Raw genomic sequence first — 43,328 nt, 5'->3', positions numbered from 1 at the left:
TGCCGATGAACAGGACGGGTACATCCCCGGCCACACCCGATTCATCGAGGGACCAGATGCCCACCATGAGTGCGGCGGTGAGCGCGGCCGGGGTGGCGTAGAGCGTCGCCCCGCCGAAGATCTCCGGTACCGACCCGGTCATCATGTCCCGGATCATCCCGCCACCGACCACGGTGAGCACCCCGAGGAACAGGGCGGACGACCACGGCAACCCGTTGGCCAGCGCCTTCGCCGAGCCGGTCGCGGACCACACGCCGAGCACCACGGCGTCCCCGTGGACGCGGAAGATCTCCCAGCCCCGGGAGTTCATGTGGATCGCCGAGGACAACAGGGCGCCGAGCAGCGCCAGTCCGAAGTAGCGCATGTCCTGCACCGCAGCCGGCGGACCGTTGTCGATGAGCACGTCGCGGAGCATGCCGCCGCCGAGGGCCGTGATGATCGACAGGAAGATGATCCCGACGAAGTCGAAGTTCCGGGCGCGCGCGATCGTCGCCCCGATCATCCCGTAGAGCACCACACCGACGAGGTCGAGAGTCGCGTAGGCCGTCCGTACCGACGGATCGACGAAGTCCATGGAGGTGGAGCGTAACAGTCATTCCCGGAATCTCCGATAGCCCGGGTGTAGGACTTCCCCGGCGAAACCACCTCCGGGGCTTCCTGGAGGTCCGGGAAGCGGCTGCCACGGTGACCCACGGTGACGGCTACGGTGACGAAGGTCGCGCCCGGCGGGACCGCCGACCGGCGCCCCGGCCGCTGGCCTCCTATGATGGCGGTCATGAGCCCCTTCCTCGCGGCGGACGAACTCCTCGCCGCCACCACCCGCGGCGACCGGATGATCATCCTCGACTCCCACTGGGCGCCACAGGACAACGCCTCCTGGGACGCCTACGTCTCACAACACATCCCCGGCGCCTTCTGGTGCGACCCCCTGCGCATGCTCGCCGGCACGCCGTCCCCGGCGACCGGGCGCAACCCGCTGCCGAATCCGGCGATGCTCCAGCACTTCGTCACCGACTGGGGGATCTCCCCGGGGGTGCCGGTCCGGATCTACGATACCGGCCGGATGTTCTGGGCCGCCCGCGCCTGGTGGGTCCTGCGCTGGGCCGGGGTCGAGGACGTCAAGATCGTCGCCGGCGGAACCCCCGCATGGGAGGCGGCCGGCGGCGACGTCGCCGGAGGCATCGGTTGCCTGCGAGGCCGAGGCACCTTCGAGATCTCCACCGGCGGCATGCCGACCATCGACCTCGAGGAGATCGATGACTGGGTGGCGTCAGGCAACCTCCTGGTGGATGTCCGCGGTGAGGGACGTTTCATCGGCCGCCGCGAGCCTCACGACCGTCGCGCCGGGCACATCCCGGGCGCGGTGAACCTTCCCGTCGAACTGCTCCTGGGGTCCGGTGGGGTCGCCGACCCGGTGACCGTCGCCGAGCGGCTGGCCCGTCGGGGTATCGGTGGTGCAGACGGCGCGGCCCCGGGGAACATTGCCGTCTACTCCGGGTCCGGTGTGGACTCCGCCCTGTTCCTGGCCCTGATGGAGCACGCCGGACTGCCGGGGGCGCGGCACTTCGTGGGCGGCTGGTCGCAGTGGGCCGGACATCGGCGCCTGCCGGTGGCGCTCGGCGTGTGACCCGGTTGCGTGACCCGGTTGTCTGACCCGGTTGTGTGACCCGGTATACGGCACTGACGTCCGGGTGCTGCAGGGGAGATTCCGTCTCGCCGGCGCACACACGTGAATCCGGCCGTTCGTCGGGTGAAGTGAGCACGGAGAACATATGCTGTCCCCCATGGAATCCTTCGCCGCCTCCGTTGCAGACGACGCTGCGGACACCCCCGTAGTCGTCCCCGACGGCCCCGTACTTCAGGTCATCACCCCGATGCCCGGTACCGTGGCCCCGTTGGATTCGGTCCCGGACCCCAGGTTCGCCTCCGGTGCCTTCGGTGCGGGCGTGGCCGTGATTCCCGACTATGACGTGGAGGACGTCACCGTCGTCGCCCCGGTCAGCGGGGAGCTGCGGCGCCTCATGCCGCATTTCTTCCTTATCGTCACCGAGGACGGCACCGCCGTGTACACCCAGCTCGGTATCGACACCGACATGCTCGACGGCACCGGTTTCTCCCCGCACGCAGCGGAGGGATCGCAGGTGATCGTGGGGGAGCGGATCACCACCTACGCTCCCCGGCAGCTGGGACGCCTGGGCTTCGACCCGCTGGTCCCGGTTGTGGTGATGCAGCAGGACGGGGTTACCACGGGGCTGCTGCCCGGTGAGCCCTGCGAACCCGGGGACGTCCTGTTCACGGTGTAGACATGGCAGACTGGGGGCATGCTGCGCCGAGTCACCTCCACTGCAGCGGCTCTCCTCATGCTCATCGCGATGACCAGGGTCGCCGACCGGGTCGGCGCCGGCTACGGTTCCGCCCTGTTCTACGGTTTCTTCCTCATCGAACTGTTCCTGTTCACGGTGGGGGCGGTGGGCACCGAACGCGGGTACTTCGGCCCGCAGCGTCACCCCGTCAACCGGATGTTCACCGCCTTCAGCTGGGTTGCTGTCCTCGGTCTGCTGGCCACGATGGTGGTACAGGGGTCCGGTGAGGGAAATCCGCTGTGGCTCACCGTCCTCGGCGGGGCATCGATGTTCACCGGAGGCATGGCCGCCGCGCTGCTGGCAGTCTCCGCCAGCCCGTGGCGTGACCTGCTGTACTCCCGGCGCTTCGAGGACAACCGTCCGGTCAGTCGCCCCGACAGTCGCCCCGACAGTCGCATTGCCGTCGGTCCGGACAGCGGCGGCTCACATCCCGTGCCGTTTCGCGATGATCCCGTGCATGGCGTCCCGCGGGAGCAACCGTGACGCCGGGAACGCCAGACCGGCGTTTGACCCCGCCGCGTACAACGGTTTCGGGCGGGGGTCGGTGACCGCCGCCATGATCTCGTCGGCGACCCGGTCGGCGGAGATCCCCACGGCCTCGTTCGCGTTGAGGTTCTCCAGCATCGTGCCGAACTCCTCGGCGTAGGGGCCGTTCCGGTCGACGTAGACGGTGCGCCGCTGCGAGATGCCCGTGTCGATCGCACCGGGTTCCATGACGGAGACCCCGATGCCGAAGCCTCGGAGTTCCCGACGGGCGGAGAAGGCGAAGGCCTTGACGGCGGCCTTCGATGCGCCGTAGGAACCGCGGTGGGCCAGCGGGAAGCTGCCGAGCATGGATCCGACGAAGACGACCCGGCCGCGCCCCTGTTCCCGCATGCCGGGCAGGACCTTCTGCGTCACCTCGACCTGGCCGATGACGTTGATCTGGAACAGTCGCGTCATCGCGCTGTGGGGGAGTTCCTCCAGCGGGCCGTTCTGCGACTCGCCGGCATTGTTGACCAGAACGGAGACGGTGCCGGCCCTGACCTTCGCCAGTTCGGCGGGCAGCCGGTCGATGCTCGCGGGGTCGGCGAGGTCGAGGGGGACGAGGGTGACGCCCTCCGGGGTGTTCGCCACCGAGTTCAGGGACGCCGGGTCCCGGGAGGTGCCGATGACCCGGAAGCCGGCCTTGACGAGGGCGGTGGCGGTGGCCTGGCCTATGCCGGAGGTCGCCCCGGTGACCAGGGCGGTGTCCCCCGGTCCGACGGTGGGCAGTTCCGGGGTGCTGAAGCGGGAGAAGGGGTTGCGGAGGTGTCGTCTCGTCATACCTGCATTGTTACCGGTGCGCGTCCTGTTCTGCCGCCGGCCGGCTGAAGAACTGCCAGACCGGGCCGGTGACCAGCCAGATCAGCAGGACGACCTCCAGTGCGTCGTACCAGCCGCGCAGGGTGTCGGTCGCCTCGGCCGCGTGCGGCGTCCCGTTGACCAGCAGGACGCAGATCTCCAGGATGGCGGCGGCGATGCCCGCGGCGAGGAGGGCGCGTCCGAAGTCGATGATCTCGGCCCGGAGTTTCGGTCCGTACCCGGTGGGGCGGGGGTCGGGGACGTCCTCGTGGCGGATGCGCCGCCGGTAGGTGCGGTCGGCCCAGGCGATCATCCGGTGACCGAAGACGACCGAGAACCCGAGGTAGAGGGCGGCGAGTCCGTGTACGGCGTTCGGCTCGCCGCCGGAGCGCAGGTCCACGACCGTGAAGGTGAGCAGGAGCAGGTCGACGACCGGGGTGGCGGCGAGGAGGACGAGGCCGGTCCGGGGCATGTTCAGCGGGTAGCGGGCGGTGAGTCCGGCGAGGATGAGGATCCAGAAGCCGATCTCGCAGGCGATGATGGCGGTGACCATGGTGTTCTCCTTGTCTCGGCACCTTGTCTAACACAGTTGTGCTAGTTCGTGATCTCACAGTAGTACAGTTGTGCCAGAACTGTCCCGGGTCGCTACAGTGGGCACCATGGCCAGACTGACCGCCGCGCAACGACGCGCCGACGCCCTCGTCGCAGCCCGACGCCTCATCGTGACGCAGGGGACGGAGGCGGCGAGCGTGCGCAATGTCGCCGAGGAGGCCGGCATGTCCGCCGGGTCGCTGCGGCACATCTTCCCCTCCCACGAGGACCTCTTCATCGCCCTGCTGCAGGACGCCGAGGACTCCACCCGACGCCGGATCGGTGAGGTCGCTCAGGGTGCCCGGAGTGCGGGGGAGCGGGGTGAGGTGGTCGATGTCCGGGCCGTGGGACTGGAGATGCTGATGCAGATCGAGCCTTTCGGTGGCGGGGACGGCGGTGACGGTGGTGGTGGTTCTGGTGTGGGTTCTGGCGCGGGCGACGGTTCGGGCGGGACCCGTTCCGAGCTGCTTGCCCAGTTGGCGGTGCTCACCGCGAATCCGGGCAATGCGCGGTTGGCGGAGATCCGGCGGGTGACCGGTGAGGCGATCGACGGACTGTGCGTGGACGTGGTGCGTGGGGTGGCGGAGGCTGCGGGGGTCGCAACTGCTGGCGTGGGCACCCACGATGTGGGTGCTCTTGATGTGGACGCTGCCGCGCTGGAGCTGCGCCTCATCATCGACGGCATCTCCCTGCGTGCCCTGGAGAATCCCGACTTCACTGAGGCGGACGCCCGTGGCGTCCTCACGGCGCCGCTGGACCGTCTGGTGCCGCCGGCGGGGTGAACCGAAGACCCCGGCGACTCATCGTCGCCGCCAGGACTTCGGCTGGCGCTGCCGTCGGCGCTGTCGGCGGGGTTGCCCTCGGGGCGCCGTCGCAAGTGTTACCAGCTTTCCCCGGTAAGACTTTTGGTGACCTGGGGAAATGTCGGATTATGGGTCCGTTACCAGGTAACACTTTCCTGCTCTGGCATCGGCCGGGACGGATAGCCAGGAGTTCTGCGCTTCGGGGCGTCGGCACGATCCCGCTACTGTGGGCCCCATGCTGAACCTCCCCCCGGATACTTCGCCCCGCCTCAGCATCGACTGTGGATTCGGGCATGTCGGGGAGGTCGGTCACCTCACCACCGGGATTCAGCCGGGGGAGATCGTCGTTCTCACCGGGGAGAACGGCGCGGGAAAGTCCACGCTCATCGACACCGTCGCCGGAGAACTCGCACCGGTGACAGGCACGGTGCGGGTGCGTCACGGGGAGACTGGCGTCCTCCTCGATCCCGCCGCACCGGAGGCGGTGGGACGTGTCACCCGCATCGCGGACCCCGCGTTCCTCCCCGACCTCACGCTGGGGGAGCATCTCGACCTCATGTCGCTGCGCACCGGCGTCGGCATCGACGACCTGCTCGACCGCGCGGCACCGTGGCAGCTCGACGACCTGCCGGACACCCTGCCGAGCCGACTGTCGAGCGGTCAACGTCAGCGGGCGAACCTGGGTATCCAGCTCGCCGTCGCGTCCGACGTCATCGCCCTCGATGAGCCGGAACGGCACCTCGACGCCGACTGGACCCGGGTCCTCTGCGACCGGTTGCGGGAACATGCGCGGGAGGGCGCCGCCATCATCGTCGCATCGCACTCACCTGTGGTCATCGCCGCCGCCGACCGGGTGATCCGCCTGCGGGCCGCGCCGTGAGCGCGGTGGTCATCGCCGCCCGTGCGCTCTGCGCTGTCGTGGCGCTGGTGCTCCTCGTCGTCATCGCCGAACGCATGATGCCGCTGCGGTCGGTCAGCCGGGACCGCTGGGAATGGGACCTGCGCCCGGGAGGACGCTTCCCCGCCGTCGACCGCGCCGGATGGACGCAGATCGCGGTGTTCACCGTGTTCGGGGCGGGAATCGGGGGACTGCTGCGGTACATCGTCGGGGTGCGGAAGCCCCGCAGACTGCCGGTGGTGCTCGCCGGCGGCACGACGAGGACGATGACCGCGGTCTCCCCGACGGTCTTCGACTCGGAGAGCGCCGCCGACATCTACGCGGCCACCTGGTTGAAGGACGCTCCGGTCCGCTCCGTCCGAAGGGCTGCCCCGGTGCTTCCGATGCTGATGCTCCGGCGCGTCCTGCGGAGAGGTTATGTGCCGCTGCTGTTTCTCGTGGTGGCGCTGCTCGCGGCTGCCGTTGTCCCGTACACGGGCATCGTGGGACGGGTACTGCTGGCTCTGGCGTGGTCGGTGCTCGCATCCGCGGTATGGCGGGCGACCCGGCTCGGCGTGCCCGGTGAATGGCGCTGGCGGTCGGTGATTCTCGCGGTTGTCTCACTGGCCGGGGCTGTGGTCCTGTGGCTGCCCGGTGTGCCTGCGCATCCGGTGCAGGCGACGATGTGGGTTCTGGCGGCGGTGGTCTGGTGTGCGCTGGTCCGGGGGAGGCCACGGGAGAACACGAATTTCCTGTCGGTCGACGTGGGCATGGGCGCGCCGGTGCCCCTGGGGATGCTCCGCTACTGGATGTCCGGGCTGCTTGCGGTGGTCCCGGCCGTGGCGGCGGCGGTCGCGGCGGTCGGTTTCTGACACCTCGGACCTCGCCGCCGGACCGGTCGTCGGCCCCTGCCGTCGGAAGTGTTACCAGCTTTCCCTGGTATCACTTTCGGCGACCTGGGGAAATGTCACATTATGGGTCCGTTACCAGGTAACACTTTCCTGCTCAGGCGTCGGAGAGGGCGTCGGGGAGGGGGCGGGAGGGCGTCGGGAGGGGGTCGGGCGGTGAGTGGCCGGGGGTGCCCCGGGGATGTCCCACCCGTTCACCGTGTTCCACGTCACCGCACGGGCTATACTGACCCCGCACGATTTCAAGCACGATGTCAAGCACGATCTCAGGCACGACCCGAGGTCGACCCGGGCACGACCCGAGCACGATCCACAACTGAATGCGCCGCTCGCAACCATGGTGGGAGAGGCCGGCTCTGGTGCCTGTGACGGGCCCCAACCGGCCGCCGTAGGAGCAATCACCTCCCCGTCAGACACTCTCAGGCACCCGTACCGCCATGGCGAGGCAACTCTGGAAAGAGCAGGTCACCGTCGTCCGTGATCCGCCGCCGAAGGAGACCAAGCTCTCAGGCACCATCGACAGAGTGGGGAGGACTACCATCCACGTACACCTCCGTGCGCCAGGACTGACTCCTGCGCAGGAAGAAGGAGACATGGCAGCCCCCCATTTCCAGCGGCACATCGGCCCGAACGCGGCCGATACCGCGGCGATCCTCGGGACTCTCGGCTACGAGAGCACTGAAGCGCTTGCCGCGGCCGCGGTCCCGGCGTCCATCGCCCAGACCGCCCCGATCGGCCTGGCCCCCGCGCTCAACGAGCAGGAGGCACTCGCCGCGCTGAAGGGCTTCGCGGACAAGAACACGCTGAAGAAGCAGCTGATCGGCGCCGGCTACTACGACACCGTCACCCCTGCGGTCATCCGCCGCAACATCGTCGAGAACCCCGCCTGGTACACCGCCTACACCCCGTACCAGCCGGAGATCTCCCAGGGACGCCTCGAGGCCCTGCTGAACTTCCAGACGATGGTCGAGGACCTCACCGGTCTGCCGATCGCCAACGCCTCCCTGCTCGACGAGGCCACCGCCGTCGCCGAGGCCACCCAGATGATGGCCAGGCAGAACGCGAAGGTCGCGAAGAAGGGTGGCGTCGTCCTGCTGGACGAGGCCCTCCACGATTCCAGCCTCAACGTCACCCTCACCCGCGCCGCCGCCGCCGGCATCCCCGTGGTCATCACCGCCGTGGATGCGTCCACCGTCGCCTCGTACGACGGTGAGATCGTCGGTGCCGTGATCTCCGACCCGGCGACCACCGGTGAGATCCGGGCAGACCTGCCCGAGGTCATCGCCGCCGTCCATGGGCGCGGTGGTCTGGCGACCGTCGCCGCCGATCTGCTCGCCCAGGTGCTCGTCCGGTCCCCCGGGGAAGCGGGGGCGGACATCGCGGTGGGTTCGGCCCAGCGTTTCGGTGTACCACTGTTCTTTGGTGGCCCGCACGCGGCTTTCCTCGCCTGTCGCGCCGAGTACCAGCGCAAGATGCCGGGACGCATCGTCGGTGTGTCGAAGGACGCCGACGGCACCCCGGCGTACCGACTGGCGTTGCAGACCCGTGAACAGCACATCCGTCGCGACAAGGCGACCTCGAACATCTGCACCGCCCAGGCCCTGCTCGCCGTTGTCGCCAGCTTCTACGCCGTCTGGCACGGCCCGGCCGGCCTGCACGCCATCGCCGAGGGGATCCACGGCCGCGCCGTGGCCCTGGCCGTCGCCCTGACCGGTGGGGGACTGACCCTGGCCTCCGACCTCTTCTTCGACACCGTCACCGTCGAGGTCACCGATGCCCCCTCGATCGTCGCCGCCGCCTGTGACGAGGGTTTCAACCTGCGCCTGGTCGACGGGACCCACGTCGGTGTCTCGGTCGGCGAGTCCACCACCGACGAGGACGTCGCCGCCCTGGTCCGCGTCATCGCCGGCACCCACGCCACGATCGACACCTCCGGCTTCACCACCGAGCAGGGCCCGCTCGGCGGGGAGGACGGCGTCCTGCGCAGCGATGAGATCCTCACCCATCCGGTGTTCCACTCCGTGAGCTCCGAGACCCAGATGATGCGGTACATGCGTCGGCTCGCCGACCGGGACCTCGCCCTGGACCGCACGATGATCCCGCTGGGTTCCTGCACCATGAAGCTCAACGCCGCGGTCTCCATGGAGCCGATCACGTGGCCCGGGTTCGCCGGGATACACCCGTTGGTCCCCGAGGACCAGGCCACCGGCTGGCTGGAGCTCATCGCCGATCTGGAGGACCGTCTCGCCAAGATCACCGGCTACGCCGCTGTATCCGTCCAGCCGAACGCCGGTTCGCAGGGCGAGTTCGCCGGTCTGCTGGCGATCCGCCGCTACCACCTGTCCCGCGGTGACGATCAGCGCACCCTGGTACTGATCCCGGCGTCCGCCCACGGCACCAACGCCGCCTCCGCCGCGTTGGCCGGCCTGAAGGTCGTTGCGGTGAAGAGCGCGGACGACGGGTCCATCGACCTCGCCGACCTCGACGCGAAGATCATGCAGCACGGCGATGAGATCGCCGGCATCATGATCACCTACCCGTCGACGCACGGGGTCTTCGAGGAGCACGTCCGCGCGGTGTGCGAGAAGGTCCACGACGCGGGCGGTCAGGTCTACATCGACGGTGCGAATCTCAATGCCCTGGTCGGTCTGGCCCAGCCGGGCGCCTTCGGTGGCGACGTCAGCCACCTCAACCTGCACAAGACCTTCACCATCCCCCACGGTGGCGGTGGTCCGGGTGTCGGCCCGGTGTGCGTCGCCGAGCACCTCATCCCCTTCCTGCCGACCGACCCGTGGAACGATCCGACGGTCGGCCCGGCGTCCGATGAAGGACGTCCGGTCGCCGCCGCGACGCATGGTTCTGCCGGCGTCCTGCCGATCTCCTGGACCTACATCGCGATGATGGGCGACGAGGGTCTCACTGAGGCGTCCCGCATGGCGCTGGTCAACGCCAACTACATCTCCCACGAGCTCGCGGACGCCGTCCCGACGCTCTACACCGGTGAGCGCGGTCTCGTCGGCCACGAGTGCATCCTCGACCTGCGTGAGCTGACCAAGAAGTCCGGCGTGACCGCGGCGGACGTCTCGAAGCGGCTCATGGACTTCGGCTTCCATGCCCCGACGTTGGCTTTCCCGGTCGCGGGGACGCTCATGGTCGAGCCGACCGAGTCCGAGGACAAGGCCGAGCTGGACCGCTTCATCACCGCGATGAAGACCATCCGTACGGAGATCGACGAGATCGTCGACGGTGATGTCGCTGTGGAGGATTCGGTGCTGCGCCACGCGCCGTTCACCGCTGAGTCCGTCATCCGCGACGATTTCGAGTCCGCCGTCTCCCACGGCCACTTCTCCCGCGAGAAGGCGGCTTTCCCGGTCGCCTCGCTGCGTCGGGACAAGTACTTCCCGGCGACCCGTCGTATCGATGACGCCTACGGCGACCGCAACCTGGTCTGCTCCTGCCCGCCCGTCGAGGCCTTCGACATCTCCGCCGACATCTCCGCCGACAGAGCCGCCGACAGAGCCGCCGACAAGGAGAACTGAGGAAAACCATGACGAAGGAAACAGCCCTCCATCCGGTCCACGCCGAACTCGGTGCGAAGTTCACCGACTTCGGTGGCTGGGACATGCCCCTGAAGTACGGCAAGGAGCTCGAGGAGCACCGCGCCGTGCGCGAGGCCGTCGGCGTCTTCGACCTCTCCCACATGGGCGAGGTCCGGGTCACCGGCCCGGACGCCGCAGCCTTCCTCGACCATGCCCTGATCTCGCGGATCTCCGCGGTGAAGGTCGGCAAGGCGAAGTACTCGATGATCTGCACGGAGTTCGGTGGCATCATCGACGACCTCATCACCTACGTGTTGGCAGAGAACGAGTACCTGGTCATCCCCAACGCGGGTAACGCTCCGGCGGTCTTCACCGCGCTCACCGAGCGGATCGGGGACTTCAACGTCACGCTCGTCGACCAGACCGCCGACATCTCGCTGATCGCCGTGCAGGGCCCGCGTGCCGCCGACGTCATGCGGCAGATCGTCGACGAGGTCACCGACGCCCCCGAGGCCTCGGGGGCATCTTCCGCGGACAGCTCCGTGGACGCCGCGGTCGACGGCCTCGGCTACTACGCCGCCTTCCGGGGCACCGTGGCCGGCGTCCCCGCGATCATCGCCCGTACCGGCTACACCGGTGAGGACGGCTTCGAGATCTTCGTCGACAATGCGGCCACCGGTGTGCCCGGTGAGGCCCCCGCCAAGGTGTGGGGGGCAGCGCTGGACGCCGGTGAGCGGTACGGCATCCTCCCGTGCGGTCTCGCCGCGCGTGACACGTTGCGCCTGGAGGCCGGTATGCCGCTCTACGGCAACGAGCTCTCCGTCGAGCTCACTCCGGTGGACGCCGGCCTCGGCGTCCTCGCCGCGACGAAGTCGAAGGACGAGTTCGTCGGCCGGGACGCCATCCTCGCCGCGAAGGAGAAGGGGCCCCGTCAGATCCGCATCGGCCTGGCCGGTGAGGGGAAGCGCGCGGCCCGCGGCGGCTACGAGATCCGGGACGCCACGGGTGCCAGGATCGGTGAGGTGACCTCCGGCGCCCTGTCGCCGACCCTGGGCCACCCGGTCGCGATGGGCTACGTCGACGCCGAGGCCGCCGCAGCGGGTGGCGTCGCGGCTGTGGGGTCGACGGTGACCGTCGACATCCGTGGGAGGGAATTCCCGTACACCGTGGTCGCGCTGCCGTTCTACGGCCGCGAAAAGTAAACTGCACCTGACTGCCTGACCAGTCTGACCAGAGAGAAGAGAGAACCATGACCGCACTTCCCACCGACCGCCTGTACTCCGAGGAGCACGAGTGGGTGAACTCGACCGACATCAACCCGGGTGACACCGTGCGGGTCGGCATCACCCACATCGCCGCCGACGCCCTCGGTGAGATCGTCTTCGCGGAGATGCCGGAGGTCGGCACCGAGATCGAGGCCGGCGAGCCTTTCGGCGAGGTCGAGTCCACCAAGTCGGTCTCCGATATCTACGCCCCGGTCTCCGGCGAGATCACCGCTGTCAACGAGGAGATCTCCGACAACGCCGGGATCATCAACGATGACCCCTACGGTGCCGGCTGGCTCTACGAGGTCACCGTCACCACGGCTCCGTCGGACGGGACCCTGCTGGATCACGAGGCCTACGCCGCCGACAACGTGTAGGTCTCTACACTGTGTGCTGATGCCTTTCGCCGTTGTCGCCCTCGTTCTCGGGCTCGTGCTGCTCATCGTGGCCGCGAGCCTGTTCCTGCGTACCTCGCGACCTGCGGCGCCGGATACCCGGGGCGCGGCACCGCGACAGAATCCGCACGGGGCGCCGGGCAGGTGGGGGACGCGCGGCACGGTCGCCCCGGACCCGGTCACCGGGCAGTCTCCGGAACCGGGGCCGGTCGTGGCCGCTGATCCGTCCACGCATCCGACTCCGGGGGGTGCCGCTGTCGAGCCCGAATCGGTGCCCGTGCCGGCTTCCGTGCCTGCACCCGGGCCAGCACCCGGGCCAGCACCCGTGCCAGCCCCGGCACCGGCGTCAGACTCCGCCGGGTTCGTCGGCAGGCGGGGGCGCCGGCACTGGGCCACCGCCCACGGTTTCGAGTACACCCGGGAGGACGCTTTCCTCACCGCGGAATGGCCGGTCAGCCTGATCCGGGAGATCTCGGCGACCGACCAGGGGCCGATGGCCCGTGACCTGGTCTCCGGTTTCCTCGACGGCCACCAGGTGCACGTCGCCGATGTCGCAGGGTCCACGCTCCTGGCCCTGCGCCGGGGTGCCTATTCCCCGGTCGACGTGCACATCACGACAGGTGCGGCGATGCCGGCGGGGATGCGCCATGACGTCGGTCTCGACCGCGCCCCGTACACCGTCTACGCCTCGGATCCCCGGGCAGTCGGGCGGATGCTCGACACCCGTGTCGAGGGGGCACTGGCAGGAATGACCGGCAGTGTCTCCGACGTGGTGTTCTCCGGTGCGTGGGTGGTGGCCCGGTGCCCCCGTCGCACCGATGCCGACCGGTGGGACACGCTGCTGACCCACCTGGCGGCGCTGGGCGCGGCATCCCGCGTCCTGCCGCCCCTGGTGACCACCGTGACCCTCGACATCACCGCCGCCGACCCGACCCGGCCGCGTCCGAGGTCGGGGGTGCGGGTGGCGGTGGATGCCGCCGCTGTCGCCGCCGCTGCTGCCGCGGACCGGGCGGAGTTGGGTGGGGCGGGGCAGACGCGTCCCGGTCACCTGCGGGCCGTCCCCGACGCCCCTGCGCCGGGACCGGATGACATCCCGGACGACACTCGGGATGCCACCCCGGATGCCACCCCGGATACCACCCCGGATACCGGGGCGCATCCGAGAGTGGACCGGCCCTCCGACCCGGTGGAGTTCCCGTCCCGGTCCCGCGGTCAGGTCTACGGTGACGCGGACCTCGACGGCTCCTGGCCGGAGGATGTCGCCGCCGACGGTCTGACCAGTATCCCCGCACTCGGGGAGGAACCTACGACGCGGCACCCGGATGATGACGGGCCGCGGATCGTGCGGTCCGGGGCGTCCGCCACGATTTTCGCGGACGCGACCGGGCCGGTCGTGGAGCCTGACCCGTCGCCGCGTGGCAGGCACCGCGGTCCGGACGCCCGGCACGCCGGAGCCGACCGTGGCGGTGCGGTCGGTGACGGCAGTCACGGCCGTGGGGACTGTGACGGTCGTGCCGACCGCGCCGACTGTGCCGACTGTGCCGACTGTGACGACTATGAGGTGGTCGACCCCGAGGTCGTGGAGCCGGACGTCGCCGACCCCGACAACTGACCGGGTGACCGGGTCCGTACTATCGGTGGTCGAACACGTCACCGTTAGGAGCCCGCCATGAGTGCACCCACCGTCGACCCCGCGAAGCTGAAGCGTCTCGCAGAGCTGGTCACCGAACTCTCCGTCGTCCGGGGGACAGTCACGCTGTCGTCCGGCAGGGAGGCCGACTACTACGTCGATCTGCGTCGCGCCACCCTGCACCGCGAGTCCGCCCGGCTCATCGGGGAACTGCTTCGCGAGCTCACCGCCGACTGGGACTATGTCGCTGTCGGCGGGCTGACCCTGGGTGCGGACCCGGTGGCGACCTCGGTGATGCACACCGGTGACGGGGTGGACGCCTTCGTGGTGCGCAAGGAGGCCAAGAAGCACGGCATGCAACGCCGTATCGAGGGCCCGGACATCGGGGGGAAGCGCGTCCTCGTCGTCGAGGACACGACCACCACGGGCAACTCCCCGCTCACCGCCGTCGCCGCGGTCCGCGAGGCGGGTGCGACCGTCGTCGGTGTGGCGACGGTCGTGGACCGGGCGACCGGCGCGAGGGACGTCATCGAGGCCGAGGGCGTGGAGTACCGCAGCCTGCTGGGCCTCGCGGATCTCGGCCTGGCCTGAGTCGGCCGGAGGATCCACCCATGTCCGTCACACGCGCCCTGCGCACCGCCTATCTCGCCGCCGGGGCACTCTCGGTGGTGGCCGCCGCCGCGGGACGCCGCGGCGACCGGCTCACCCGGATCGTCAAGCCGGCACTCATGCCGCTGCTCGCCGGCACGGTGTCGGCGGGTGCGGAGCGGAGAACCGCGGGCACGGTCAGCGTCATCGCGGGCCTGGCCGGTGGCTGGGTCGGCGACATCATCCTCATGGGCGCCGACGGCCGCAGTGCCGACCCCCGCACCCGGGCACGCAACCTCAACCGGGGCTCTGCGGCGTTCGCGTTCAACCAGGTGGCCTACATCGTGGAGCTGTGGCGCACCGGGCACCGGCCGCGACGGAACACGGTCGCCCCGCGTGCACCGGTTCTGGCGTCCGGTATCGTCACCGCGGCGACCGGTGCCCCCGCGGCGCTGCCTGCCGCGGCCGGCTACGGGGCCCTGCTCGCGACGACCTCGGTGCTCGCCGCCGATGAGGGGGAGACCACCGCACTCGGCCTCGGCGGCGGCCTCTTCGTCCTGTCCGACGGACTCATCCTCGCCCGGCAGGCTTTCCTCACCGGGCAGAATCCGGCGGTGCGCGTCATCGACGGGATCGTCGACGGGCTGGTCATGGCGACCTATGTCGTCGCTCAGCTTCTCATCGTGGAGGGACTCACCCGTGACTGACGCCGTGGAGCCGGTGCCCGCCGGGGGCCCGACAGAGTGGTTCGCCCACCCGGTGGGGGTGGGCCCGTGGGAGGAGGAGTGTCCCGGCGTCCCGCGTCCCACCGGCCCGGCCGCCGACCGTTACGACCCGGAGCTGCTGGACGGCGGTGACCGTCGCAATGTGGTGGACGCCTACCGCTGGTGGCGCACCGGGGCGATCGTCGCCGACATCGACAGTCGCCGGCACCACCTGCACATCGCCATCGAGAACTTCGAGAACGACTCCAACATCGGCACTGTCGTGCGCACCGCCAACGCCTTCGCCGTGGACACCGTCCACATCGTCGGCCGGAAGCGGTGGAACCGGCGTGGCGCGATGGTCACCGACCGTTACCAGCATCTGGAGCACCATCCGGACACGGCGTCGGTCATGGCGTACGCCGCCGCGCACGGCCTCACCGTCGTCGCCGTGGACAACACCCCCGGATCGGTACCCCTGGAGACCGCCGAACTACCGGAGCGGTGTCTGTTGCTCTTCGGTCAGGAGGGGCCGGGGGTCACCGCGGAAGCACAGGCCGGGACGTCGATGACGGTGAGTATCGCCCAGTTCGGTTCGACGCGGTCGATCAACGCGGGAGTGGCCGCGGGCATCGCCATGCACACCTGGATCCGACAGCACGCCGATCTCCGGGACGCCTGGTAGAAACGGGGTCATGGACGAGCTCTGGGACCACCGCGCTGATCTGGCGGAGCAGGCTGTCATCGAACGGCACTCCACCCGCCTGTGGGGGATCCCGAGGACGACCCTCGGCGTCATCGCCTGGCCGCCGTCGACGCGCGACAAGTTCTTCTACCACTGGCACTACTGGTGGCAGGCCCACTTCATCGACTGCCAGGTGGACGCCGCGACCCGCCGCGACACCGGGTACCGGCTGCGCACCATCCGCCGCACCATCCGGGCGATGCGGATCCGTAACCGCCGCCCGTTGCAGCACAACGAGTTCTACGACGACCGCACCTGGCTCGCTCTGGCGATGCACCGCGCCCAGGACCTGCCGAGGTACGGGACCGTGCGCTACCTGCCCGGGCTCGAGGCGTCGATCATCGCCGGGGTGGATCCGCTGACCGGTGCCCTGCCGTGGAAGGTCGGCGAGAGCTTCTACAATGTTCCGACCAACGGTCCGGCCGCCATCCTGGCCGCCCGGACCGGCCGTACCGGGCTGGCGGAGCAGCTGGTGGACTGGATCTACCCGCGACTCATCAACGGTGACGGCCTGGTGATGGACGGTGTCCGGCTGCGTCTGCACGGGGAGGCCCCCGTCCCCCAGGTCCACACCTACAACCAGGGTGTCGTCCTCGGTGCGCTCGTCGAGCTCGCCCGTGCGCAGCGACGGGACGCCGGGATCCCGCAGGCCGCGGTCAGTGAGGTCGGCACCGGTCTCATCACACGGGTCCATCATCTGGTGGAGGCGGTGGCGACGCACATCGCGTCCGCCGGGGGCGTCATCGACGTCGGCGACGGGCAGGGCAACGGGGGTGGCGACGGCGGCCTGTTCAAGGGCATCCTGGCCCGCTACCTCGCTGTGGTCGCCACGGACCTGCCCAGCGACGACCGGCTCAGTCGCGCGACCCGCCAGTTGGCGGGGCGACTGGTGACGCAGTCCGCGGAATCGGTGTGGCACCACCGCCTGGAGGTCGACGGCCTGCCGCTGTTCGGGGCCTCGTGGGTGGAGGACGCCGCGCTGCCGCAGTCCGGTGGCAGGATCGGTTCCACCATCGCCGCGGGTGCCGGGGCTGATCTGGGGGTGCCGGAGAGGGATCTGTCGGTGCAGCTCTCAGGCTGGATGCTCATGGAGGCGGCCGCGAAGGTGAGCGGTGGAGCACCCGCCGGCACCCGACGGCGTTGAAACGGGCATACTGGGGTGCAGTAACGCGTCTAATCGAGGACACCTAGGGAGGACCTCCATGCCTATCGCCACCCCCGCCGTCTACCGGGACATGCTCGACAAGGCCAAGGAAGGCGGCTTCGCTTTCCCCGCCATCAACTGCACCTCGTCCGAGACGATCAACGCCGCCCTCAAGGGTTTCGCGGACGCAGAGTCCGACGGCATCATCCAGTTCTCCACCGGCGGTGCCGAGTTCGGTTCGGGCCTCAACGTGAAGAACATGGTCGCCGGTGCGTCCGCCCTGGCCGCCTTCGCCCACGAGGCGGCGAAGCACTACGGCGTCAACGTCGCCCTGCACACCGACCACTGTCAGAAGGAGAAGCTGGACACCTACGTCCGGCCGCTCGTCGAGATCTCCCGCAAGCGGGTCGAGGCCGGTGAGATCCCGCTGTTCCAGTCGCACATGTGGGACGGCTCGGCCATCCCGATCGACGAGAACCTCGAGATCGCCAGGGACCTGCTCCCGGCCTGCGCCGCCGCGGACATCATTCTCGAGGTCGAGATCGGTGTCGTCGGTGGTGAGGAGGACGGCGTCGAGGCCAAGGCCGGCGACAACCTCTACACCTCCGCCGAGGACTTCGAGAAGACGGTGGATGCGCTGGGGACCGGCGAGAACGGCCGCTACATTCTCGCCGCCACCTTCGGCAACGTCCACGGTGTGTACAAGCCGGGCAATGTGAAGCTGCGCCCGGAGGTCCTGGACATGGGCCAGAAGACCGCCGCCGCCAAGCTGGGGCTGCCGGAGGGGTCCCAGCCCTTCGATTTCGTGTTCCACGGCGGGTCCGGCTCCGAGAAGGAGAAGATCGAGGAGGCGCTGCGCTACGGCGTCATCAAGATGAACGTCGACACCGACACCCAGTACGCCTTCACCCGTCCGATCGCCGGCCACATGCTGTCCAACTATGACGGCGTGCTGAAGATCGACGGCGAGGTCGGCAACAAGAAGGTCTATGACCCGCGCTCCTATCTCAAGAAGGCGGAGCAGGGCATGTCCGATCGTGTCGTCGAGGCCTGCACCGACCTCCACTCCGTCGGCACCACCCTGTCGAAGTAGGCCGGTCATGGCTGAACAGATCAGGAGGGGACGTGACCTCTTCGGTGCGGAGCACCCCGAGGTGAAGCTTCCGGCGTCCCTGGCGTCCTCCGTCACCGGTGGGGAGAGCCTTGCCGAGCTGGAGGCGGCGGCTGTGGCGAACCCGAAGGACTCGGGTGTGTGGGCCGCGCTGGCGGCGTACCACCTGCAGCAGGGCGACCTCCCGTCCGAGAAGATCACCGCCTACGCCTGCGCCCGTACCGGCTACCACCGTGGTCTGGACGCCCTGCGTTCCAACGGGTGGCGTGGCACCGGTCCGGTGCCGTGGTCGCATGAGCCGAACCGTGGGGTGCTCCGCGCGATCATGATGCTCGCCGTCGTCGCCCGCGCCATCGGGGAGGAGGACGAGTACATCCGCTGCCTCAACCTCGTCAACGACTGCGACCCGGACGCCGCCGACGAGATGCTGAAGTAGCTCTTGTCCGGTCGACGCACCCTGCGGCCCCGCACCTTCCGATGGAAGCGTGCGGGGTTCTGCTGTGTCGTGGTGGCGGCGGTGGTCGGCGCGGTGGCCGGTGCGGTGTGGGTGACCGCCCCGGTGTGGGGCGTGTTCACCGACCGGGTGCCGGAGACCGGGTCGTGGGTCATCCCGTTCCTCCAGTCGGCGTGGCCGGTGGGCCTGGCCCTGCTGCTCGTCGCCGGGGCCGTGTTGGCCTGGCTTCTCCTACCCCGTCGGGCGGCAGTGGCGGCGTCGGTGACGGCGGTCCTGCTGTGCGCCGCGGCGGTGCTGGTTCCGGGGACGGTCAGCCGAGTCGCGGAGGCGGCGCCGGGGGAGAAGGACGCCGGGACCGTGCGGATCCTCTCGGTGAACACCTGGTACCACCAGGCGTCGGACGCCTTCCTCGCGTCGACCGCCCGCGGAATGGGCGCCGACATCGTCGTGCTGCCGGAGAGCTCGGACGCCCAGGCTGCTGTCGTCGCCCGGGCGACCGGGCTGGAACTGGTGCAGCCGGTCTCGACGAGGACGCGCGGCGGCGGGACCGCCCTGCTGGTCCGGCCGTCCTGGCTGGTCGACGGATCGGTGGCGGACCTGCACCTGACCCGGCACCAGAACCCGGTCGTCGAGCTGGAGGACCTGACGATGATGGGCGTGCACACCAACGCCCCGGCGCACAGTCACCTGGTCGACGGGTGGGTCACCGAGATGCGTGACCTGCGGGACTGGGCCTCCGGCGTGGACGGACCGCTGGTCATGGCGGGGGACTTCAACTCCACCACCGCGCACCCGGAACTGCGCCGGTTGGTCAGGGGCGCCGACGGCTCGTCGGAGATGACCGACTGCGGCGGCGGGCTGTTCGCCGCGCCGACGTGGCCGCGGGCCGGTGCACCCTCGCCGGTGCCGGTGCTGCGCCTGGACCACATCCTGGTCCGGGGGATGACCTGTGCGGCGTCCGGTGTGGTCGGCGTGCCGGGCAGTGACCACGCGGGGATCTGGGCGGACCTGCGGGTGGATCAGGCGACCAGGCGCGAGTAACGCTGGCGGGCTGCTTCGCCACTTGTTCCGATACGATCCCCGATCACGGCCCAGGGAACGCCTTCCTCACGCGCTATGCGGATCGCATCCACCATGTGCCGTTCTGCGGTGGACTGCTCCTGGACGGCATCGGTGAGTGCGGCCAGTGATCGGGCGTCCAGTTCGTCCTCCGGCCGAGGCTCGTACTGCTCGAACCGTGCAGCGAGAGCATCGGCGTTGGCGAGGATTTCTTCTACTGTGCGGGGCATTGTCATCACCTCAGGAACTTTCGTCGGGCACGCATGGCGTGCAGGATCACGATATTGGCGTTACTCCGGATGTACCCGACTTCGAGGAGGTTCCCAGAGCGGTCGGGGCCGGAGATCATCAGAAAACCTTCGTCAAGGTCCCACGCCCTCATCGGATTTCGGAATGCGTGCAGCATATCCTCCTCGGGAATGCCATGCTTCAACGCGGACGGGGAGATTACCGGGTTCTCCATAGAGCCAAGGTACCTTGTTTTGCAGGTCTGGGGAACCCACCTGACACAATGGGTGCCATGGCAGAGAAGGCAGGACAGAAGGGCTGGTTCCGGCACCGCGCCCGTGCTGGCACCGGTGTCCGGGCGGCGACCGAGTCCCTGCGCCGGCTCGCCCCGCGGCGGGGCATCCAGCGGGTGCGGACCATGGGTATCTTCGCTTTCCAGGCAGCGCTCACCGCGGGTCTGGCATTCTGGTTCGCCACCGACATCATCGGTCACGAGCAGGCGTTCTTCGCCCCCATCGCGGGTGTGATCAGCATCGGCATCAACAGTGGTAAGCATCTGCGCCGTGGTACCGAGATCGTCATCGGCGCGGCGATCGGTATCGCCATCGGTGATCTGGTCATCAACCAGATCGGCGGTGGCCCCTGGCAGATCACCGTGGTCGTCTTCGTGGCGATCATGCTCGCCACCTTCGTCGACCGGGGTCCGCTGGTGCCGGCGCAGGCCGCGAGTTCGGCGGTCCTCGTCGCCACGCTGCTGCCGCCGGGCGACACGGGTGCCTTCGACCGGGTGGTGGACGCCCTCGTCGGTGGCCTGATAGGGCTCGTCATGCTTGCGGTGGTCCCCCGGAATCCGCTGCGTGCGGTGCGCCGGGAGATGGCGGGGCTGATCTCGAAGGCGGCGCTGGTCCTCGACGATGTCGCGGACGGTATCGAGGACCGGGATTCCACGGTCATCGGTGAGGCGCTGGAGACCGCACGCGGGACGCAGGCCGCGGTCAATGCCATGCAGTCGGCGATGACCAGTGGTGACGAGACCATTGCCCTGTCTCCGATCTACTGGTCCGCGAAACGCTACGCTGTGTCGCTGAGCCGGTCGCTGGTGCCGGTGGACAATGTCATGCGCAACACGCGGGTGCTGGCCCGGCGGGCGGAGATCATGGTCGACGACCGCGTCGCCCCACACCCGGAGATGGCGCGGACGATCAGGGAGATCGCGGACACCCTCGGACACCTCGGCGCGGTGTACGAGGAGGGTGGGTCGAAGGCGACGCGGCATGAACTGTTGAAAATCCCGGAGCTCACCCGACGCTTCCAGATCATCGCCGGGCGCACGGATCTGTCGATCGCGGACGGGGCCGGACTGTCCGGGATGATGGTGCTGGGGCAGTGCCGGTCGATCATCGTCGATGCCCTGCAGATCTGCGGGATGTCGCGGGAGTCGGCGATGGCGGCGTTGAAGCCGACGGTGGCGCATCCGTGGCTGACCCCGGAGGTGTGGGGTGGGGACGCGGACGCGGGGTTCCCGGAGACCGGGGAGGATGAGGGGCCACAGGGTCCGGAGAACGACTGACCTTCCCCGCGCACGCTTCCCCGCACCCCCCTTTGCGAATCCTCATAGGCTGAGGCACGTGCCAGGGGCTGAAGCGTGCCTCAGTCTGTGAACATTTCCGGAGAAGCCGGGTCGCGGGGGGTGTCTACCCGTCTCCGAGCAGAACCTCCAGGACGCCTCGCGACCGGCGGGCGGAGTCCGGGTCACCGGTGATCCCGGCGGTGGTCATGCAGCCCTCTGCCAGCAGGAACACCGCGTCGGGCAGGGTGGGGGAGCCGGAGATGTCGGCACAGAGTGTTCCCAGGTAGGTGCGGAAGGCGTCCTTGTGCCGGCGAACCGCGGCGACCACCTCGACCGAGGTGCCACCGAGCTCCCCGAAGGCGTTGATCCAGGCGCATCCCCGGTGGCCGGGGCCGGACAACCAGAGGTGTAGCCAGTCGAAGACGGCGAGCAGGCGGGAACGGGGATCGGTCCGCCGGTCGACGAAGGCCGTGAGTTCGCCCCGCCAGCGCAGGTCCCGTCGGTCGAGCATGGCGACGGCGAGGGTGTCCTTCCCGGGGTAGAGCGCGTAGATCCGCTTCAGCGACAGGCCGGAGGCCTGGCGGAGTTCGGCCATGCCGACGGCCTGGTACCCGCGCTCGTAGAAGAGGTTCTCCGCGGTGTCCAGGAGTGTGGTCCGTGCGTCGTCTTCCGTGGTCACGGTGAGCTCCGCCTCCGGGGGTCGTTGACAATGAGAATGATCGTTCTCTAGTGTACCCGACTAGCGGAGAACGATCGTTCTCCGGATGATCCGCCACTCTCCCGGGTGGCCCGGACAAGGGAGCGAACCATGATGACGATGACGACGGCGCGGAGGATTCTGCGCACACAGGCTCCCGCACGACCACCCGCGCCGACGGTCGTGGTGGCGACCGTGGTATCGGTCGCGGCACTGCTGCTGCTGGTGCTCATCGGCGAGCTCAGCGGGCATCTGCTGCTGATCCCGCCGATGGCCGCCAGCATGGCGCTCATCGTCGGAGCTCCGGCGCTTCCCCTGTCCCAGCCACGCAATGTCGTGGCAGGGCAGACGCTCTCCGCGGTGGTCGGCGTCCTGGTCGGGCTGGTCAGCCACTCCCTGTGGGCCGCCGCCGTCGCCGGTGGGCTGGCTCTCGGGGCGATGCTGCTGGCGCGGACGCCCCATTCACCGGCGGCGGCGACCGCGGTGCTGGGGACGCTGGGCACCGGTGACCCCGGAAGTATCGGCGGAGTCGCAGACCAGGTGAGCTTCATCGTCTGCGCTGCCGTGGCGGCCCTCGTGCTCGTCGCCGTGGGGTGGACCCATGGCCGGGTGGGGCGTGCCACCTATCCGGTTTACTGGTGGTGACCTGGGGACTCAGGGCGGACCTGACGAATCGGCCGAAGTATAGTGCCGTATCTGTTTTTTCAGGTACGGCACTATACTTCGCGATACTCTGCGGCACCCCGTACCTGCCGCTCCGCGTTCCGGCCCGCCCATGCGACCGGAAATGTGCACCTCCTGGGGTACGCCTGCCGGGCCTGGGGTGTTCCTCAGACAGTGAGGATTTCTGGTGGTGGGGGCGTGGAGTGCGGGGGGACGGGGCAGGATGTTGAGGCGTAGAGACATGGTGAGAAGGTCAGGACGCCGGCAGGTAGTCGTTCGTCGTCGCCGTCGCGCCGTCGATGTCCCCGTCGAGCAGCCCGTTCTCCCTCATCCAGTCGGCGTACTCCGCCCAGTCGGCCGGATCCTGGACACCGAAGACCGGGGCAGTGGCCGCCGTCCCGTTCACACCGCCGCCGCGCAGGATCGCGACCGTGGCGTCCACCATCTTTACCAGCGTGCCGGGATCGTAGGCGCCCTTCGTCTCCGGGGTCATCGCGTCCACCGCCGTCGCGGGATCGGCGAGTGCGGCGTCCTGCCCCGCGGCGGTACCGGCGAGGAAACCGCGGACGCGGTCGGCGTAGGCGGCGTCCTCCTTCAGCCGCGTGGGGTTGGCGATGATGACGAGCTCGGCATTGTCCGGCATGCCCAGTTCCTCCGGGGAGAGGACGGTGATGTCGGTCTTCTCCGCCAGCTCCACGCCCTCGATGTTCGGGTAGGCGCCGGCGATGGCGTCCACCTGGTCACTGAGTAACGCCTGGTTGAGGTTCTGCTGCACATTCGGCATCTCGATGCTGTCCGGGTCGATGCCCGCCCTGCGTGCGATGTAGTCCATCGACGCCTGCTGGGACGGGGTGCCGGAGCCGGCGACGGTCTTCCCCTCGAGATCCTTCGCCGTGCGGATCCCCGACGAGGTTTTCGTGATGACCGAGTTCAACGAGGTGGGGATCAGCGCCCCGACACTGACCACGTCCAGTCCCTGGTCAGCGGCGAGGATCGTGTCTGTCTCGTAGCTGATCGCCACGTCCGCCTGACCGAGGGAGACCAGCTTGGCGGCGTCGGCGGTGTTGCCCGGCAGGATGAACTCCGGGTCCACGCCGTGGTCGGCGTAGGCGCCGCTGTGCCCGGCGGTGTACATCGCCAGGTGGTCGGGGTTCGGATTCCAGTCCAGCAGGACGCTGAGCTGGGTGGTGTCCGTGCCGCTGTCCGCGTCCGAGGAGCAGGCGGTCAGAGAGACGGTGATGGCGGCGACCAGACCGGCGGCGGCGCGGGCGAGAATGCGGGTGTTCATGATTCCTTCCGGTGCTGCCGCGGTGCATTCCACGGGCAGCAGAGACGTTCGAGGGCGGTGACGGTCAGCAGCAGGGCCGCGGACAGGACGGTGAGGACGACGACGAGGGCGAAGACGAAGCCGGTCTGCAACCGGGGGACGGCCTGCAGCAGCAGGTAGCCGATCCCGTCGGTGGAGCCGGTGTACTCGGAGAAGACGGCGGCGACCGGGGCGTAGGTGGCGGTGATCCGCAGACCGGCGAAGGCAGACGGGAGGGCGGACGGGAAACGGACCCGCCAGAACAGGGCGGAGCGTGAGGCGTGGAGACTGCGCATCGTGTCGATGAGGACAGGGTCGGCGGAGCGGATCCCGGCGAGCAGGTTCATCGCCACCGGGAAGAAGCAGGCCAGGGCGACGACCAGCACCTTCGGCGCCATGCCGTAGCCCAGGGCGATGGTGAACACCGGGCCGATGACGATCGTCGGGATCGACTGGGACGCCACGAGCAGTGGGGAGAAGGCGTTGCCGACCACCGGCAGCAGCCCGGCGGCGACACCGATGAGCAGTGCCGCCGCGACACCCAGGACGATACCGGCCAGGGTCTCGGAGAGCGTCACCCATGTGGCCGGGGCCAGTCGGTCGGACCAGTTGTCACCCAGTGCCCGGAGCACCGCGCCGGGCGAGGGCAGGATGTAGTCGGCGGTGCGTCCCCCCGCGGTCGCCCACATCCACACGAGCACGATGAGGACCACGGTGACCAGCGGAGGGAGGACTCGGCGGTACAGAACGGTCATGCGACGGCCTCCGCGACGCCACCCAGGGAACGGAGGATCTCCGTGCGGGACGCGGCGAACCCCGGATCGGCGAGGACCTCGGTGCGAGGACGTCCGGCGCGCCGGGAGAACCAGCCGGGCCAGTCGCCGACGACATGCCCGTCCGCCAGGAGCACGACCCGTTCCGAGAGCAGCAGGGCTTCGTCGACGTCGTGGGTGACCATGACGAGCGTCGCACCGGACCCGGCCAGCAGCTCGGCCAGCCAGTCCTGGATCTCGCCGCGGGTGATGGCGTCCAACGCGCCGAGCGGTTCATCGGCGAGCAGCACGGGCTTGTCAGCCAGCAGGGCCCGCGCCAGCGCGGCGCGCTGACGCATACCGCCGGACAGTTCCGAGGGACGGGACGTGGCCCAGGCGCCGAGACCGCAGCGTTCCAGCATCGCCGTGGCACGACCACGGGCCACGCGTCGCGCGACACCATGGTTGCGCAGTGGAACGGCGACATTGTCGCGCACCGAGAACCAGGGCAGCAGACTGTCACCCTGGGGCATCAGCGCGCAGTGGGAGAGGCGGTCCGCCGGGTCGGCGTCCCCCCGGACCCTGATGTCACCCGCGGTCGGGGCGAGGAGCCCACCGATGAGGTGGAGAAGGGTGGATTTTCCACAGCCGGAGCGGCCGATGACGGCCAGGTGCTCCCCGGTGGGGACAGTGAGGTGCACGTCGGTGAGGACGGCGGGGTTCTTCGGGTGGGCAGAATAGGCGAGGTCGACGTGGTCGACCGCCACCGCCGGGACAGGCGTTTTCGGCATGATGGACATTCCTCCGCTCATGTGAATGAGGTCAGGTTCAGCGGGTGTGATCTCAGCCCCGGAGGTTGTTACCCCGGGACACCCCGTGTCAGTGGTTGTCGGGTATTCAGTTGTCGGTCACTCAGGTGCGTCGGTCATCATGGACGGATGAACGCCGTCGCCGACATTACCGTGAAACCGTGGTCAGGGTTGACCACCACCGAGGTCTACGCTCTCGCCCACCTGCGCACCGAGGTCTTCTGCATCGAGCAGGAGTGTTCCGAGACGGAGCTGGACTGGGTCGACCTGGAACCGACCACCGCCCATTTCTTCGTGGTGGACGCCGCGTCCCCGAAGCTGCGGTCCTACCTGCGCACCCTGCGCACCCCGTGGGATGAGGGCGGGGTGTCCGGGGACCTCGTCATCGGGCGCGTGGCGACGGATCCGGGGTGGCGCGGGCACGGGCTCGCCGGTCAGTTGACGGACGCGGTCGTGGCGCGGTCCGGTGGTGAGCCGATGATGCTCCACGCCCAGACCTATGCCGCAGGCCTGTACGCGAAGTCCGGGTTCGTGCCGGTGGGTGAGGAGTTCGACGAGGGCGGGATCCCGCACATCACGATGGTGCGTCCGGCGGACTGAGTGGCCCCGGACGGGCGGTTCCGGGACCATGGACCCGTCTTCGCGGCGGGTTGACCACTCCAGGGTGGTTTTCCGGCACCGGACCACCCCACGGCGGTCAACCGGGGAACAGCCGGGGCAAGGGACAGTCTCTACCTCCGGACGAACTGCCCGTCGCGCAGGTGCCGGTAGAAGGTCACCGACCCCACGGTGCGGGGATGCGTCACCCCGTCGCGCACCACGGTCAGGGACTCCCCGCCAGCCTGCAGCGCACGACCGGTGAGCACCACTTCCGGGTCCACGCCGCCCGGCACCGCGCCGCCTCCGAGCAGCCCGAACAGGGGCTTCTTCGGCGGATGCGCCGCGGCCGCCTCATCCCACAGTGATGGTGTGGTCAGCCTCGTCGCCGCCAGGCCGGGTGTCCCCGTCGTCGGTACGAATCGGGCGCCATAGGGGCCAGGGCGTCCGTTCCACGCGGTCTCGGTGTCGTTGAGGAACAGGGTCTCCGAGTCCACGATCACCTCGCCGACCATCGTCGTGCCGGCGTGGAAGATCTCCGCGCACCCGAGGGTCGCGATCCCGGCGTCATCCCTGATCAGGGCGGTGGGTTGCGGCGTACCGGTCAGGGCGTGGTCCAGAGCGGCGGACGCCGGCAGCTGCTCCGCGTCCAGCCCCCACACGTGGGCGGTGAGGGACTTTCTGCCTGCTGTGTCGACCGGCACATAACCGACCGAGATCCACAGGGCGTCGATGCGCATCAGCCGGGTGACCACCGCGGCGAGCGCGGCGTCCGACCCGATGACGACGACCCGCACGGGCTCATCGGGGGTCTGCGGCGCGGGGCGCGGGTCCGCCTGGTGCGGCACATCGGGCTGCGCGGCGATCTCGTCGAGGGAGGGCGTGGGGTCCACCGGCAGGTGGGCGGACGCCAGCGCGTCGAGGAGTTTCAGTTCCCTCCTGCCCGGCACATCGGCGAGACGTACGGCGTCAGGCGCCGCCTCCGCGAGAGTCGGGGGGAGGGTGCCGCACGCGAGAACCACTGTTGCCATGGCGTACACCCTACCGGCACGCTAGACTGTTTCTTTGGCCAAATACGCTGAGGTCTAATCAGGACGACCGTCGAGGAGCGACGAACAACAATGACAGCAATCATCGTGGTGGGTGCCCAGTGGGGGGACGAGGGCAAGGGTAAGGCCACCGACATCCTCGGCGGCCGGGTCGACTACGTCGTCAAGCCCAACGGCGGTAACAACGCCGGCCACACCGTCGTCGTCGGCGGCGAGAAGTACGAGCTGAAGCTGCTGCCGGCCGGCGTCCTCAGCGAGAACGCCACCCCGGTCATCGGCAACGGTTGTGTGGTCAACCTCGAGGCCCTTTTCGAGGAGATCGACGGTCTGGAGGCCCGCGGCGCGAACGCCTCGCGTCTGAAGGTCAGTGCGAACGCCCAGCTCGTCGCCCCCTACCACCAGGTGCTCGACAAGGTCACCGAGCGGTTCCTCGGCAAGCGTGCGATCGGCACCACCGGTCGCGGTATCGGCCCGACCTACGCAGACAAGGTCTCCCGCATCGGCATCCGCGCCCAGGACCTGCTCGACGAGTCCATCCTGCGTCAGAAGGTCACCGGTGCGCTGAACCAGAAGAACCAGATGCTGGTGAAGCTGTACAACCGCAAGGCGATCGACCCCGAGGAGATCGTCGCCTACTTCATGGGATTCGCCGACCGCCTCGCCCCGATGCTCATCGACGCCGAGCTGGTGCTCAACCGGGCCCTCGACGAGGGAAAGTCGGTGCTGATGGAGGGTGGCCAGGCCACCATGCTCGACGTGGACCACGGCACCTACCCTTTCGTCACCTCCTCGAACCCGACTGCCGGCGGCGCCTGCGTGGGGTCGGGTATCGGCCCGACGAAGATCACCAGCTCGCTGGGCATCATCAAGGCGTACACCACCCGTGTCGGTGCGGGCCCGTTCCCCACCGAGCTCTTCGACAAGTGGGGCGAGTACCTGCAGACCACCGGTGGTGAGGTCGGCGTGAACACCGGCCGGAAGCGCCGCTGCGGCTGGTATGACTCGGTCATCGCCCGCTACGCCTCCCGCGTCAACGGCTTCACCGACCTCTTCCTCACCAAGCTCGACGTGCTCACCGGCATCGGCGAGATCCCGATCTGTGTGGCCTACGACGTCGACGGGAAGCGGTTCGACGAGATGCCGATGAGCCAGTCCGACTTCCACCACGCGGTGCCGGTCTACGAGACCATGCCCGCCTGGGACGAGGACATCTCCGGTTGCCGCACCTTCGAGGATCTGCCGGCCAAGGCGCAGGACTACATCACCCGCCTCGAGGAGCTGTCCGGTACCCGGATCTCCTACATCGGTGTCGGCCCGGGCCGTGACGAGACCATCATCCGTCACGACATCATCGCCGGCGAGTAGCGGAGCGGCTCTGACTGACAGCGTGAACGAGGACGGCGCCGACCTGGCCACCCGGGTGGGCACCGTCCTCGCTGTCATCGGCGACGGTGAGGTCACCGGTTACGGTGAGATCGCCCGCGCCCTGGGCCTGCCGCGCGGCGCGCGGGCCGTCGCCCGGGTGATGGCGTCCGGCGGGTGGGGGTGGGACGCCGCCTGCCCGGTCATCCCGGTCGGGAGGACGCGGGGACGCACCGGTCACCGGTGCTTCGTCGTCCCGGAGATGGGGGAGGGGGAGAACTCCCGCTCGGCGGCGCTGGCGCGGCGGGCGGTGTCCTTCACCCGCGGGGGTTCGGGGCAGGACGCCGGGCAGACGCTGCTCATCCCGACCTCGCAGTGCCTCGACGCCGGGGAGCTCGCTGAGCGGCTGGCGGAGTGACCTTTCCACGTCCGCGGCGCTGATACTCTGCGGCCATGAGTTTCGACATCACCTTCTTCATGCCCGACGACTTCACCGACCGTCCGGGGGAGTTCTGTCCGCACAGTGAACTGCGCTCCCGGCAGGACGCCCTGTTCGAGTACAGCGAGGACGAGACCAATGACACGGCGCCTTCGCCTGAGCCCCTGACTGTCCTCGCTGACTGGATCAACCGGCACTCGGACCTGCTCGCCGACGACCCGGACAATCCGCCCTCTGACCGGTTCCTCCGTCCCGCCGGGGACGCCTCCCCGGTGGGAAAGCAGCTGTACCTCGGCGTGATGTACTCCGCGATCTCCGGGACCTGTGGCGCTCTGCAGCAGAAAGCCGCGGAACTCGGCATCTGCATGATGGATGCGGAGGACAACGTGTGGGTCAACGCCACCGGTGGCGCATCTACTGCGGTCAGGCTGACAGACTCCTCGAACGTCCTCACACTGCATGCCGACCGGGACAGTGTCCGGGCGGTTCTTGACGAGGACGTCGCCGCGCACCGGGACGGTAACGGTTTCCCCTTCGTCATCCTGGAACCGCGGACGCCTGAGGAGTCCCCGGTCGAGGGGGTTCGTTTCGCCCAGGCGGCGGATCTGGAGCAGGGATGGGCTGTGGAGTACCGGGCGGGGAACACCGTGTACCGGTTGGAGGAACCGGCCGCGGACGTGGACTCGGTGGTCGGGGTGCTGGGTGAGTACCTCGACGGCGACGAGGCAGCCTTCCTGGGTCATGCGTGGTCGGCGACCGACCTGGAGGTCCAGGGCTGACAGGTATCACCGTAGCCGCGGATGAGAGGCTCGTGGTGCGCGACCCGGTTACGGAGCAGATGGACCTTTCTCACCTGTTCGTGAACCCAGGACCGGTTGAGCTTTCCGGCAGCGCCGTGCTCGGTGGTGGCGACCGGCCGACCGCCCGGGAAAGCGGTGAGCAGGAGTTCGCGGTCCCAGATCTCGTCGTGGCTCACTTCGTGCCTCGGCGCAGGAAACCCTGTGCCGCCACCGGCATCCAACAGTGAGACCCAGAACCCGAACATACAGTTGGAGACCAGATGTCCGTGGAGCGTCTCATTCTGTCCGACGGTTTTCCGGAACCGGGACGGAATTTTCTGCCAGGCATCGGTCCCACTCATGGAGGTTGAGTGCCCGTTGCCCGTCATTGGACTCTTCAGTGAGAAAGTGCTTCATGCACTGCTCGGACACGAGTTTCAGTGGTGCGGTTGTCATGCTGTCCCCGGTATATCCCCTGCCGACGGCATGTTGGCATCGGCGTTTAGTGTCGTCTACGGTGCCAGGCGTATTCTCCCCCCGCATATAGACTTCCCGTTCAGCGGTGCATGTCTTGGGTGCATGTGGTGGGGGGTCGGCTTTTGCGGGGGGACTGGCCGCGGCCGGGGCGCAACCGCGGCAGGGGCCCCGGGCCGCCCGCCTGCACGGCGACCGGGTTGCGGAGTACAGCCCCGGGAGTGCTATCACACCCTAGGATGGGTGGATACCCCTGCCAATCACCGTGACAGGCGGCCCGTCGGCGATCCCCGGCGTGTCCCCGACCGGTCCCCGACATCCCAGGAGCGCCTTCCGTGAGTTTCGGTTTCCTCTTCTTCGTCCCCACGACCGACACCGGGACACCGGACGGTTACCTGCCGGACAACGCACTGCTCACGCTGGCGAACGAGCACATGAACGTCCTCGACGCCGAGGACAGCACGATCACCATGGATTCCGTGGTGTCCGGTACCGGGGGCTTCGACAGCTGGGACGCGGCCGCGGCCAACGCGCCGGCGCCGATCGTGGACCTCGCGGACTGGATCAACCACCACGCCGACCTCGGCGCACACGACCCGAACCTGCCCCCGGCGTTCCGCTTCCTGTCGGTCTCCGAGTTCCCGGTGACGCCGGCATGTGGCGTCCTGCATGTCGGTGTTCCCTTCTCCACCGGCGAGGAGACCGGGCGTCAGATCCAGATCAAGGCAGCTGAACTGGGCGTCTGCATGGTCGATGACATGGAGCAGGTGTGGGTCAACCCCACCGGTGGTGATTCCGGACTGCGGATGCGCGATTCGCTGGACACGGTCACCACCCATGTCGACCGGGCGAGCATCCTCGCTGTACTGGGTGAGGACGTCGATCGCCGTCGCCGCGCCGACAACGGCATCCCCTTCGTCGTCGTCGAGGTCCACGGCGATGACTCGACCTCCCCGGTCCCCGGGGTCCGCTATGTCCAGGCCGCGCTCACCGGTGCCGGCTGGATCGTCGAGTACCGCACCTCGAACCGGCACTTCCGCCTCGACCAGGAGGTCCTGGACGACGAGAACGCACTGGGCTACATCTCCCGGGTTCTCGGCCAGTACGCGACCGGAGAGGACACGGACTTCTTCGATCACCGCTGGGAGGACGTCTCCGCCGAGCTCATCGTATGACTACCGGGGACATGACCCCGGTGAGCCGGGGCTACCTGCCCGCCCGCCTGGTCAGCGTCCTGCCGTGGACGCTGGTCCCGCTCATCGGGTGCGCCGTCGCCGCCGTCGCCGTGCACCCGTGGTTCTGGGCCGGGGCCGGGCTCCTCGGCGTCCTGCTGCTGTGGCAGCTGTGGCTGCTGCCCGCCCAGGCGCGTCACCGCCGCTGGGCGGAGACCTCCGATGAACTGCTCATCACCCGGGGCCGCCTGTGGCGCACGTTCACCGTCGTCCCCTACGGCCGTATCCAGTACGTCGACGTCACCGCCGGGCCGGTCGAGCGCCTGTTCGGGGTGAAGCGGCTGAAGCTGCACACGGCCTCCTCCACGAGCGATTCGGAGGTGGTGGGGCTGGACGCCGCGACCGCGGACGCGCTGCGCGACCGGCTCGCCGTCGCCGCCTGGGAGAGGATGAGCGGGCTGAGACCGGGGAGGGGTGGCAGCGCGTCCATCCGCTGAGCCCGCTGCTGCGGATGTGGGCGGCGCTCGTCGGTGTCGCCGCGGTGATCCTCTTCCAGCAGGCCGAGACGCTGCGCTGGGTGTGGGACCGGGTGGTGGAGTCGCCGCTGCCGGGGGTCGTCGTCATCCCCGTGGTGCTCGCGGTGCTGGTCGGCGTCTTCCTGCTCGGCTGGCTGCTGTCGTGGCCGTGGTGGCGGGCGACCCGGTGGCGGGTCGATGACGAGGCGATCTCGGTGCGCCGGGGTGTGCTCTCGACCCAGCTGCGCACCGCCCGGTTCGACCGTGTGCAGGCCGTGGACCTCATCGAGCCGCTCGCTCCCCGCCTGTTCCGCCTGGCGGGTGTGCGGGTCGAGACCGCCGGCGGCGCGGACAGCGCGGTGAGCGTGGAGTACCTGCCGCGGGCGCGGGCGGAGCAGCTGCGGGACGCCCTGCTGGGCCGGGTGCGTGTCCTGCCGGACGCCCCGGACGGCCCGGACGCTCCAGCCGCCCCGGAGCCGGCGGCGCGGCCGGGCACCGTGGTCGTCCCGCAGATCCCGGCCACCCGGTCGCTCGCCGCGGCGGTGCTGGCCGGCCCGACAGCGGTGACCCTGCTGATCGTCCTGGTCTCCGCCGCCACACCGGCCGGACTGGCGTTGCTGCTGCCGGCGGTCGCCGGGCTGGGACCGTGGATCTGGGGACTGCTCAACCGCAGCTGGCGGTTCACCGCTGTGTTGTCCGGGCGGTTCACCGCCGTGTCGCCCGGGCGGGACGACGACCGGCTGCTGGTCGTCACCTTCGGTTTCAGCGAGCGGCGCCGGCAGACGGTGCCGCTCGACCGGATCCATGCCGTCCGGGTGTCCCAGCCGCTGCTGTGGCGGCCCCTGGGCTGGTGGAAGGTCGACGTGGACATCGCCGGGTACGGCGAGCCGGGGCAGGGCGGTGCGACGACCGCTGTCCTGCCCGTAGGGACCCTGGACCAGGCGTTTGCCCTGGTCGCCCTGCTCGGGCCGCTGGACCGCGGGCAGGTCGACACACTCGTGCGTCCCGGTAGGGTGCCGGAACCGCGGGCGGGTGTGCGGGTGTACCGCAGTCCGGCGTCCGCCAGGTGGGTCTCCCCGGTCGACCGTACGAGGCAGGCTGTGGTGCTCGTCGCCGGTGAGGGCAGTGGCCGAGGAACCGACCGGAACCACGACACGGCGTTGGTGTGCCACTGCGGCAGGTGGCGCCGGTCGGCGTCCGTCATCGATCCGGCGCACGTCCAGGAACTCAGCCATCGGCGGGGCCCGCTGCGACGCATGCTCGGGTTGGCGACGGTGCGTTTCGACCTGGTGCCGGGGCCGGTGACGATGGTGGGACGTGACCTGTCGTCCGTCGACGCGGTGGATCTGCTCACCCGGCTGCGACAGCGCACTCTGCCGACCGGGCGGTAGTCGGACGGTGGACGGGCGCTAACTGGCGTTCACAGGCACCGTAGGTGGGTACCCCGGGGCTTTGTTAGCGTTGGCGGCATGGCCATCGGATTCCTGCTCATCGCCCCGTCCGCTGTCGGTGTCGGGTACCGCCCGCGGTCGCTCGTGCGGTTCCCGGACGGGGCCCCGGACGCGCGCGAGCGCCGGGCTCTCGTCAACCTGGTCGGTGAGATCGAACGGATCCCCGGGGTCCTCGGTTCCTTCGACCACGCTGGTCCGACGGATGTCGGGGTTCTCGTCGGGGACACGGACGGCATCGGGGACACCGTGGACACGGTGGCGGCGCTGGTCTCCGTGGCGGTGGTGAACCGGCTCTGCCTCGTGGCCTACGACATCGACACCGGCGAGGTCGGCGATGTGCTGGTCAATGCCACCGGTGCGCTGACGGACTGCCGGATGCGGAGTTCCCGGAACGTCGTGACCCTGCACGTCAGCAGGCGGAGCATCGGTGACGTCCTCGCCGCGGACACCGCACCGGACCTGGTGTCGGAGGGGAGTCCGTACATCGTCATCGAGCCGGTCGACCGGGCGTTGTCCCCGGTGCCGGGGGTGCGGTTCGTCCAGGCGGTGGGGACTCCGGAGGGCGGCTGGATCGTCGAGCACCGGGCCGGCGACCGCATCATGGCGTTGACGTCCCCGGTGGGCTCCGTGGAGCGGCTCACCGAGGTCCTGGGACTGTTCATCGACGGTGACGGGGAGGAGTTCCTCGATCTGGGATGGGAGGAGACCGATGTCGTCCTCGACGGCACCGCACCGACGGAGGGCCGGCCGGTGACCTTCCTGTTCTTCCGCGCCGAAGATTTCGATGACGCTCCCGGTGAGTTCCGTACCCCCCGCGAGTTCGCGGCCGCGGCACCGGAGTTCGTGGCATATGCCGCCGCTGCCGCCGCTGCCGCCGCCGTGGATGTCCCCGCGGATGTCACTGACCCGGACGCACCGACCCCGGGGCTGCTCGACGATTTCGCGGCGTGGATGAACCGGCGCGCGGTACAGGCCGCCGAGGATCCGGCGAATCCCCCGGCGGACCTGTACATGGATCTGGACCCGTACCCGGTGCGTCCCACGGGGGCGGTGCTCCGGGTGACGGTGCCACTGGCCGAGGAGATCCACGACGCCACCTTCACCGACCTGATCCTGCACGCCGCGTCCGTGGGGCTGTGCATGCTGGAGGAGACCGGTCGGGTGTGGGTCAACGCCAGTGGTCCGGCGCCCGGGGCGGCGCCGACACTGTGCCGGTTCAGCATCCGCGGTGGCGGTCTGGTGGCTGCGGGGACGCCGGAGTCGCTGCGGGCGATGCTGGAATCCGCGGTCATCGCGGGTACCGAGGGATTCGTGCTGTCGGTGGAACCCGCCGGGCGGGGCGTCCCCGCGAGGGTCGACGGGGTGCGTGAGGTCCAGGTCGGTCTCGCAGACCACCGGTGGATCGTCCACCGGCTCTCCGGGGGTGGCCGTTTCGCCCTGGTCGAACCGGGTGCCACGGTGGAGGGCATCGTGGACCTGCTCTCCGATTACATGGTGGGGGACGCCACGTCGCTGCTCGGCCGGGAGTGGGAGGACATCTCCGAGGGCACTGTGCCGGACGGGTCGACGCGCTGGCGGCTCTCGGATTCGACGGGCAGCGTCCTCACTGTCGGTGAGGCTGAGGTGCATGTCGCGGTGCCGATGAACTACGCGGCGGACCTGGACTGGTTCCAGGTCGCCGACCGGGTGGTGCCCGGTGACTACATCACCGCCGACCGTCACCTGGGGACCTGTTGGTCGGTGATGTGGGGTCACGGGTTCGGTGAGGAGCGTTACTACCGGAGGATCGTCGATTCCCGGGAGGATGCGGAGGCCCTGATCCACGCCTGGATCGATGAGGCGGAGCAGGTGTTCCTTGCCCGGGGCTGGGATCTGGTCGACAATGGGTGACCATGACCAGAGCTCTCGTCGCCGATGTCGACACCGGTATCGATGACGCCCTCGCCCTGTTGTGGTTGGCGGCACGGCACCGGCGCGGCGTCCTTGATCTGCACGTCACGACGGTTGCGGGGAACACGACGGCTGCGGCGGCGGCCCGTAATTCCGTGGAGGTGCTGCGGGTGGCGGGTGTTCCGGGGGTGCCGGTGACTGTCGGGGCGTCCCGGCCGAGGGTGCTTCCGTTGACGACGACGCCGGAGACCCACGGTCCGGAGGGACTGGGGTACCGGATTCCGGCTGCCCCGGCGGGGGATGCGGTGGACGTGGCAGGCACCGCCGCGGCGGCGGTGGCGGCGTGGGAGGCGGCGTCCCCGGAGATGATTCTCGTCGCCGGGCCGGCCACCAATCTGGCGTGGGCGGTGGAGCACGCCCCGCACGTGTTGCGTGGTACGCGGGTGACGCTGATGTGCGGGGCGTTCCTCTACCCGGGCAACACCACCCCGACCGCGGAGTGGAACGCCTGGTCGGACCCGCATGCCCTGGCCTACTGCCTGGACAACTGGCCGTCGGATGCGCCGGCACCGGTGATCTGTCCGCTCAACGTTACTGAGCGGGTGCTGTTGACCCCGGAACGGCTGGCGGAGTGGATTTCCGTCGCCGCCCCGGAGGTCGGTGTGCTGCTCGACGAGGTGGTGCGGTTCTACATGGAGTTCCATGAGTCGGTGGGGGTCGGTCATGTCGCGCAGATCCATGACCTGGCGGCGGCGACCGTGTTGTGCGGGGCGGTGGATGCGGAGCTGGCGGACGCCTCGGTCCGGGTGGAGACGGTGTCTGAGCTGCTGCGCGGAACCACGGTGGCGGACTGGACCGGGGCGACGGCGCAGGGGGAGGGGCGCAACGGTGCCGGTGCAGGGGCGGACGCTGGCCCGGCCGCTGTCGGCCCTTACTGGTCACGCCCGGCGAATGCGAGGGTCCTCACCGGACTCGACCCGGCGGCGGTGTTCGACAGCTTCCGGGATGCGCTGGTCGGACCGTGAGGCCTGGATCGTCATCGACCGTCATCCCTGCCGCCCTGCCCCGGTCACAGCCCGGTGGTGTCGGCGATGCGGGTCGCCCGCTCGATGACGCTGTCCGCGATCTCCGCGGTCGGGGCGCCCGAAGCCGCCTCGTTCTCCGGCATCTCCTGGACGCGCCGCAGGACGCCCTCGATGATGATGGCGACCTTCCAGAGCCCCAGGACATGCCAGAAGTTCAGGGCGTCCCGCGAACGTCCGGTCTGCGCCAGGTACCGGTCGGCCAGCTCCCCGGGGCCGGGGAACCCGTCGGCGAGGGCGGCGTCGAACCCCGGGAGATTCGGCCCCGCTTCGGTCGGCCAGTAGGCCAGCAGGGACCCGATGTCCGCCATCGGGTCACCGAGTGTGGTGAGCTCCCAGTCGACCACGGCGTTGACCGTGCCGGTGGAGGTCTCGACGATGATGTTGCCCAGGTGCAGGTCGCCGTGGACCAGGACGGTCTCGGTCTGCTCCGGTAGTGCCGCACGCAGGCGCTCGGTGAGGGCGTCCAGTGCCGGGGCGTCCCGGGTCTTCGTCGCGTCCCACTGGCCGGCCCAGCGGCGCAGCTGCCGCGGAGCGTAGGGCCTGTGGGACGCCAACGACGTCAGCCCGGTCGTGTCCAGGTCGACCCGGTGCACGGCCGCCATGGCGTCCACCAGGCCGAAGGCGGCGGCGCGCCGCGCCTCGGGGGTCAGCAGGTCCGCCGCCTCCAAGGAGTTCAGCGAGGTGCCCTCCACCACGGACATGGCGATGAGGGGGGCGTCCTCGGCCGTCGTGGTCGCGCCGAAGATGCGCGGGACGGGCACGTCCGTGTCCGCCAGCGCGGCCATGATCCGGCCCTCGCGCAGCACATCGTGGGCGGAGGCGGCGAGGTGGCCCAGTGGGGGACGCCGTACGACGACGGAACTGCCGAGGTCGTCGGTGGCGAGGTAGGTCAGGTTGGACTGGCCGGCACCGATCCGGGTGAGCTCCACGGGGCCGGTGATCCCGCTGCCGGGAAGGGATGTCAGCCAGTCGGTGAGGGCTGTGGTGTCGAAGGGGGCGGTGGTGCTCTCGGCGGTCATGGTGTCCTTCCTACCGGTACTTGCGCAGTTCTGCCCGCGCGATGGTCATCAGGTGCACCTCGTCGGGACCGTCGGCGAAGCGCAGGGTGCGCAGGCCGGCGTACATCGCGGCGAGCGGGGTGTCGTCGGTGACGCCTTCGCCGCCGAAGACCTGGATGGCCTTGTCGACGACGTCGAGGGCGACGCGTGGGGCGAGGACCTTGATCGCGGCGATCTCCTGGCGGGCGGCCTTGTTCCCGACGGTGTCCATCATCCAGGCGGCCTTCATGGTGAGCAGTCGGGCGGACTCGATGCTGATCCGGGCCTCGGCGATCCAGTCGCGGATGTTGTCGCGCTCGGAGAGCTTCTTTCCGAAGGTGGTACGGGATTCGGCCCGTCGGCACATCAGTTCCAGCGCCCGCTCGGCGATGCCGATCGAGCGCATGCAGTGGTGGATGCGTCCCGGTCCGAGGCGGTCCTGGGAGATGCGGAAACCCATGCCCTCTCCACCGAGGATGTCGGAGTCGGGGACGAAGACGTCGTCGAAGCTGATCTCGGCGTGGCCCTCCCGGTCGTGGTAGCCGAAGACCGGGAGGTTGCGAACGATGGTCACCCCGGGGGCGTCGGCGGGCACGGCGAGCATGGACTGCTGCAGGTGCCGCTCCGCGTCCGGGCTGGTCTTACCCATCACGATGAGGACGCCGAGGTTCGGGTGCATGGCGTTGGAGCTGAACCATTTACGGCCGTTGAGCAGGTAACCGCCGTCGACCCGGGTGAAGCCCATGGAAATGTTCGTGGCGTCGGAGGACGCGACCCCGGGCTCGGTCATGCAGAAGGCGGAGCGGATCTCACCACGAAGCAGCGGTTCCAGGTACTTCTCACGGTGCTCGTCGGTGCCGTAGAGCTCGAGGACCTCCATGTTGCCGGTGTCCGGGGCATTGCAGTTGCAGGCCTCGGGGGCGATGCTGATGCTGCGTCCCATGATCTCGGCGAGCGGTGCGTACTCGGCATTGGTGAGCGCGGGGACGCCGTCCCCCTCGTGCGGGTGGAAGAGGTTCCACAGTCCGCGCTTCTTCGCCTCTTCCTTGAGCTCACCGAGGACGGCGGGGAAGTGGTGCGGGTCGCCGGAGGCTTCGATCTGCTCGTGGTACACCGCCTCGGCGGGGTAGACGCACCCGTCCATGAAGGCGGTGAGCCGGTTCTGGTAGTCGATGCTGCGCCCTGTGTTGCTGAAGTCCACGGCGGTCCCTACTTTCCGGTGCCGGTGCCGACGAGTTGTCCGCCGTCGACGACGAGGTTGGTCCCGGTGATCCAGGAGGAGGTCGGGGAGGCGAGGAAGGCGACGGCGTCGGCGATGTCGGCCGGTTCGCCGATCCGGCCGAGCGGGGAGGTCGCAGCCGCAGCATCCTCGTGGTCCCGCCACAGTGCCTCGGACAGGCGGGTGCGGACGATTCCCGGGCAGAGGGAGTTCACCCGCACCCGGGGTCCGAGTTCGCGGGCCATCTGGCGGGTGAGGTGGACGAGGGCGGCCTTGGAGGCGTTGTAGACACCGATGCCGTCCTCCATGGTCAGTGCGCCGATGGAGGCGATGTTCACCACCGCGCCGGTCTCCTGTGCGCCGAGGCCGGCGACGATGGCGGCTCTGGTCCAGGTCAGCGGAGCGGTCGTGTTGATCTCGAACACCTTGGACACGAGGGCCGGGTCCTGGTCGGTGACCGGGCCGTAGGCGGGGTTCGTGCCGGCGTTGTTGACGAGGACGTCGAGACGTCCGGTGCGTTCGACGGCAATGGTGCTCACGTCGGTGGCGGCGGCGGGGTCGGCGACGTGGCCGGCGAGTCCGGTGACGCGCCCTGTGGCGTCGATGCCCCGGTCGGCGAGGTCGGTGGTGATCCGTGCGGCGGCGTCGCGGGCGGCGTCTTCTTTCCGGGAGGTGAGGAAGACACTGGCGCCGGAGGCTGCGAGGAGGGAGGCGGTGGCGTAGCCGATGCCGCGCGAGCCGCCGGTGACGACGGCGGTGCGGCCGGTGTAGTCGTAGGTGGTCATGACGCCACCCTACTATGAATCGTGATTCAGTTCACTGTTAATCCGAGAGTTCCCAGCCAGATCCGGTTCGCGGTGTCGCACACCCGGTGGAAGGTCTCGTCCGTGTCGGGGTAACGGCCGTCGACCCAGGTGATGTAGGCCAGCCGGGAAACGGCGACGGACAGGGCGGTCGCCGTCATCTCCGGGTCGGGAACCGTGATGACGCCGGCCTCCGTGAACCGGCGCAGGGCACGGGTGTTGCGGTCGATGAAACCGTCGGCGCGCAGCAGGCGTTGCCGCCCGAAGTCCTCGTCGCCCTGGGACACCTGTTCCATCAGCGCCATGACCGCCCGGTTCCTCCGGTAGGACGCCAGATAAGCCCGGTTCGTGGACATGATCTGCCGGGCGGGATCGGCGGAATCACCGTCATGGTCGCGACGTCCGGCCGCCCTCATCTCCGCCTCGACCTCGGTGAGGAACGCGGAGAGCAGGTCACGGCGGTCGGTGAAGTAGGTGTAGAGCGTCCCCACGGAACACCCGGCTTCCGCCGCGACCGCCGTGAGTTTGGCGTCGTGGTAGCCGTCGCGGAGGAACACCGTGCGCGCCGCCGCGAGAATGTCCTGGCGCCGGCGGGCGGCCCGGATCTCCCTGCCGCTCAGCCCGGTCGCTCCGGTTGCGGTGCCCTGCTCTGTGTCGTTGGCCGAGTCGCTCATGCCGATGATTCTATCGGCAGGTCATGCCGCCGGTCATCTGGTTCGACCGAAGATGACCCGTGCCATCCGCAGACTGACCACGGCGAGTCGCCAGAGCTGGTACGGGACATTACGGCGTTTCCACAGGGTGCACCGGTCGGGCGCGGGGGCCCGGTCCAGATCGGGGGTGTACATGTCTCTCATCTCCTGGTTTTCACGTGTCGGTCGGCTGCCCCGGGTGGTGGTCATTCCGGGATCAGCCACCACAGCGGGCGGCCCTTCATCTTGTAGATGAACCCGTGGTGCAGCAGCGTCTTGATCCAGTGGCCCGCCAGTCCGATCTCGCCGAAGGTGAGGCTCCTGTGCCGTCCCCCGGTCCCGGGGTACCTCTCGTGATCGGGAACGGTCGGGTACATCGTCATCGACGCCGCCGAGCCGGTGAGCAGACCCGACCCGGCCGAGGCTATGCACGCGGACCCCATTTCGGTCATGGATTCCGCGCGGTCAGGTCGGCCGGGCCGGAGGATCCGGTCGGTGATCGTGTCGGCGACGAGTTTCCCCTGGATTCCGGCGGGCATTCCGGTCCGTGGCGGGGACGGTGAGATGACCGTTCCGTTGGGGGAGACGTGCGGTTCGGAAATCGGGTGCGGTGGTGCGAAGGCGATGCCGGGTGCCCATATGTTGTCGTAGGCGGCACTGCGGTAGGTCCGTGGCCAGTCGGAGGCCTTCCACGAGTCGTGGTCCTTTCCGGAGTAGTCGGCGTCCACGTACATCATGGCGTTGGGGGAGAACATGGTCGAGGTGATGTCGTTGCCGTCCCGGTCGACGGCGGTCAGATCAGCGCCACGGAACGGGGGCAGGAGCATCGCGAAGTCGAAGTGGAGTTGGTGGAACCCGCCGTCCAGGGTCTCGTAGTCCAGGACGCCGTCCTCGACACGCCGGGCGTGCGCCCGGACGATCGGGATGACGCCGCGCTCCCGGAACAGTGACTCGGTCCAGAGCCTGGAGTTTGTCCGGTAGCCCTGCTGGTTGAACTCGAGTCCGGCGACACCGAAGTCGCCGAGCTCGTACTCGTTCGTGAAGTAGTGGATGTCGCACATGTCGCGCAGCCCGGCCTGGCGGACCGTGTGCTCGACGTTGAAGGTGTACTCGAAGGCGGCGCCTTCGCAGGTGCAGGTCCCGTGTCCGGTGCCGATGACGATGGTCTGGTGTTCACCACGGCGCATGCGGTCCAGCGTCTCTCCGAGGGCGTCCGCCGCCTTCTCGGCGTGATCGGCGGTGCACACCGAGACTGAGCCGCCCTGTTCCGGGCCGAGCCCCGGGGTGGCGGCGAAGTTGAGTTTCGGGCCGGTGGCGTTGACGAGGTAGTCGTAGGGGATCCGGTCCGTCTGTCCGCGTGCGGGTTCGGCGGTGTGCTCGATCCTGATGAAGGGGGTCGGGTCGTCGGCGTCCCCCTCGGGGTGGATCTCGCGGGCGAGGGCCTGGCGGTAGATGATCCCCTTCCTGCGGTACAGCGGCGCCAGGGGGAAGAGCACCTTCTTCTTCGGCATTCTGCCGACGCCGACCCAGATGTTGGAGGGGATCCAGTTCCACTGCGCATTGGGGGTCACCACCGTGACGGTGTGCCCGGACCCCAGCTGTCTGCGCAGATGAAGGGCGGCGGTGTGTCCGGCCACCCCTGCTCCCATGATGACGATCCGTGCCATGTGATTCACCTTCCGAGACTGTCGATGATGGTCTCATGATACCCCCCGGGGTATATAAAACAAGGGGTGTGCCGCGATGGTGTCTGCCCGGGTTCCCGCCGGTCCCCGTGTTCCGCGTCCGGAAGCTGTATATCCTGGGTGCTGTTGTCGAAGGGAGACTCATGGCCGTCATCTATCTGGTCAGACACGGGCAGGCGGGGCAGAACGCACTGGACAGCGCCGCCGACGGTGGCTTCGAGGCCGCCTACGACCGGCTCAGTGCACTGGGGCGCCGACAGGCGGACGTTGTCGGACGGGCCCTCGCCGAACGGGTACCACAGCACACCCCGGTCATCCACGGTCCGCTGGTCAGGCAACGGGACACCGCCGCAGCTGTGGCCGCGGCCCTGGATTCACCGGAACCCACCGTCGATGACGCCTGGCGTGAGATCCGCTTCGGTGACATCCTCACCCCCTGGTTCCGGGAGAATCCCGGGCATGCCGGGGCGCTGAAGCGGGCCAGGGAGGGCAAACTTCCCCGTCCTGAGGTCGACGAGGTCAACCGGGCTCTCGTTGACGCGATCTCCGACTGGACGGCCGGACCGGAGTTCGGCGCCTTCCGCGAGCGGGTCCGGACGGGGCTCTTCGCCGCCGCGGACGCGGCGCTCGACACGGGTGCGGTGACCGTGGTGAGTTCAGGTGGACCGATCGCCGCCTGTGTCGCCGAAGTCCTGCCTGGGGCGACGTGGATCACGCTGATCACGACCGTGCTCAACGCGTCGGTGACCGTTCTCGGTGTGACACCGGGGCCTGACGGCGCGCCGCGACTGACACTCCGCTCGCTCAATGAGCACGCCCACCTGGACCAGTTGGACGGGGACGGGCGTCACCCGATGCGTACCTTCGGGTGAACAGGGGGCGGAGTCGACGGGGGCAGGCGTCGGTCGCATCGGGGGCGGTGGCCTATCCGGCGGCGGTGAGGCAGGCGAGCAGTGGGATGACGCGGGCGGTGGGGACCTCGTAGCTGCCGCGACCTGACTGGCGCACCCAGCCGGCGGCGACGAGTTGGCGCAGGTGGTGGTGCAGTTGGCCGGTGGTGCCGAGGTGGTCCATCGCCGCGAGGTCGGCGGTCCGGTGCGTCCCTGTGAGGATGTGGCGCAGCAGCTCCAGGCGGACCGGATGCCCGAGTGCGGCGAACGTGGTGGCGTGGTCCGTCCAGTCGGCCTCCAGGAGAGCTGACGGGTCTCTGCTCTCCTGCCATTCCACGGGGCCGTCCGGGAGGGTCGCTGCACCGACGAGCATGACTTCCCCGTGGGCGTCCGCCCGGTCCTTCAGTCCGTTGAGCGCCCGGAAAGGGTCGGTTGATCCGTTGTCCGGACCATGGTCCGCTTTCTCGGTAGGGGGTGCTGCCTCCAGAGCCTCGACCCGGGCGGTGAGTTCGGCGACGGCGTTGTTCAGTGATACAAGGTGATCATCCACGGCGCCGACAATACGTAAGTATGGAAATACGTACATATGTTGGGGCGGCTGGTTGCGCCCACCTGCGGCAAAGTCCGCAAAAGTTGGCGCAGTCTCCGTAGGTAGCATCGGCGGC

The 43,328-nt window shown here is 69.2% G+C and carries 47 protein-coding genes and 2 riboswitches; of the genes, 29 read left to right on the top strand and 18 right to left on the bottom strand.

Going from position 1 to position 43,328, the window contains the following annotated elements:
* Positions 1-574, bottom strand: a 574-nt coding sequence (locus QZV72_RS03290) for a trimeric intracellular cation channel family protein (RefSeq protein WP_297005229.1), incomplete at its 3' end; no start/stop codon positions are given.
* A gap of 201 nt (positions 575-775) precedes the next feature.
* On the opposite strand from QZV72_RS03290, the gene QZV72_RS03285 reads away from it, so the two are divergent.
* The 3 genes from QZV72_RS03285 (at position 776) to QZV72_RS03275 (ending at position 2,846) form a co-directional block, all read left to right on the top strand.
* A complete protein-coding gene (locus QZV72_RS03285) occupies positions 776-1,627 on the top strand; it encodes a sulfurtransferase (RefSeq protein ID WP_367119083.1) in 852 nt (283 codons plus the stop codon).
* A 157-nt stretch (positions 1,628-1,784) separates the two neighbouring features.
* Positions 1,785-2,303 (top strand): PTS glucose transporter subunit IIA, encoded by a 519-nt coding sequence (locus QZV72_RS03280; RefSeq protein WP_297005226.1) that lies wholly within the window; start codon positions 1,785-1,787, stop codon positions 2,301-2,303.
* Positions 2,304-2,321: 18 nt separating this feature from the next.
* Positions 2,322-2,846 carry a hypothetical protein gene (locus QZV72_RS03275; protein WP_297005224.1) on the top strand — a complete coding sequence of 175 codons (525 nt, stop codon included), beginning with the start codon at positions 2,322-2,324 and terminating at the stop codon, positions 2,844-2,846.
* Here the strand turns inward: QZV72_RS03275 and QZV72_RS03270 are convergent.
* A complete protein-coding gene (locus QZV72_RS03270; protein WP_297005220.1) occupies positions 2,787-3,668 on the bottom strand; it encodes an SDR family oxidoreductase in 882 nt (293 codons plus the stop codon). The two genes, QZV72_RS03275 and QZV72_RS03270, sit on opposite strands and share 60 nt — an antisense overlap.
* Positions 3,669-3,678: 10 nt before the next feature.
* Entirely contained in the window at positions 3,679-4,239 is a 561-nt protein-coding gene (locus QZV72_RS03265) for a hypothetical protein (RefSeq protein ID WP_297005218.1), read from the bottom strand.
* Between the two features lie 106 nt (positions 4,240-4,345).
* On the opposite strand from QZV72_RS03265, the gene QZV72_RS03260 reads away from it, so the two are divergent.
* The 14 genes from QZV72_RS03260 (at position 4,346) to QZV72_RS03195 (ending at position 19,481) form a co-directional block, all read left to right on the top strand.
* A complete protein-coding gene (locus QZV72_RS03260; protein ID WP_297005215.1) occupies positions 4,346-5,059 on the top strand; it encodes a helix-turn-helix domain-containing protein in 714 nt (237 codons plus the stop codon).
* Between the two features lie 256 nt (positions 5,060-5,315).
* On the top strand, positions 5,316-5,960 hold the full coding sequence (locus tag QZV72_RS03255) for an ATP-binding cassette domain-containing protein (RefSeq protein ID WP_297005213.1): 645 nt from the start codon (positions 5,316-5,318) through the stop codon (positions 5,958-5,960).
* Entirely contained in the window at positions 5,957-6,829 is an 873-nt protein-coding gene (locus tag QZV72_RS03250; RefSeq protein WP_297005210.1) for a hypothetical protein, read from the top strand. Before QZV72_RS03255 ends, QZV72_RS03250 begins: the two co-directional genes overlap by 4 nt.
* Before the next feature lie 477 nt (positions 6,830-7,306).
* A riboswitch (glycine riboswitch) is annotated at positions 7,307-7,398 on the top strand.
* Positions 7,399-7,458: 60 nt separating this feature from the next.
* A complete protein-coding gene (gcvP, locus tag QZV72_RS03245) occupies positions 7,459-10,404 on the top strand; it encodes an aminomethyl-transferring glycine dehydrogenase (protein ID WP_297005207.1) in 2,946 nt (981 codons plus the stop codon).
* Positions 10,405-10,412: 8 nt separating this feature from the next.
* Positions 10,413-11,606, top strand: a complete 1,194-nt coding sequence (gene gcvT, locus QZV72_RS03240) for a glycine cleavage system aminomethyltransferase GcvT (protein ID WP_297005205.1) — start codon at positions 10,413-10,415, stop codon at positions 11,604-11,606.
* A 47-nt stretch (positions 11,607-11,653) separates the two neighbouring features.
* Positions 11,654-12,046, top strand: a complete 393-nt coding sequence (gene gcvH, locus QZV72_RS03235; protein WP_297005202.1) for a glycine cleavage system protein GcvH — start codon at positions 11,654-11,656, stop codon at positions 12,044-12,046.
* A gap of 19 nt (positions 12,047-12,065) precedes the next feature.
* Positions 12,066-13,676, top strand: a complete 1,611-nt coding sequence (locus QZV72_RS03230) for a hypothetical protein (protein WP_297005199.1) — start codon at positions 12,066-12,068, stop codon at positions 13,674-13,676.
* A 57-nt stretch (positions 13,677-13,733) separates the two neighbouring features.
* A complete protein-coding gene (gene pyrE, locus QZV72_RS03225; protein WP_297005196.1) occupies positions 13,734-14,285 on the top strand; it encodes an orotate phosphoribosyltransferase in 552 nt (183 codons plus the stop codon).
* 20 nt (positions 14,286-14,305) lie between these two features.
* Positions 14,306-14,989: a lysoplasmalogenase family protein gene (locus QZV72_RS03220; RefSeq protein ID WP_297005193.1), complete on the top strand. Its 684-nt coding sequence runs from the start codon at positions 14,306-14,308 to the stop codon at positions 14,987-14,989.
* Positions 14,982-15,671 (top strand): TrmH family RNA methyltransferase, encoded by a 690-nt coding sequence (locus tag QZV72_RS03215; RefSeq protein ID WP_297005190.1) that lies wholly within the window; start codon positions 14,982-14,984, stop codon positions 15,669-15,671. Before QZV72_RS03220 ends, QZV72_RS03215 begins: the two co-directional genes overlap by 8 nt.
* A 10-nt stretch (positions 15,672-15,681) precedes the next feature.
* Positions 15,682-16,875, top strand: coding sequence for a glycoside hydrolase family 76 protein (locus QZV72_RS03210; RefSeq protein ID WP_297005187.1), 1,194 nt, complete (start codon positions 15,682-15,684; stop codon positions 16,873-16,875).
* 58 nt (positions 16,876-16,933) lie between these two features.
* Complete coding sequence (fbaA, locus tag QZV72_RS03205) at positions 16,934-17,968, top strand: class II fructose-bisphosphate aldolase (RefSeq protein ID WP_297005185.1); 1,035 nt, start codon at positions 16,934-16,936, stop codon at positions 17,966-17,968.
* A gap of 7 nt (positions 17,969-17,975) precedes the next feature.
* The gene (locus tag QZV72_RS03200; RefSeq protein ID WP_297005183.1) at positions 17,976-18,422 is read left to right on the top strand and encodes a DUF3151 domain-containing protein; all 447 of its coding nucleotides are present in this window, start codon (positions 17,976-17,978) and stop codon (positions 18,420-18,422) included.
* Between the two features lie 3 nt (positions 18,423-18,425).
* Positions 18,426-19,481 carry an endonuclease/exonuclease/phosphatase family protein gene (locus QZV72_RS03195; RefSeq protein WP_297005180.1) on the top strand — a complete coding sequence of 352 codons (1,056 nt, stop codon included), beginning with the start codon at positions 18,426-18,428 and terminating at the stop codon, positions 19,479-19,481.
* Here the strand turns inward: QZV72_RS03195 and QZV72_RS03190 are convergent.
* Together QZV72_RS03190 and QZV72_RS03185 are read right to left on the bottom strand one after the other, a co-directional pair.
* A complete protein-coding gene (locus tag QZV72_RS03190) occupies positions 19,460-19,729 on the bottom strand; it encodes a hypothetical protein (RefSeq protein ID WP_297005177.1) in 270 nt (89 codons plus the stop codon). The two genes, QZV72_RS03195 and QZV72_RS03190, sit on opposite strands and share 22 nt — an antisense overlap.
* A gap of 5 nt (positions 19,730-19,734) precedes the next feature.
* On the bottom strand, positions 19,735-19,962 hold the full coding sequence (locus QZV72_RS03185) for a hypothetical protein (protein WP_297005175.1): 228 nt from the start codon (positions 19,960-19,962) through the stop codon (positions 19,735-19,737).
* Positions 19,963-20,019: 57 nt separating this feature from the next.
* Here QZV72_RS03185 and QZV72_RS03180 point away from each other — a divergent pair, with 57 nt between their 5' ends.
* Complete coding sequence (locus QZV72_RS03180; protein ID WP_297005172.1) at positions 20,020-21,297, top strand: aromatic acid exporter family protein; 1,278 nt, start codon at positions 20,020-20,022, stop codon at positions 21,295-21,297.
* 124 nt (positions 21,298-21,421) lie between these two features.
* On the opposite strand, the gene QZV72_RS03175 is transcribed toward QZV72_RS03180, so the two are convergent.
* Complete coding sequence (locus tag QZV72_RS03175; RefSeq protein WP_297005170.1) at positions 21,422-21,976, bottom strand: TetR/AcrR family transcriptional regulator; 555 nt, start codon at positions 21,974-21,976, stop codon at positions 21,422-21,424.
* 129 nt (positions 21,977-22,105) lie between these two features.
* Between QZV72_RS03175 and QZV72_RS03170 the strand changes: the two genes are divergently transcribed.
* A complete protein-coding gene (locus QZV72_RS03170; RefSeq protein ID WP_297005167.1) occupies positions 22,106-22,639 on the top strand; it encodes an HPP family protein in 534 nt (177 codons plus the stop codon).
* Positions 22,640-22,910: 271 nt separating this feature from the next.
* On the opposite strand, the gene QZV72_RS03165 is transcribed toward QZV72_RS03170, so the two are convergent.
* The 3 genes from QZV72_RS03165 to QZV72_RS03155 form a co-directional block, all read right to left on the bottom strand.
* Positions 22,911-23,945, bottom strand: coding sequence for an ABC transporter substrate-binding protein (locus QZV72_RS03165; RefSeq protein WP_297005164.1), 1,035 nt, complete (start codon positions 23,943-23,945; stop codon positions 22,911-22,913).
* Positions 23,942-24,718 (bottom strand): ABC transporter permease, encoded by a 777-nt coding sequence (locus tag QZV72_RS03160; RefSeq protein ID WP_297005162.1) that lies wholly within the window; start codon positions 24,716-24,718, stop codon positions 23,942-23,944. Before QZV72_RS03160 ends, QZV72_RS03165 begins: the two co-directional genes overlap by 4 nt.
* Positions 24,715-25,506: an ABC transporter ATP-binding protein gene (locus tag QZV72_RS03155; protein WP_297005159.1), complete on the bottom strand. Its 792-nt coding sequence runs from the start codon at positions 25,504-25,506 to the stop codon at positions 24,715-24,717. The genes QZV72_RS03160 and QZV72_RS03155 overlap by 4 nt, the downstream gene beginning before the upstream one ends.
* A riboswitch (TPP riboswitch) is annotated at positions 25,498-25,602 on the bottom strand. Its footprint overlaps the gene before it by 9 nt.
* 51 nt (positions 25,603-25,653) lie before the next feature.
* On the opposite strand from QZV72_RS03155, the gene QZV72_RS03150 reads away from it, so the two are divergent.
* Entirely contained in the window at positions 25,654-26,124 is a 471-nt protein-coding gene (locus QZV72_RS03150; protein ID WP_297005156.1) for a GNAT family N-acetyltransferase, read from the top strand.
* Between the two features lie 131 nt (positions 26,125-26,255).
* Here QZV72_RS03150 and QZV72_RS03145 read toward each other — a convergent pair whose 3' ends face one another.
* Positions 26,256-27,152, bottom strand: a complete 897-nt coding sequence (locus tag QZV72_RS03145; RefSeq protein ID WP_297005155.1) for a hypothetical protein — start codon at positions 27,150-27,152, stop codon at positions 26,256-26,258.
* 90 nt (positions 27,153-27,242) lie between these two features.
* Between QZV72_RS03145 and QZV72_RS03140 the strand changes: the two genes are divergently transcribed.
* The 3 genes from QZV72_RS03140 to QZV72_RS03130 are packed head-to-tail and all read left to right on the top strand — an operon-like array spanning position 27,243 to position 29,750.
* Positions 27,243-28,535 carry an adenylosuccinate synthase gene (locus tag QZV72_RS03140; protein ID WP_297005152.1) on the top strand — a complete coding sequence of 431 codons (1,293 nt, stop codon included), beginning with the start codon at positions 27,243-27,245 and terminating at the stop codon, positions 28,533-28,535.
* A 22-nt stretch (positions 28,536-28,557) separates the two neighbouring features.
* Positions 28,558-28,950 (top strand): MGMT family protein, encoded by a 393-nt coding sequence (locus QZV72_RS03135; protein WP_297005149.1) that lies wholly within the window; start codon positions 28,558-28,560, stop codon positions 28,948-28,950.
* Between the two features lie 35 nt (positions 28,951-28,985).
* A complete protein-coding gene (locus QZV72_RS03130; RefSeq protein ID WP_297005148.1) occupies positions 28,986-29,750 on the top strand; it encodes a hypothetical protein in 765 nt (254 codons plus the stop codon).
* Here QZV72_RS03130 and QZV72_RS03125 read toward each other — a convergent pair.
* Positions 29,711-30,112, bottom strand: a complete 402-nt coding sequence (locus QZV72_RS03125) for a hypothetical protein (RefSeq protein ID WP_297005146.1) — start codon at positions 30,110-30,112, stop codon at positions 29,711-29,713. The two genes, QZV72_RS03130 and QZV72_RS03125, sit on opposite strands and share 40 nt — an antisense overlap.
* A 447-nt stretch (positions 30,113-30,559) precedes the next feature.
* Between QZV72_RS03125 and QZV72_RS03120 the strand changes: the two genes are divergently transcribed.
* The 5 genes from QZV72_RS03120 (at position 30,560) to QZV72_RS03100 (ending at position 36,277) form a co-directional block, all read left to right on the top strand.
* Positions 30,560-31,399 carry a hypothetical protein gene (locus QZV72_RS03120; protein ID WP_297005144.1) on the top strand — a complete coding sequence of 280 codons (840 nt, stop codon included), beginning with the start codon at positions 30,560-30,562 and terminating at the stop codon, positions 31,397-31,399.
* An 11-nt stretch (positions 31,400-31,410) separates the two neighbouring features.
* Positions 31,411-31,893 carry a PH domain-containing protein gene (locus QZV72_RS03115; RefSeq protein ID WP_297005141.1) on the top strand — a complete coding sequence of 161 codons (483 nt, stop codon included), beginning with the start codon at positions 31,411-31,413 and terminating at the stop codon, positions 31,891-31,893.
* Between the two features lie 14 nt (positions 31,894-31,907).
* The gene (locus QZV72_RS03110) at positions 31,908-33,302 is read left to right on the top strand and encodes a PH domain-containing protein (protein WP_297005138.1); all 1,395 of its coding nucleotides are present in this window, start codon (positions 31,908-31,910) and stop codon (positions 33,300-33,302) included.
* 78 nt (positions 33,303-33,380) lie between these two features.
* The gene (locus QZV72_RS03105) at positions 33,381-35,252 is read left to right on the top strand and encodes a hypothetical protein (RefSeq protein ID WP_297005135.1); all 1,872 of its coding nucleotides are present in this window, start codon (positions 33,381-33,383) and stop codon (positions 35,250-35,252) included.
* Between the two features lie 2 nt (positions 35,253-35,254).
* Positions 35,255-36,277, top strand: a complete 1,023-nt coding sequence (locus QZV72_RS03100; RefSeq protein WP_297005132.1) for a nucleoside hydrolase — start codon at positions 35,255-35,257, stop codon at positions 36,275-36,277.
* A 44-nt stretch (positions 36,278-36,321) separates the two neighbouring features.
* Here QZV72_RS03100 and QZV72_RS03095 read toward each other — a convergent pair whose 3' ends face one another.
* From QZV72_RS03095 to QZV72_RS03070, 6 genes are read right to left on the bottom strand one after another with little or no spacing between them, the layout of a single operon-like run.
* Entirely contained in the window at positions 36,322-37,356 is a 1,035-nt protein-coding gene (locus QZV72_RS03095) for a phosphotransferase family protein (RefSeq protein WP_297005130.1), read from the bottom strand.
* A 10-nt stretch (positions 37,357-37,366) separates the two neighbouring features.
* The gene (locus QZV72_RS03090; protein ID WP_297005128.1) at positions 37,367-38,575 is read right to left on the bottom strand and encodes an acyl-CoA dehydrogenase family protein; all 1,209 of its coding nucleotides are present in this window, start codon (positions 38,573-38,575) and stop codon (positions 37,367-37,369) included.
* 8 nt (positions 38,576-38,583) lie between these two features.
* Positions 38,584-39,378 (bottom strand): SDR family oxidoreductase, encoded by a 795-nt coding sequence (locus QZV72_RS03085; protein WP_297005124.1) that lies wholly within the window; start codon positions 39,376-39,378, stop codon positions 38,584-38,586.
* A gap of 26 nt (positions 39,379-39,404) precedes the next feature.
* Positions 39,405-40,070: a TetR/AcrR family transcriptional regulator gene (locus QZV72_RS03080; RefSeq protein WP_297005121.1), complete on the bottom strand. Its 666-nt coding sequence runs from the start codon at positions 40,068-40,070 to the stop codon at positions 39,405-39,407.
* A 33-nt stretch (positions 40,071-40,103) separates the two neighbouring features.
* A complete protein-coding gene (locus QZV72_RS03075; protein ID WP_297005118.1) occupies positions 40,104-40,244 on the bottom strand; it encodes a hypothetical protein in 141 nt (46 codons plus the stop codon).
* A gap of 50 nt (positions 40,245-40,294) precedes the next feature.
* Positions 40,295-41,755 (bottom strand): NAD(P)/FAD-dependent oxidoreductase, encoded by a 1,461-nt coding sequence (locus tag QZV72_RS03070; RefSeq protein WP_297005114.1) that lies wholly within the window; start codon positions 41,753-41,755, stop codon positions 40,295-40,297.
* A gap of 161 nt (positions 41,756-41,916) precedes the next feature.
* Between QZV72_RS03070 and QZV72_RS03065 the strand changes: the two genes are divergently transcribed.
* The gene (locus QZV72_RS03065) at positions 41,917-42,645 is read left to right on the top strand and encodes a histidine phosphatase family protein (RefSeq protein WP_297005111.1); all 729 of its coding nucleotides are present in this window, start codon (positions 41,917-41,919) and stop codon (positions 42,643-42,645) included.
* Between the two features lie 52 nt (positions 42,646-42,697).
* On the opposite strand, the gene QZV72_RS03060 is transcribed toward QZV72_RS03065, so the two are convergent.
* On the bottom strand, positions 42,698-43,213 hold the full coding sequence (locus QZV72_RS03060; RefSeq protein WP_297005109.1) for a helix-turn-helix transcriptional regulator: 516 nt from the start codon (positions 43,211-43,213) through the stop codon (positions 42,698-42,700).
* Positions 43,214-43,328: the final 115 nt, after the last annotated feature.

It is taken from the genome of uncultured Corynebacterium sp. (assembly GCF_902782855.1).
Lineage (GTDB): Bacteria > Actinomycetota > Actinomycetes > Mycobacteriales > Mycobacteriaceae > Corynebacterium.
This window is presented reverse-complemented; position numbering and strand designations above follow the sequence as displayed.

Coding starts and splice junctions, on each gene's coding strand:
- QZV72_RS03285 (WP_367119083.1), top strand. CDS start 776: ATGAGCCCCTTCCTCGCGGCGGACGAACTCCTCGCCGCCACCACCCGC.
- QZV72_RS03280 (WP_297005226.1), top strand. CDS start 1,785: ATGGAATCCTTCGCCGCCTCCGTTGCAGACGACGCTGCGGACACCCCC.
- QZV72_RS03275 (WP_297005224.1), top strand. CDS start 2,322: ATGCTGCGCCGAGTCACCTCCACTGCAGCGGCTCTCCTCATGCTCATC.
- QZV72_RS03270 (WP_297005220.1), bottom strand. CDS start 3,668: ATGACGAGACGACACCTCCGCAACCCCTTCTCCCGCTTCAGCACCCCG.
- QZV72_RS03265 (WP_297005218.1), bottom strand. CDS start 4,239: ATGGTCACCGCCATCATCGCCTGCGAGATCGGCTTCTGGATCCTCATC.
- QZV72_RS03260 (WP_297005215.1), top strand. CDS start 4,346: ATGGCCAGACTGACCGCCGCGCAACGACGCGCCGACGCCCTCGTCGCA.
- QZV72_RS03255 (WP_297005213.1), top strand. CDS start 5,316: ATGCTGAACCTCCCCCCGGATACTTCGCCCCGCCTCAGCATCGACTGT.
- gcvP (WP_297005207.1), top strand. CDS start 7,459: ATGGCAGCCCCCCATTTCCAGCGGCACATCGGCCCGAACGCGGCCGAT.
- gcvT (WP_297005205.1), top strand. CDS start 10,413: ATGACGAAGGAAACAGCCCTCCATCCGGTCCACGCCGAACTCGGTGCG.
- gcvH (WP_297005202.1), top strand. CDS start 11,654: ATGACCGCACTTCCCACCGACCGCCTGTACTCCGAGGAGCACGAGTGG.
- QZV72_RS03230 (WP_297005199.1), top strand. CDS start 12,066: ATGCCTTTCGCCGTTGTCGCCCTCGTTCTCGGGCTCGTGCTGCTCATC.
- pyrE (WP_297005196.1), top strand. CDS start 13,734: ATGAGTGCACCCACCGTCGACCCCGCGAAGCTGAAGCGTCTCGCAGAG.
- QZV72_RS03220 (WP_297005193.1), top strand. CDS start 14,306: ATGTCCGTCACACGCGCCCTGCGCACCGCCTATCTCGCCGCCGGGGCA.
- QZV72_RS03210 (WP_297005187.1), top strand. CDS start 15,682: ATGGACGAGCTCTGGGACCACCGCGCTGATCTGGCGGAGCAGGCTGTC.
- fbaA (WP_297005185.1), top strand. CDS start 16,934: ATGCCTATCGCCACCCCCGCCGTCTACCGGGACATGCTCGACAAGGCC.
- QZV72_RS03200 (WP_297005183.1), top strand. CDS start 17,976: ATGGCTGAACAGATCAGGAGGGGACGTGACCTCTTCGGTGCGGAGCAC.
- QZV72_RS03190 (WP_297005177.1), bottom strand. CDS start 19,729: ATGCCCCGCACAGTAGAAGAAATCCTCGCCAACGCCGATGCTCTCGCT.
- QZV72_RS03185 (WP_297005175.1), bottom strand. CDS start 19,962: ATGGAGAACCCGGTAATCTCCCCGTCCGCGTTGAAGCATGGCATTCCC.
- QZV72_RS03180 (WP_297005172.1), top strand. CDS start 20,020: ATGGCAGAGAAGGCAGGACAGAAGGGCTGGTTCCGGCACCGCGCCCGT.
- QZV72_RS03170 (WP_297005167.1), top strand. CDS start 22,106: ATGATGACGATGACGACGGCGCGGAGGATTCTGCGCACACAGGCTCCC.
- QZV72_RS03165 (WP_297005164.1), bottom strand. CDS start 23,945: ATGAACACCCGCATTCTCGCCCGCGCCGCCGCCGGTCTGGTCGCCGCC.
- QZV72_RS03160 (WP_297005162.1), bottom strand. CDS start 24,718: ATGACCGTTCTGTACCGCCGAGTCCTCCCTCCGCTGGTCACCGTGGTC.
- QZV72_RS03155 (WP_297005159.1), bottom strand. CDS start 25,506: ATGCCGAAAACGCCTGTCCCGGCGGTGGCGGTCGACCACGTCGACCTC.
- QZV72_RS03150 (WP_297005156.1), top strand. CDS start 25,654: ATGAACGCCGTCGCCGACATTACCGTGAAACCGTGGTCAGGGTTGACC.
- QZV72_RS03145 (WP_297005155.1), bottom strand. CDS start 27,152: ATGGCAACAGTGGTTCTCGCGTGCGGCACCCTCCCCCCGACTCTCGCG.
- QZV72_RS03140 (WP_297005152.1), top strand. CDS start 27,243: ATGACAGCAATCATCGTGGTGGGTGCCCAGTGGGGGGACGAGGGCAAG.
- QZV72_RS03130 (WP_297005148.1), top strand. CDS start 28,986: ATGAGTTTCGACATCACCTTCTTCATGCCCGACGACTTCACCGACCGT.
- QZV72_RS03125 (WP_297005146.1), bottom strand. CDS start 30,112: ATGAGTGGGACCGATGCCTGGCAGAAAATTCCGTCCCGGTTCCGGAAA.
- QZV72_RS03115 (WP_297005141.1), top strand. CDS start 31,411: ATGACCCCGGTGAGCCGGGGCTACCTGCCCGCCCGCCTGGTCAGCGTC.
- QZV72_RS03110 (WP_297005138.1), top strand. CDS start 31,908: ATGTGGGCGGCGCTCGTCGGTGTCGCCGCGGTGATCCTCTTCCAGCAG.
- QZV72_RS03105 (WP_297005135.1), top strand. CDS start 33,381: ATGGCCATCGGATTCCTGCTCATCGCCCCGTCCGCTGTCGGTGTCGGG.
- QZV72_RS03100 (WP_297005132.1), top strand. CDS start 35,255: ATGACCAGAGCTCTCGTCGCCGATGTCGACACCGGTATCGATGACGCC.
- QZV72_RS03095 (WP_297005130.1), bottom strand. CDS start 37,356: ATGACCGCCGAGAGCACCACCGCCCCCTTCGACACCACAGCCCTCACC.
- QZV72_RS03085 (WP_297005124.1), bottom strand. CDS start 39,378: ATGACCACCTACGACTACACCGGCCGCACCGCCGTCGTCACCGGCGGC.
- QZV72_RS03080 (WP_297005121.1), bottom strand. CDS start 40,070: ATGAGCGACTCGGCCAACGACACAGAGCAGGGCACCGCAACCGGAGCG.
- QZV72_RS03075 (WP_297005118.1), bottom strand. CDS start 40,244: ATGTACACCCCCGATCTGGACCGGGCCCCCGCGCCCGACCGGTGCACC.
- QZV72_RS03070 (WP_297005114.1), bottom strand. CDS start 41,755: ATGGCACGGATCGTCATCATGGGAGCAGGGGTGGCCGGACACACCGCC.
- QZV72_RS03065 (WP_297005111.1), top strand. CDS start 41,917: ATGGCCGTCATCTATCTGGTCAGACACGGGCAGGCGGGGCAGAACGCA.